This is a genomic window from Sphingomonas sp. A2-49 (genome assembly GCF_025548555.1).
Taxonomy (GTDB): Bacteria; Pseudomonadota; Alphaproteobacteria; order Sphingomonadales; family Sphingomonadaceae; genus Sphingomonas.
On record NZ_JAJLPA010000027.1, the window covers coordinates 1 to 48080 of the forward strand.

Annotated in this window: 46 protein-coding genes, 1 tRNA gene and 1 pseudogene; 24 read left to right on the forward strand and 24 right to left on the reverse strand. The window is 68.8% G+C overall.

All coding sequences use genetic code 11. From position 1 onward, the window contains the following. Window positions 1-84: 84 nt before the first annotated feature. From LPN01_RS16475 to LPN01_RS16490, 4 genes are read left to right on the forward strand one after another with little or no spacing between them, the layout of a single operon-like run. Window positions 85-1311, forward strand: a complete 1227-nt coding sequence (locus LPN01_RS16475; RefSeq protein WP_262829511.1) for a hypothetical protein — start codon at window positions 85-87, stop codon at window positions 1309-1311. Then, window positions 1308-2075, forward strand: a complete 768-nt coding sequence (locus tag LPN01_RS16480; protein WP_262829512.1) for a hypothetical protein — start codon at window positions 1308-1310, stop codon at window positions 2073-2075. The genes LPN01_RS16475 and LPN01_RS16480 overlap by 4 nt, the downstream gene beginning before the upstream one ends. Further along, entirely contained in the window at window positions 2072-2809 is a 738-nt protein-coding gene (locus LPN01_RS16485; protein ID WP_262829513.1) for a PDZ domain-containing protein, read from the forward strand. The genes LPN01_RS16480 and LPN01_RS16485 overlap by 4 nt, the downstream gene beginning before the upstream one ends. Then, complete coding sequence (locus LPN01_RS16490) at window positions 2806-3222, forward strand: hypothetical protein (RefSeq protein ID WP_262829514.1); 417 nt, start codon at window positions 2806-2808, stop codon at window positions 3220-3222. The genes LPN01_RS16485 and LPN01_RS16490 overlap by 4 nt, the downstream gene beginning before the upstream one ends. Here the strand turns inward: LPN01_RS16490 and terL are convergent. The 3 genes from terL to LPN01_RS16505 form a co-directional block, all read right to left on the reverse strand. Beyond that, entirely contained in the window at window positions 3208-4641 is a 1434-nt protein-coding gene (terL, locus tag LPN01_RS16495; RefSeq protein WP_262829515.1) for a phage terminase large subunit, read from the reverse strand. The genes LPN01_RS16490 and terL overlap by 15 nt on opposite strands. A 20-nt stretch (window positions 4642-4661) precedes the next feature. Further along, window positions 4662-5312, reverse strand: a complete 651-nt coding sequence (locus tag LPN01_RS16500) for a DUF5681 domain-containing protein (protein ID WP_262829516.1) — start codon at window positions 5310-5312, stop codon at window positions 4662-4664. Between the two features lie 92 nt (window positions 5313-5404). After that, window positions 5405-6775: a site-specific DNA-methyltransferase gene (locus tag LPN01_RS16505; RefSeq protein WP_262829517.1), complete on the reverse strand. Its 1371-nt coding sequence runs from the start codon at window positions 6773-6775 to the stop codon at window positions 5405-5407. A gap of 611 nt (window positions 6776-7386) precedes the next feature. Between LPN01_RS16505 and LPN01_RS16510 the strand changes: the two genes are divergently transcribed. Further along, a complete protein-coding gene (locus tag LPN01_RS16510) occupies window positions 7387-7590 on the forward strand; it encodes a hypothetical protein (protein WP_262829518.1) in 204 nt (67 codons plus the stop codon). Here LPN01_RS16510 and LPN01_RS16515 read toward each other — a convergent pair. Continuing rightward, window positions 7550-7640, reverse strand: a tRNA-Ser gene (locus tag LPN01_RS16515). The two genes, LPN01_RS16510 and LPN01_RS16515, sit on opposite strands and share 41 nt — an antisense overlap. 90 nt (window positions 7641-7730) lie before the next feature. Here LPN01_RS16515 and LPN01_RS16520 point away from each other — a divergent pair. Then, complete coding sequence (locus LPN01_RS16520; protein ID WP_262829519.1) at window positions 7731-8579, forward strand: peptidylprolyl isomerase; 849 nt, start codon at window positions 7731-7733, stop codon at window positions 8577-8579. A 33-nt stretch (window positions 8580-8612) separates the two neighbouring features. Here LPN01_RS16520 and LPN01_RS16525 read toward each other — a convergent pair whose 3' ends face one another. From LPN01_RS16525 to LPN01_RS16555, 7 genes are all read right to left on the reverse strand, one after another. After that, on the reverse strand, window positions 8613-9200 hold the full coding sequence (locus tag LPN01_RS16525) for an ABC-type transport auxiliary lipoprotein family protein (RefSeq protein ID WP_262829520.1): 588 nt from the start codon (window positions 9198-9200) through the stop codon (window positions 8613-8615). A gap of 4 nt (window positions 9201-9204) precedes the next feature. Next, entirely contained in the window at window positions 9205-10167 is a 963-nt protein-coding gene (locus LPN01_RS16530) for an MlaD family protein (RefSeq protein ID WP_262829521.1), read from the reverse strand. Beyond that, complete coding sequence (locus LPN01_RS16535; protein ID WP_262829522.1) at window positions 10167-11051, reverse strand: ABC transporter ATP-binding protein; 885 nt, start codon at window positions 11049-11051, stop codon at window positions 10167-10169. The genes LPN01_RS16530 and LPN01_RS16535 overlap by 1 nt, the downstream gene beginning before the upstream one ends. Further along, complete coding sequence (locus tag LPN01_RS16540; protein ID WP_262829523.1) at window positions 11051-12151, reverse strand: ABC transporter permease; 1101 nt, start codon at window positions 12149-12151, stop codon at window positions 11051-11053. Before LPN01_RS16540 ends, LPN01_RS16535 begins: the two co-directional genes overlap by 1 nt. Window positions 12152-12227: 76 nt before the next feature. Beyond that, the gene (locus LPN01_RS16545; RefSeq protein WP_262829552.1) at window positions 12228-13436 is read right to left on the reverse strand and encodes a DUF445 domain-containing protein; all 1209 of its coding nucleotides are present in this window, start codon (window positions 13434-13436) and stop codon (window positions 12228-12230) included. A gap of 175 nt (window positions 13437-13611) precedes the next feature. Next, on the reverse strand, window positions 13612-16836 hold the full coding sequence (locus tag LPN01_RS16550; RefSeq protein WP_262829524.1) for an efflux RND transporter permease subunit: 3225 nt from the start codon (window positions 16834-16836) through the stop codon (window positions 13612-13614). A gap of 1 nt (window position 16837) precedes the next feature. Then, entirely contained in the window at window positions 16838-18013 is a 1176-nt protein-coding gene (locus LPN01_RS16555; protein WP_262829525.1) for an efflux RND transporter periplasmic adaptor subunit, read from the reverse strand. Between the two features lie 221 nt (window positions 18014-18234). On the opposite strand from LPN01_RS16555, the gene LPN01_RS16560 reads away from it, so the two are divergent. Then, complete coding sequence (locus LPN01_RS16560; protein WP_262829526.1) at window positions 18235-18966, forward strand: SIMPL domain-containing protein; 732 nt, start codon at window positions 18235-18237, stop codon at window positions 18964-18966. A 97-nt stretch (window positions 18967-19063) separates the two neighbouring features. On the opposite strand, the gene LPN01_RS16565 is transcribed toward LPN01_RS16560, so the two are convergent. The 3 genes from LPN01_RS16565 to LPN01_RS16575 all read right to left on the reverse strand — a co-directional run bounded on the left by LPN01_RS16565 (window position 19064) and on the right by LPN01_RS16575 (window position 20057). Further along, window positions 19064-19321, reverse strand: a complete 258-nt coding sequence (locus tag LPN01_RS16565) for a GlsB/YeaQ/YmgE family stress response membrane protein (protein WP_262829527.1) — start codon at window positions 19319-19321, stop codon at window positions 19064-19066. Window positions 19322-19427: 106 nt separating this feature from the next. Next, window positions 19428-19727 (reverse strand): DUF1153 domain-containing protein, encoded by a 300-nt coding sequence (locus tag LPN01_RS16570; RefSeq protein WP_262829528.1) that lies wholly within the window; start codon window positions 19725-19727, stop codon window positions 19428-19430. Between the two features lie 102 nt (window positions 19728-19829). Next, entirely contained in the window at window positions 19830-20057 is a 228-nt protein-coding gene (locus tag LPN01_RS16575) for a hypothetical protein (protein ID WP_262829529.1), read from the reverse strand. Between the two features lie 137 nt (window positions 20058-20194). Here LPN01_RS16575 and mnmA point away from each other — a divergent pair, with 137 nt between their 5' ends. Next, window positions 20195-21307, forward strand: coding sequence for a tRNA 2-thiouridine(34) synthase MnmA (mnmA, locus tag LPN01_RS16580; RefSeq protein WP_262829530.1), 1113 nt, complete (start codon window positions 20195-20197; stop codon window positions 21305-21307). Next, a complete protein-coding gene (locus LPN01_RS16585; RefSeq protein WP_262829531.1) occupies window positions 21304-21555 on the forward strand; it encodes a UvrB/UvrC motif-containing protein in 252 nt (83 codons plus the stop codon). Before mnmA ends, LPN01_RS16585 begins: the two co-directional genes overlap by 4 nt. 18 nt (window positions 21556-21573) lie before the next feature. Here LPN01_RS16585 and ligD read toward each other — a convergent pair whose 3' ends face one another. Together ligD and LPN01_RS16595 are read right to left on the reverse strand one after the other, a co-directional pair. Further along, the gene (ligD, locus tag LPN01_RS16590) at window positions 21574-24045 is read right to left on the reverse strand and encodes a DNA ligase D (RefSeq protein WP_262829532.1); all 2472 of its coding nucleotides are present in this window, start codon (window positions 24043-24045) and stop codon (window positions 21574-21576) included. Further along, complete coding sequence (locus tag LPN01_RS16595) at window positions 24038-24928, reverse strand: Ku protein (RefSeq protein WP_262829533.1); 891 nt, start codon at window positions 24926-24928, stop codon at window positions 24038-24040. Before LPN01_RS16595 ends, ligD begins: the two co-directional genes overlap by 8 nt. A 122-nt stretch (window positions 24929-25050) precedes the next feature. Between LPN01_RS16595 and pdxH the strand changes: the two genes are divergently transcribed. From pdxH to LPN01_RS16620, 5 genes are all read left to right on the forward strand, one after another. Then, window positions 25051-25629 carry a pyridoxamine 5'-phosphate oxidase gene (pdxH, locus tag LPN01_RS16600; RefSeq protein ID WP_262829534.1) on the forward strand — a complete coding sequence of 193 codons (579 nt, stop codon included), beginning with the start codon at window positions 25051-25053 and terminating at the stop codon, window positions 25627-25629. Next, window positions 25626-26573, forward strand: coding sequence for a cation diffusion facilitator family transporter (locus LPN01_RS16605; RefSeq protein ID WP_262829535.1), 948 nt, complete (start codon window positions 25626-25628; stop codon window positions 26571-26573). Before pdxH ends, LPN01_RS16605 begins: the two co-directional genes overlap by 4 nt. Further along, window positions 26570-27379 (forward strand): PhzF family phenazine biosynthesis protein, encoded by an 810-nt coding sequence (locus tag LPN01_RS16610; protein WP_262829536.1) that lies wholly within the window; start codon window positions 26570-26572, stop codon window positions 27377-27379. Before LPN01_RS16605 ends, LPN01_RS16610 begins: the two co-directional genes overlap by 4 nt. Before the next feature lie 86 nt (window positions 27380-27465). After that, window positions 27466-29940: a circularly permuted type 2 ATP-grasp protein gene (locus LPN01_RS16615; protein WP_262829537.1), complete on the forward strand. Its 2475-nt coding sequence runs from the start codon at window positions 27466-27468 to the stop codon at window positions 29938-29940. Between the two features lie 14 nt (window positions 29941-29954). Next, complete coding sequence (locus tag LPN01_RS16620; RefSeq protein ID WP_262829553.1) at window positions 29955-30839, forward strand: transglutaminase family protein; 885 nt, start codon at window positions 29955-29957, stop codon at window positions 30837-30839. A gap of 95 nt (window positions 30840-30934) precedes the next feature. On the opposite strand, the gene LPN01_RS16625 is transcribed toward LPN01_RS16620, so the two are convergent. Next, window positions 30935-31195 (reverse strand): hypothetical protein, encoded by a 261-nt coding sequence (locus LPN01_RS16625; protein ID WP_262829538.1) that lies wholly within the window; start codon window positions 31193-31195, stop codon window positions 30935-30937. Between the two features lie 96 nt (window positions 31196-31291). Between LPN01_RS16625 and LPN01_RS16630 the strand changes: the two genes are divergently transcribed. From LPN01_RS16630 to LPN01_RS16660, 7 genes are all read left to right on the forward strand, one after another. Continuing rightward, window positions 31292-32236 (forward strand): DnaJ C-terminal domain-containing protein, encoded by a 945-nt coding sequence (locus tag LPN01_RS16630; protein WP_262829539.1) that lies wholly within the window; start codon window positions 31292-31294, stop codon window positions 32234-32236. Between the two features lie 7 nt (window positions 32237-32243). Beyond that, window positions 32244-33194 carry a YihY/virulence factor BrkB family protein gene (locus LPN01_RS16635; RefSeq protein ID WP_262829540.1) on the forward strand — a complete coding sequence of 317 codons (951 nt, stop codon included), beginning with the start codon at window positions 32244-32246 and terminating at the stop codon, window positions 33192-33194. Between the two features lie 8 nt (window positions 33195-33202). Then, window positions 33203-33994, forward strand: a complete 792-nt coding sequence (gene fabI, locus LPN01_RS16640) for an enoyl-ACP reductase FabI (protein WP_262829554.1) — start codon at window positions 33203-33205, stop codon at window positions 33992-33994. A 77-nt stretch (window positions 33995-34071) separates the two neighbouring features. Beyond that, window positions 34072-34248, forward strand: a complete 177-nt coding sequence (locus LPN01_RS16645; protein WP_262829555.1) for a hypothetical protein — start codon at window positions 34072-34074, stop codon at window positions 34246-34248. After that, window positions 34223-34477 (forward strand): DUF2442 domain-containing protein, encoded by a 255-nt coding sequence (locus LPN01_RS16650; protein WP_262829541.1) that lies wholly within the window; start codon window positions 34223-34225, stop codon window positions 34475-34477. The genes LPN01_RS16645 and LPN01_RS16650 overlap by 26 nt, the downstream gene beginning before the upstream one ends. Then, window positions 34474-35544: a chorismate synthase gene (aroC, locus tag LPN01_RS16655; protein ID WP_262829542.1), complete on the forward strand. Its 1071-nt coding sequence runs from the start codon at window positions 34474-34476 to the stop codon at window positions 35542-35544. Before LPN01_RS16650 ends, aroC begins: the two co-directional genes overlap by 4 nt. A gap of 69 nt (window positions 35545-35613) precedes the next feature. Beyond that, a complete protein-coding gene (locus LPN01_RS16660) occupies window positions 35614-36054 on the forward strand; it encodes a hypothetical protein (RefSeq protein WP_262829543.1) in 441 nt (146 codons plus the stop codon). A 64-nt stretch (window positions 36055-36118) separates the two neighbouring features. On the opposite strand, the gene LPN01_RS16665 is transcribed toward LPN01_RS16660, so the two are convergent. The 5 genes from LPN01_RS16665 to LPN01_RS16685 all read right to left on the reverse strand — a co-directional run bounded on the left by LPN01_RS16665 (window position 36119) and on the right by LPN01_RS16685 (window position 43049). Further along, complete coding sequence (locus LPN01_RS16665; RefSeq protein ID WP_262829544.1) at window positions 36119-37408, reverse strand: adenylosuccinate synthase; 1290 nt, start codon at window positions 37406-37408, stop codon at window positions 36119-36121. A gap of 458 nt (window positions 37409-37866) precedes the next feature. Next, entirely contained in the window at window positions 37867-38973 is a 1107-nt protein-coding gene (locus tag LPN01_RS16670) for an ATP phosphoribosyltransferase regulatory subunit (RefSeq protein WP_262829545.1), read from the reverse strand. A gap of 58 nt (window positions 38974-39031) precedes the next feature. After that, entirely contained in the window at window positions 39032-40024 is a 993-nt protein-coding gene (locus tag LPN01_RS16675) for a VacJ family lipoprotein (RefSeq protein WP_262829546.1), read from the reverse strand. A gap of 169 nt (window positions 40025-40193) precedes the next feature. Then, window positions 40194-41771, reverse strand: coding sequence for a phosphoglycerate dehydrogenase (gene serA, locus LPN01_RS16680; RefSeq protein ID WP_262829547.1), 1578 nt, complete (start codon window positions 41769-41771; stop codon window positions 40194-40196). A gap of 123 nt (window positions 41772-41894) precedes the next feature. After that, window positions 41895-43049, reverse strand: coding sequence for a phosphoserine transaminase (locus LPN01_RS16685; RefSeq protein WP_262829548.1), 1155 nt, complete (start codon window positions 43047-43049; stop codon window positions 41895-41897). Window positions 43050-43265: 216 nt separating this feature from the next. Between LPN01_RS16685 and LPN01_RS16690 the strand changes: the two genes are divergently transcribed. Continuing rightward, a complete protein-coding gene (locus LPN01_RS16690) occupies window positions 43266-43937 on the forward strand; it encodes an extensin family protein (RefSeq protein ID WP_262829549.1) in 672 nt (223 codons plus the stop codon). 46 nt (window positions 43938-43983) lie between these two features. Beyond that, entirely contained in the window at window positions 43984-44859 is an 876-nt protein-coding gene (locus LPN01_RS16695) for a TIGR00730 family Rossman fold protein (RefSeq protein WP_262829550.1), read from the forward strand. Window positions 44860-45826: 967 nt separating this feature from the next. Here LPN01_RS16695 and LPN01_RS16700 read toward each other — a convergent pair. Next, window positions 45827-46528 carry a c-type cytochrome gene (locus LPN01_RS16700; RefSeq protein WP_262829551.1) on the reverse strand — a complete coding sequence of 234 codons (702 nt, stop codon included), beginning with the start codon at window positions 46526-46528 and terminating at the stop codon, window positions 45827-45829. A gap of 190 nt (window positions 46529-46718) precedes the next feature. Between LPN01_RS16700 and LPN01_RS16705 the strand changes: the two genes are divergently transcribed. Further along, entirely contained in the window at window positions 46719-47609 is an 891-nt protein-coding gene (locus LPN01_RS16705; RefSeq protein WP_262829556.1) for a prephenate dehydratase, read from the forward strand. 23 nt (window positions 47610-47632) lie between these two features. Here the strand turns inward: LPN01_RS16705 and LPN01_RS16710 are convergent. Next, window positions 47633-48080, reverse strand: a pseudogene (locus LPN01_RS16710) (hypothetical protein); the annotation flags it as partial.

The window sequence follows — 48080 nt, forward strand, 5'->3', positions numbered from 1 at the left end:
AGCCCGTCGCCCCGAGAGGACATAGGTGCGACGAGGAAGCCATCGGTCAACGCGTCGCCCCGCTAACAGGGGGAGATGTGGCCCATGACGCTGGTATTGCTCGATAACGACACAACGACGGTGGTGCGCCGCGTCCCCGAGGGCGAAGCCCGCCGCGAGGCGACCTTGCGCGATCTCATTGCCACCCATCCTGCCATCCTGCCGGTGCACGATATCGATCCGAGCTACGGACGCCTCGTCACTGTCACCCGCGAGCTTGCCATCCCCGGCGTCGGCTTCGTCGATGTACTGCTCATCGACGAGCATGGCCGGCTGGTGGTGGTCGAGTGCAAGCTCTGGCGGAACCCTCAGGCGCGCCGCGAGGTGGTCGGCCAGATCCTCGATTATGCGCGCGCGCTGAGCCGCTTTGGCTATGAAGACCTGCAGCGGCAGGTCAGCATCGCCACCCGCACAGGTGGCAACGTGCTCTATGCGCTGGCGCAGGGCGCCGGCGGCACGCTGCCCGAAGCCGAGTTCGTCGACCGCGTCACCCGTGACCTTGCCGCCGGACGCTTCCTCCTCCTCGTCGTCGGCGACGGCATCGCCGAGGGCACGCGGCGGATCGGTGAATATCTGCGCGCGCAGCCCGGGCTCGCCTTCGACTTCGGTCTCATCGAGATCGCCGAGTATCGCCGCGCCGACGCCGATGGCACCGAGCAGGTCATCATGCAGCCGCGCGTGCTGGCGCAGACCGCGATCATCGAGCGCCACGTTATCCGCAGCGAAGTGCCGGGGATCACAATCGACACGCTCGAGACCATACCATCCGTGGCCGCCCGCACCGCCCCGGCAATGAGCACCGGCGGCGTCCGCGCCACCAGCGAAACCGCAAACCGATGGCGGCATTTCCTCGAGCGCTTCATCGCAGAGACCCGCTTCGATGACCCCGGCCAGCCGCCGCCGCGCAGCGGCGGCAACGGCTGGATCCGGATTCTGCTGCCGCATGGTCTCTACATCAACGTCTGGCGGAGCATAACGATGAGCCGGATGGGCACCGAGGTGCGGTTTAGCGGCGCCGAACAGCGCAGCGCCTTCGATGCCCTGCTCGCCGACCGCGCCGCGATCGACGCCGAGTTTACCGACCAGGGGTTGGAGGCGCCGGATTGGGATCCAGGGGACGTCGCGCTGATCACATTGGCCGCGTCCAATCCGCTGCCCTGGACCGATGCGGTCGAGATCGAGCAGCGCATTTGGCTCGGGGTCCGCGCAAACCAGCTCGTCAACAGCCTGCGCCCGCGCCTGCAAGCGCTCGACCGGGATATTGCCGCATGAGCCGCCACGGTCTTGGGATCGCCGCAGCGCTTGGCATCGCCGCCATCGGCGCAACTCCTGTGCTGGGCGCCGACAAGAACCGGCCGGCGCATGTGTTCGGCCCACCGCCAAGCTGGGACGCTTATCGCGCCATAGCGGAAGCGGGTCTCAAGGAACGCCTGGTCGATCCGGAATCGGCACGGATCACCTGGGCGGGCGGCTTCTTCAAAGGCGAGTTCAAGCCGCTGCTCGCCGGACGTATCGAGGGCTATGTCGCCTGCGGCGCCGTCAACGCCCGCAACCGCATGGGTGGCTATTCGGGCGCGACGAGCTTTGTCACCGTCGTCGATTATGACCGTGTGCTCTATGTCGAGATCGACCGGGTCGCCGGCGGCATGATCGCCGGCAACTGCAATAAGTCCGCGCGCGCCGGTCTATTGCCGCCACTGCCGACTGGCGCGGCGGCGAGTGCGGTGTCACCGATGCCCCCCGCAGTACCTGCATCCGCGGCCTCGGCGTCCGTCGCGCCCGCGCCTTCCCAGCCGCCCGCAGCGTCCGGGCTAACGCTGCGGGCGATGCCGGACGGCGCCTATATCAGCGCGGTCGCAGCCGCCTCGCCTGCGGCCGCCGTCGGCCTCAAGCCCGGCATGGTGAACACCAGCGTCAACGCCATCCCGCTCACCGGCATGGGGGAAGCGATGGTGAAGATCATCGATGCCACTGGCACGAAGGCAGTGTTCACGCTCGTCGGTGGCAGAACCGTCACGCTGGGAGCCAGGCCATGAGGGCGCTTCCAGGCTTGGCGCTGGCGTCGCTTGTCATTGTGGCGGCGCCCGCGGCGGCCAAGACCGACTATGTCTACGGCCCGCCGCCTGACTGGGCACACTATAAGCAGATCGCGGAGCCTGCCGTGCGCGAGACGTTGACCGACCCCAAGGTGCAGGCACGCTATCCCTCCATCGAGCGCTTCGAGATCGAGTGGCCGAACGGCTACATCCGCGATCGCTGGGACAATAAGGGTGACTGGCCGGGGTATATGACTTGTGGACGCCTGCGCGCTCCGGTGGATAGCGATGCGCGTGACCGGCTCGTCAACTTCATCATCGTGATCGATCATGGTGCCGTGAAGAAGGTCGATATCGCAAAGCGCGCGAGCAATGACATTCGAAATCAGATTTGCACCGACTGGGTGGCGAGGGGCAAGTTTCCCCCGGCGCAGCTGATGGAAACCGCCGCGGCGCCCGCTGCCGCCGCAGCGGATGTCGCGGATCTCTCGGACATGCGTGTCTTGGGGATGACGATCAGCGTCATGCCCGAGGGCGCCTATGTGCTCGATGCACCGGCAGGGTCTGCCGGTCGTAACGCCGGTCTGGCGCCGGGCGTGGTTATCGTGCGGGTCAACGGCATCGCGCTTGCCGGCATGGGTGCGGCCATGACGAAGCTGCTCCGCAGCGATGCAGCGCGTCTCGACCTTGAGACCGCCACCGGCGAGCATGTCGTCGTCACGCCGCGACGGTGACGTGGCGCTTCGAGATCGGCTGGTACAATGGCTGGAGCCCGCAGGAACGACTGGCCGTCATCCCGCGTCAGCGCGCGGCCGTGCGGTCGGGCGCAATTGCGACACCAGTCACCTGTTCGATCTGCGCCAACACGCCGCCCTCCCCGTCCGATAATCCTGTGTGGTTGCACGACGAGGATTATGCCGATCCGTATGGCGCCTATCCGGTCTGCCGCCGCTGCCACCGGATCCTGCACGAGCGCTTCGAGCAGCCCGAACCATGGCTGGCGCTGGTCGGGCGCCATGGCACAGGCGATCAATGGTTCGAGGCGCTGACCATGGATCCAGCGTCATTGCGACAGCCGTTTGCGGTGACCTACCCACACGGCCTGATCTCGGCTCATGACGACTGGTCGGCCTCACCCAAACCGTAACCGCCGCTGCGGGCGATCCGGTCGGGCGGCACGCACCGGCCGCCCGCGCGCATCACGCTCGCGCATCAGCCAGGGGGCAAAGCGTAAGTGATGCTCTAGAAACTGGGTGAGACTGTCGACCTGGTCGTCGTGACGTCCGTATGGAAATGCGCGAAGCTCGTTGAAAAAGGCGTCGAGCCACGGCGCGTCTGCGGGCAACACGCACAGACCCGCTTCCAACTGCCCGGTGACGCCGATGAGGCGTTCCTCCTTGTCCTGCGTCACGCTCCACATCGTCGGCCGCAATTCGCCACTAGCGCGAAACTCCTGCCACAGCGCCTTGCCCGTGCCGGCATCCTCGATGACGATTTCGTCGGCCTGCCACTGGCGGCGCAGCCGCAGCACCGCCCGCTTGAGATCGGGGAAAGCCAGACGCTGGCGCAGCACGTCGAGGAGATGCCATCGACGTTCGTGATATCCCCAGGTTGTGCAGACCGAATAATCGGCGCCGGGCTGGTCGCTGAGCGCCGTATCCCAGCTCTGCACGACCTTGAGATACCGATCGCGCTCGAGCGCTTCAGCATAGGTGCCGAACCACTCCATCCGAACGAGGTTGCCCTCTGGCGCGACTGGATTCTGCTGAAACTGCGACGAGTAGACCTGGGCGCCGAGATTGCGGCGCTCGGTGTCCAGGATTTCGCGCGTGATACCAGGCCGGTCGAGCAGGTCGCCGACTTTGCGGCGGTGCGAGACGTTCGGTGCGAGCGCGATCTCCTCCTCGCGTTCCGCGATCGCGGGCAGGCAGAGAAGGTCATAGCCCTTGTCGAGCAGGTGCGCGGCCAGATCGTCTTCGTGCAGCCGCTGCGAGATCGAGATGATCGCGCCCCCGCCCACCGTGTTGAGGCGTGTCGCGAGCGTGCCGTCAAACCACTCTTTTGCTTCCTGCCGCTTGGCCTGGCTGCGCGCATCATCGGCTTTCAGGCAGTCATCGACGATAATGACATCTGCGCCGTGACCGGTGACGGTGCCGCCGACCGATACGGCCTTGCGGCCCCCGCCCCTCGTCGTCACGATTTCGAGCATGCGATTGCCGTCGTCAGCAATGACCGTGCCCGGGAATATCCGCCGATACCACGGGGTTTGCATGATTGTACGACACTGGGTCGCGTGCAACCTCGCAAGGTCCTGACTGTATGTCGCGACCATGATCCGGCAGCTGGGATCGCGACCGAGCATCCAGGCCGTGAGAGCGACCGATGCCGCCACCGATTTGAGATGACGCGGGGGCACGTTGATCACCAACCGCGCACCCGGCGTCGCGCACGCCTCGGTCGAGGCATGGCAGATCGCGCGCAGATACCAGGCAAGGTGGAGCGGCGGCTTATCAGAATGCAGGTCGCCAAACACGCGCATCAAAAACAGGTCGAAGCGCTGCCGCATGGCGGCATCAAGAACGTGCCTCATTGCTCGTCCCCAATCTCGCCGAGCAACGTTGCTCGCAGACATTCGAGGATCGCGCGATCATGCGCGTCCATATCCTCTGGCACCATTCCCGGTTCGGAGCTGGTAACAGGCAAAGCGTGGGTTGTAGGCGTCGCGTCCTCTGGAATGGCATCGCGATAATAGCGCAACAGCTCGTGACGATCCTGCCGGCTGCCCTTCAATGCGCTCTCGATGGTCTGCATCATCAGTGCCTGGGCATGGGTGACGGTCTTGCGGCCGGTTGCGGTACGGACCGCGAGTTTTGCGGTCATCGATTCGCGAACGATGGTCTTGAAGCTCTTTGCCCCCTTGGGACGTCCCTTCAAATTACCGGACTGGCCTTTGCGGAATTGGCTGTGGCGCGGTGGCCGGCCATAGCCGACCGCATATGACGGGCTCGTGCCATCCGATGGCGGCGCCGCAGGGACCTCGCCATCGGCGCGTGGCATCGTCGAGGCTCGATTTGACATGTCGCCTGCCGCCGCAGCGGATGGACTTGCTGCTCCCGTCGAGGTGGGGATCGCAGCGGGCCTGATGCGTGTGCGTGAGCGCGTGACGATATCGGGCCGCAGCAGCGAACCGCTGGACGCCGGGGTTTGGACAGAGTTTGTGGCAGCATCGGGGGTCATCGAAGGATCCTTGGAATTGAATGCGGGCTTCGCAGTGAAAGCAGCTAAGCCATCGATCGTTTGCCCAGCGGTTAATTGGCCGGACGATCGAATCAGGCAGGAGTGAGCGCCGGCGAGGTTCGCTCAGCCGCAAGATCGGCGAACGTCTGCCCGGAGGATCCGAGGATTGCCTGCTGGCCGGTCATCGCCTCCCAGCGGCGGATGGCGACGTCGATGTAACCGGGCTCGATCTCGATGCCGTAGCCGATCCGGCGAGCTCGCTCGCATGCGAGGATGGTGCTTCCCGATCCGCAAAAGGCGTCGATAACAATCTCACCGTGACGGGTGACATCGCGTATTGCCTCGGTGAGGAGCGCGATCGGCTTGACCGTCGGGTGATCGGCGAGATCGGCGTCACGCGTCGCGCCAAAGGCATTGGCGCCGGCGCAAGTCCATACGTTGGTCCGGTAGCGACCGTGCTTGCCGAGCTCGACCGCATTGGTGTGCGGCGCCTTGCCATGCTTCAGCACGAGCACGAGTTCATGCTGTGAGCGGTATAGGCTCCCCATGCCCCCGTTTGTCTTGGCCCAAACGCACAGGTTGAGATGCTGCAGCTCGACGCGTTTTGCCGCCGTCATCAGTTCGTAGAGATGGCCATGGTCCATGAAGGCCATGACGATGGCACCGTCCTTGAGGTGCCGGGTCATGTTGCTGAGGTACGTTTCGTTGAACGTCACGAACTCAGATTCCGACATCTCCCCCGACGCCATCGCAAATTCGGCGAACCGACCGCTCCCCGACACATGACCATTAACGGCGACATTGTAGGGGGGATCCGTCAGGGCCATAGCCGCCGTGCTGCCCGCCATCAGTAATGCCCAGGACGCCGGATCGAGCGACGAACCGCACAACAGACGATGCTTGCCAAGATGCCATAGATCGCCCGGACGGGCGACGACCACGGCTTGCTCAGCGGGCAGAGCATCATCGGGATCACCGTCATCGAGGCTCGGGGCGTCCAGCAGGACATCGATTTCGGCTGTTTCCCATCCCATCACCTCGATCGAGATCTCGTCGAGATCGATGATGCTCTGGATCTCGATCCGAAGCAGGCGTTCATCCCAGGAGGCATGACGCGACAGCTGGTTGTCGGCGAGGCGATAGGCCTTCACCTGCGCAGCGGACCAGTGATCGGCGACGATCACCGGGACCTCGGCAAGCCCAAGGCGCAACGCCGCCTCGAGGCGAGCATGGCCGACGATGAGCACGCCGCTTTCGTCGACCAGCAACGGCATCGCAAAACCGAATTCGGTCATCGATGCCATCAGCTGAACAATCTGCTTTTCGGGGTGCTTACGGGTGTGACCATCGTAGCCGCGAACGCTGACGATCGGGCGATACGCAATAGGCCCGAGCTTTCGCTCGAGCGCTGAACACGCATTGCCGAGTGATACCTTTGATGACTTGGCTGAGGCAGATTTCATGTCTTGTCTCCGTATGCGGAGGACAAGCGGGTGCAGCGGCAGGGCGCGTGATCACTCGCTCGCCCGAGCCGCTTGGCTTCGAACCGAGGTTTCCATGTGATCCCGCCTCTGCTTCGCCTGACGTTCCGATAGGATACGCCAACTGGATGCTGCTCGGGGGAGGCTATCGCCGCCGACATTTCACGTAAGTCAAACAAGCCTACTCGTCAATACCAGGTTTTAGCGCCATCACGCAAATCAAGACGGTAGACTTTTGTTGTCAATCGCGGGGCCGCAGCACACATCATTTAGCCTGATCGTAATTTTGGAGACGTGCAATCTCATCATATGCTCGCAAAACAGCTATGAAATTCCCTGTTATTGATAATAGGGAAATCGCCCAACAAACCGCGGGTTTCCGCCATGGCGGAACCGATCACCGAGCCGCGGCCACGCCATTTCAGGGAGTATTCCCTGTAAAAGGCCGCCTATCAGGGAAAATCGCATTGTACGCGGCCGCAAGAAGCCGGCGGCGACCAGTTCTTCGATTTGGAAAGCGACGATGCGGGTTCCAGCACGCGAATGCCCAGTCGACCAGTTTGAAGACGCCCGGCGGCGCAGGATGCGACAGAATGGAATTCCGTACTGCCGACACCGGCACCGGAGAAATTTGTATCGATTTTGCGATTTCGCCGATTTTGGCGACGCTCCGCACTACCGAAAAATGCGCAAACCGCCCGGTATCGCGGGCTGTTCCGAAAATTTCTCGTGCAATCTCAATGACTTGGGACTGGGTGGCGGAGCGGGAGGGATTCGAACCCTCGATACGCTTTTGACGTATACTCACTTTCCAGGCGAGCGCCTTCGACCACTCGGCCACCGCTCCGCATGTCCTGGAGGGGCGCGCGTAGCGCGTCCGGTCGCGGGCCGCAAGTGATTGCGCGACGGCGGCGGTTGCGCCAGTCTCTCGCGCATCATGCTGAGCCTTCTCCTCCTCGCTGCCCCGCCGTTGCCCCAGGCGGCGCCTGCGCCGTCGCCCGCCGATCCGGTCGAGGCGGACTGGCGCGCCATTCCCGACGACGAATTGCTCGTGATCGGCCTCGGCACGGGCAAACAGGTGGTGATCCGGCTCGCCGCCGCGCTGGCGCCCGCGCATGTCGGGAACATCCGCGCGCTGGCACGGGCGCGCTGGTGGGACGATGCGAGCGTGTACCGCGTGCAGGAGAACTGGGTGGCGCAATGGGGCGATGCGACCGAGAAGAAGCCCCTGCCCGCCGGCGTCACCGACCGGCCGCCCGCGGAATTCGAGATCGCCGCCTTCCGCCCCGCGGTGCGGATGGCGAAGGCGGACAGTTACTCCACCGCATCGGGGATCACCGCGGACGGGTGGCCGGTGGCGACGAACGGGACGCGGGCGTGGCTGACGCATTGCTACGGCATGGTCGGCGTCGCGCGCGACGCCCTGCCGAGCACCGGGTCGGGCGCCGAGCTGTTCACGCCGATCGGCCAGTCGGCGCGCCGGCTCGACCGCAACTATACGGTCGTCGGGCGGATCGTCGAGGGCATGCAACATCTGTCCGGCCTGCCCCGCAGCGAGGCGGCGATGGGCATGTACGCCACGCCCGGCGAACGCACGCCGATCGTATCCGTCCGGCTGGCGAGCGACATGCCGGCGGCGACGCGCCCGCATTTCCAGTATCGCGCCGCCGACAACCCGCGCTTCGCCGCGGCGGTCGCGCGGCGCGAGCATCCTGACGCGCCGATGGTCAGCCTGGACGGCGCCGCGGTGTGCGACGTGCTGCCCGCGGTGCGGCGCGCGCCCTGATCGGTCCCGTGGGAGCGGCCGGGCCCCCTGCCGTCAGTTCGCGGACACCCAGGCGGCGACCTCGCCCGCGACCTGGTTGGCGGCACGGCTGAGCGCCGGCCCGGCGCTGGTCGCATCGATGGCATCGACCGGGACGCGCGCCTCGAACCGCCGCTTTTCGACCGTGTCCTTGCCCGCGCGGGTCAGCGCCGCGTCGTAGATCACGATCGCCTGGCGGCTGGACGCGTCGAGGCCGAAGCCGCGCAGCTCGCCCGCCAGCGTCGCGCTGGGGTCCGCGATCGACTGGACGGTCGACAGCACCACCATGTTGCCACGCGCCGTCACCGTATCGGCCAGCAACCGCGCGAACAGGCGCGCGGGCGGTTCGGCCCATTGCGCGTCCTTGACATAGGCGATCGTCGTCGCGGTCGTCTGGACGGGCACGCGGGTCGCGGCGATCGCGGCCGGTGTCGATGGCACCTGGATGGTGATCGAGCGTGCCGCCGCCGAATTCTGCTGCGCGCCGACCGCGGGCGCCGCGGTCGTCTCCAGCGTCATCAATGAGGGCGGTGGCTTGGCGCCGAAGCTGATGCAACCGGCGAGCGGCAACGCCGCGGCGATCAGGAGACATTTGCTCTTCATGATCTCACTTGCCCTTGTAGTCGGGGAGCTTCTGCTGGCCGATCAGCGAGCTGGCGCCGCCCTGATCGACCTTGTCGGCGATCGACGACAGCGCCGTCGCGGTCACGCGCAGGTCGCGGACCAGCCGGTTCGCCTCCGGGATCGTCTGCTTCGAGAAGGTCTGGAGACCCGGCCGCGCATCCTGGATCGCCGAATTGAGCGTTACGGCACTCTGCTGCGCCGCGGCGATCGCCTTGTTGAGGTTCTGCATCGACGGCTTGACGTCGTCGGCGAGCACGCCGTTGGTCGTGTCGGCGAGCTTGCCGATCGACTGCGCCGCGTCGCCCGCCTGCTGGATCGCGATGCGGGTCTGCGCCAGCGTCGCCGCGATCTCCGGCCCGCGGTCGGCGAGCGCGTCGGTCAGGCGGTTGGTGTTGTCGAGGATGCCGGCGATCGAGGCCTGGTTGCGATCGGTGAGCAGGCCGGTCAGCCGCTCGGTCAGCGTCGACAGTCGCTCGAGCAGCTGCGGCGCGGAATTGAGGATCGCGCCGATCCCGCCCTGCTTCGTCGGGATCACGGGCACGCCGTACGGGCATTGCGTCGCATCCGCCTGTTCCGGGCAGACGATCGGCGCCGCGCCCTTGCGCGCGCCGTCGAGCGCGACGGTGCTGGTGCCGGTGAAGCTGCCCTGGATCGTCGCGGTGGTGCCCTGGAGGATCGGGGTGTCCTCGTTCACCGTCACGCGAACGCGGACGAACTGGGGATCGGGCTTCCACAGCGCGATCGTCTTCACCTGTCCCGTCGGCACGCCCGAATAGGTGACGGTCGATCCCTTGGCGAGACCGTCGACGGACTGTTTGAAGAAGATGTCGTATTCGCGTTCGGTCGCGCCGCCGAGGCGCGCGATCCAGACGGTGAAGATCGCCAGCACGGCGAGCAGGATCAGCACCACCGCGCCGACGATCACGTGGTTGGAACGGGTTTCCATCAGTCGGTCCTCGCCGGTAGGGTGGCGGCGGCGGGGCTTGCCGCGGCCGGCGGCGGCCGCACGTCGGCCGGATGCGCCCGCGCCTGGGCTTCCTGGGTCGCGACGGCGGCTCGGCCGCGCGGCCCCTTGAAATATTCCTGGATCCACGGGTGATCGAGCGCGAGCAGCTCGTCGATCGTGCCCACCGCGATCACCTTCTTGTCGGCCAGCACCGCCACCCGGTCGCAGATCGCATAGAGCGTGTCGAGATCGTGGGTGATGAGGAAGACGGTGAGGCCCAGCGTCTTCTGGAGCGATTTCGTGAGGTCGTCGAACGCCGCCGCGCCGATCGGGTCGAGCCCCGCGGTCGGTTCGTCGAGGAACAGCAGTTCGGGGTCGAGCGCGAGCGCGCGGGCGAGCCCGGCGCGCTTCTTCATGCCCCCCGACAGCTCGGCGGGATATTTCGGCCCGGCGTCGGGCGAGAGGCCGGTCATCACGACCTTGTATGCGGCGATCTCCGCCATCAGCGCGGGGTTGAGGTCGCGATAGAATTCGCGCAGCGGCACCTCGACGTTCTCGGCGACGGTCAGCGTCGAGAACAGCGCGCCGCCCTGGAACAGCACGCCCCAGCGCTTGCGGATATCGGTCGCCTCGGTTTCCTCGCGGCCGATCGTCGGTTCGCCGAATACGGTGATATCGCCCGCGACCGGGGTCTGGAGCCCGATGATCGAGCGCATCAGCACCGATTTGCCGGTACCCGATCCGCCGACGACGCCCAGGATCTCGCCGCGGCGCACGTCGAGATCGAGCCCGTCGTGGATCACCGATTCGCCGAACGCATTCTTCAGCCCGCGGACCTGGATGATATGGTCGTCGTCGTCGCGCGCGGTCGTGGAGGCGGGCATCAGTTCCACCCCACCCAGGTGAAGAACACCGCGAAGAACGCATCGAGCACGATCACGAGGAAGATCGCCTGCACCACCGCCGACGTGGTGCGCAGCCCGACCTGTTCCGCATCCGATTCGACCAGCATGCCCTGGAAACAGCCGGCGATCGCGATGATGGCGCCGAACACCGGCGCCTTGATGAGGCCGATGTACAGGTCGGTGATCGGCACCACTTCGCGGATGCGCTGGATGAAGGTGACCGGCGGGATGTCGAGCGAGATCCAGCACAGCAGACCGCCGCCGATGATCGCGATCAGCGAGGCGTAGAAGCCGAGCAGCGGCATCAGCAGCACCGCCGCGATCGTGCGCGGCAGCACCAGCGCCTCCATCGGCGACACGCCGATCGTGCGCATCGCATCGATCTCCTCGGTCAGCTTCATCGTGCCGAGCTGCGCCGCGAACGCCGAACCCGATCGGCCCGCGACCATGATCGCGGTCATCAGCACGCCCAGTTCGCGCAGCGTCAGGCGGCCGATCAGGTTGATCGTGAACACCTCCGCGCCGAACTGGCGCAGCTGCACCGCGCCCTGCTGCGCGATGACGATGCCGATCAGGAAGCTCATCAGCCCGACGATGGCGAGCGCCTGCACGCCGACCACCTCGAACCGGTGGACGGTGGCGTTGAACCGGAAGCGGCTGGGATGGCGCACGACGTTGGCGAAGGCGATCGTCGTCGCGCCGAGGAAGCCGAGCAGGCCGTACAGCGTCCGGACGGTGATGACGACCGCATCGCCGATCTCGCCCAGCAGTCGGGCGAACGCGCCGGACTTCCGGTCGGGCAACGCGACCGGCTGGTCGGCGGCGACGACCGAATCGAGCAGATAGCGCCCGTCCTCGTCCAGCCCGTCGATCGGCGCGTCGTGGCGCGTCGCGAGGCGGTGCACCACCCAGGCGCCGACCGTGTCGATCCGCCCGACCGCGCTGAGATCGATGCGCTGCACCGGCCCGGACAGCGCGTCCAGCCGGTCGGGCAGCTTGCCGAGCGTGCGCAGCAGCAGGTCACCAGTAAAGCGAAGGGTTCCGCCGCTGTCCTGCTCGAATTCGGCTGTGGCGCTCATCGTGTTCGCTTCTGCGGCAAGATGTCCAAAACGGCAAGGCGTTTGCGATATGCGACGATCGGCGGCGACATGTGCCTCACAGCAGGACGTCGACCCCGTGGATCGCCAGCCCGACCAATCCGCCGACCAGCGTACCGTTGATGCGGATATATTGCAGGTCGCGCCCGACCGCATTCTCCAGCCGGCTGGTGATCGTGCGCGCATCCCAGCCGCGCACCGTCTCCGACACCAGCCGCACGATGCCGTCGCCGTAATCCGCCGCGACGCCGACGATCGCGCGGCGGACGAAGCGGTTGATCGTGCGCGCCAGCCGCGGGTCCTGCGTCAGCGTGCCGCCGATCTGGCGCAGCATGTCGCCGAGCTGGCCGGCCATCGCGCCCTCCGGATCGCGCGCCACCCGCAACAGTCCGGCGCGCGCCGCCTCCCACAGGCCGTCGAGCCAGTGCTGCATCGCGGGATTGGCGATCAGCTCGGCCTTCATCGCCTCCACCCGCGCACGCACGTCGGCATCGAATTGCAGGTCCCAGGCGAGCCGGTCGAGCCCCTCCTCCGCCTTCAGGCGCAGCGGATGGCGCGGATCGTCCGCCATGTCCGCGACCAGCTTGTCGAGGCCGGCGATCAGCCGGTCGGCCACCGTCTCGTCCAGCCCGGTCCAGCGCAGGATCGAGCCCGCGCGCTCGTGCACCATCTGGCGAATCAGATGCTCGTTCGCCGTCAGCGCCTTGGCGCCCCAGCGGATCGCGGCGTCGAGCAGCGGCGCGTGGCGCTGTTCGGCGAGCGCGGCCTTCATCATCCGGCCGAGCACCGGCGCGACCTCGATCTCGCGCAGCCGGGCGGCGATGCCCGCCTTGACCATGCTGCCGAGCCGCTGCGGGTCGAGCCCCTCGAGCACCTGCGCGACCAGCTTCGATGCGCCCTGTCGGAAGCGGCCGCCCGCGCCTTCGGCCGGATCGGTCAGCCAGCGCGCGATCGCGGTGGCGACGTCGACGCGCCGCATGCGCCGGCCGATGACCGCGGGCTGGAGGAAATTCGTGCGCAGGAACTGCGCCAGCGTGTCGCCGATCCGGTCCTTGTTGCGCGGCACGATCGCGGTGTGCGGGATCGGCAGCCCCAGCGGGTGGCGGAACAGCGCGGTGACCGCGAACCAGTCGGCGAGGCCGCCGACCATCGCCGCCTCGCTGAACGCCTGGACGAAGCGCACCCAGGGATGGAGCGACGCGAAATGCCGGCTGGCGAGGAAGACCGCCGCCATCGCGAGCAGCAATCCGCCCGCGACCCGCCGCATCCGTACGAGGGCGGGCGGTGCCGCCTCGTTGGCGCCGGTGCGGGGAAAGGGGGTCATCCGCGAAACAATCCCCGAACGGCGGGAATGTTCAAGTGCGATCGGCGAACGCCCCGCCGGTCCCCCACCGCCCCCCGTCGCGCTGGCCGCGCGAAGAGGGGTCGGCGGGACAGGCGTATCACTCCGCCGGCTGTTCGCCCTCGTGGCCGAGGCGGCCGGAAGGGACCGGGCCGATCGTCGGCGTGTGCGGACCGGCGATGCCGACCACGGTGCTGCCGTCGTCGCCGGGGCGATAGGTCAGCAGTCGCTTGCCGAGGCGCGGACCGACGTAGCGCTCGATCCCCACCGCCAGGCTGAACGCGGCCGGCACGATCACCAGCGTCAGCATCGTCGACAGGATCAGCCCGCCGATCACGACGATGCCCATCGGTGCGCGCCACGATCCGTCGCCGCCCAGCGACAGGGCGGTCGGGATCATGCCCGCCACCATCGCGACCGTGGTCATCACGATCGGCTGCGCGCGCTTGTGCCCGGCATCGAGGATCGCGGTCAGCGTATCGACGCCCTTGTTCATCTCCTCGAGCGCGAAGTCGATCAGCAGGATCGAATTCTTCGCGACGATGCCGAGCAGCATCAGCAGGCCGATGAACACCGGCAGCGACAGCGGATTGCCCGTCGCCCACAGCGCGATCAGGCCGCCGAGCGGCGCAAGCAGCAGCGAGGCCATGTTGACGAACGGCGGCAGCGCGCGCCGGTACAGCAGCACCAGCACGGCGAAGACGAGGAAGGTGCCCGCCACCACCGCGACGACGAAGTTCTTCAGCATCTCCGCCTGCCACTTCGCTTGGCCGAGCGTCAGCTTGTTCACGCCGAGCGGCAGGTTCTTCATGATCGGCAGATTGTCGATCTGCTTCTGCGCCACGCCCGACACGATGCCGGGCGCGAGGTCGGCGCCGACCGCGATGCGGCGCTGCTGGTTGACGCGGTCGATCTGCGTCGGTCCGGAACCCAGGCTGATGTCGGCGATCAGGCTGAGCGGCACCGAGCCGCCGCTCGTCGTCGACACCGGCAGGTTCTGGATCGTCGACAGCTCGGTCCGCGCGCCCTGGTCGAGCGCGACGCGGATCGGCACCTGGCGGTCGGAGAGCGAGAAGCGCGCCGAATTCTGGTCGATGTCGCCCAGCGTCGCGACGCGGATCGCACTGGAGAGCGCCTGCGTCGTCACGCCCAGGTTGGCGGCGAGGTCGAAGCGCGGCTTGATGACGATCTCGGGCCGCTGGAGGTTGCCCGAGATACGCGGCTGGGTGAGCGTCGGCAGCGTCGCCATCTGGTCGACCAGCGTGCTCGCGGTCTTCTGGAGCAGGTCGGGATCGTCGCCGCCGAGGACGACGGTCATGTCGCGGCCCGACGAGCCCCAGCCGAACTGCGAACGGAAGCCGACGCGCGCATCCGCGATCTTCGCGAGTTCGGGGGCGAGGCTGCGTTCGAATTCGGTGCTGGTGACCTTGCGGTCGTCGCGCAGCGTCGCGGTCACCCGGCCGGTGTTGACGCTGTTGCCGCCGGTGCGCGAATAGACCGACTGGACGTCGGGCTGGCGGCGCAGCAGGTCGGCGACGCGCGATACCACCGCGTCGGTCTGCGCCAGCGTCGTGCCCGGCACCATCTCGATCGTCGCGGTCGAATTGTCGCTGTCCTCGGGCGGCTGGAACTGCATCGGCACCACGGTGAACATGACGAGCGTCAGCACGAAGGTGAGCAGGCCGAATCCCATCACCCACATGCGATGGTCGCGCCAGCGGCTGGTGACGCGGTGATAGCCGCCGCGCACCGCGCTCGCCTTTTGCCGGGTGCTGTCGAGCGTCCAGCGCAGCACCGCCATATAGGCGTCCATCGCCGGGCCCTCGCCGTGGCTGGCATGGCCGAAGCTCTTGAGGAAATAGGCCGCGATCATCGGCGTGATGAGGCGTGCGACGGCAAGGCTCATCAGCACCGACACCACCACCGTCAGGCCGAAATTCTGGAAATACTGGCCCGAGATGCCGGGCATCAGGCTGACCGGCATGAACACTGCGACGATCGACATCGTCGTCGCCAGCACGGCGAGGCCGATCTCGTCCGCCGCGTCGATCGACGCCTGATAGGCGGATTTGCCCATCCGCATGTGCCGGACGATATTCTCGATCTCGACGATCGCATCGTCGACCAGCACGCCGGCGACGAGGCTGAGGCCGAGCAGCGTCATCTGGTTGAGGTTGAAGCCCAGCAGCTCCATGAACCAGAAGGTCGGGATCGCCGACAGCGGGATCGCGAGCGCCGAGATCAGCGTCGCCCGCCAATCGCGCAGGAACAGCAGCACGACCAGCACCGCCAGCACCGCGCCCTCGATCATCGCGTGGATCGCCGATTCGTACTGGATCTCGGTATATTTGACGCTGTTCGAGCGCAGCACGAAATGGACGCCGGGGTTGCGCTTCTCGAGCGCGTTCAGCTTCTTCACGGCATCGTTGAAGACGCTGACGTCGGATGCGCCCTTGGCGCGCTGGAAATCGAAGCTGATCGCCTGGCGTCCGTCGACCGCCGCGCGGCTGCGCTGTTCGGCGTACAGGTCGCGCACCGTCGCGATGTCGGCGAGGCGCACGGTGCGGCCGTTGCCGACGTTGATCTGCGTCTGTGCGAGGTCGTTGGCGTTGCGCGCGTTGCCGAGCACGCGGACCGACTGTTCCGACCCGGCGATCTCGGCACGGCCGCCGGCGGCGTTGAGGTTGATCTGGCGCAGCTGCGCGTTGACCTGGCTCGCGGTCAGGCCCTGGCTCTGCAGCTTCAGCGGATCGAGGATCACGCGGATCTCGCGACTGACGCCGCCGTTGCGGTTGACCGCGGCCATGCCGGGCACCGCCAGCAATTCCTTGGTGACGGTGTTGTCGATGTACCAGCTGAGCTGTTCGACCGTCATGTCGCTGGCGATCGCCGAATAGCTCGCCAGATCGTTGTCGGTGGTGTCGGCGCGGAAGATCTGCGGCTCGAGGATGCCTTCGGGCAGGTTGCTGCGGATCTGTGCGATCTTGTCGCGGGTGTCGTTGACCGCGCGGTCGATCGGCGTGCCGATAGCGAGCTGGACGACGGTGGTCGACTGGCCCTCGGTGACGGTCGAGGTGATCTCGTCGATGCCCTGGAGGCTGCGCACCGCCGATTCGACGCGGTTGGTGACCTGGTTCTCCAGCTCGGTCGGGGCCGCGCCCGGCTGGCTGATGACGACGATCACGACCGGGAAGTCGATGTCGGGATCGTTGTTCACGTCCATCCGCATGAAGCTGACGATGCCCGCCAGCGTCAGCGCGAAGAACAGGACCAGCGGCGGGACCGGGTTGCGGATCGCCCAGGCGGAGATGTTGCGGAAGCTCATGTCAGCTCGCCTTCTGTACGACCGGCTTCACCTTCTGGCCCGGCGCCAGGAACCCGCCCGCGGAGCGGACGACGCGTTCGGTGCCGTCCAGCCCCGAGACGACCGTGACGCCCGCGTCCGACACCTGGCCGATCCGGATGTTGCGACGTTCGACCTTGTCGTCCTTGCCGATGACGTAGACGAAGCTGCCCTTGTCGTCGCTCTGCAACGCGCTGTCGGGCAGCAGCGGCGCGACCGCCGCACCGCCGACGATCGTGGCGGATGCGAAGCCGCCCGGACGCAGCGCGGGATCGTAGCGCAGCGCGACGCGGGCGACGCCCTGGCGCGTCTGCGGGTCGATCACCGGCGACACCTGCCACACCTCGCCCGCGAAATGGCGGTCGCTGCCGACCGGCACGACGTCGGCGCGCGCGCCCGCGCGCAGCGAGGCGAGGTCCGCCTCGGCGAGCTGCGCACGCATCTCGAGCTGTCCGCCCTGCGCCATGCGGAAGAGCACGCCCGATCCCGCGCTGACGATCTGCCCCGGCTCGACGCCGCGGGTGAGGACCAGTCCGGCGGCAGGCGCGCGGATGTCGAGCCGGCCGTTGCGCGCATTCGCCTCGCGCAGCGTCGCCGAAGCGACCTGCACGCGTGCGGCGGCGGCATCGCGGGTCGCGGCGCGACGCTGGAGGTCGGCCTTGGAGATGAAGCCGCGATCGACCAGCTGCTTCGCGCGATCGAGCTCGGCCTGCGCGATGCCCTGATCCGAGCGTGCCACCGCGACCTGCGCGGCGAGCGACTGTGCGGTCTGCGTCTGCACCGACCGGTCGACGGTGGCGAGCACCTGTCCGGCCGCGACCCACTGGCCCGGTTCGACCAGCACGCGCGTTATCATGCCGCCTTCGCCCGCGACGCCGACCGGCATCTCGCGCCGCGCCGCCAGCGTTCCGGTGGCGGACAGCGTACGGTCGACCGTCTTGCGGCCGGGGACGACCACGGTGACGCTCGGCATCTGCTCGGTCTTCTGGCCGGCGGCGGGATCGGCCTTCTTGCGGCCGAACATCGCCCAGGTGACCAGCGCCAGCGCTGCGACGACGACCAGCACGATCACGATCCGGCGCGCACGGCCCGATGCCGCGGGCTCGCCCGGCAGCGCCAGCCGCTCCTCGTGACCGATCGAACCCTGATAGTCGTTCATGCCTGTCCCATCCCCGTCCCGGCCAACGACGGCCGTCGCAATAGCAGCTGTATTATCTGAATACATCACCGCACTCAAGCCCCCGCCGGCACGGCCGCCGCGCTTTGCCCGAATCCCCGTGTTCGCGCAACGATTTCGCCCGTTCAGCCAGCGTTGGGCCGGTCCGGTCCAGAGGGGGTCGTATTCGCAGCAACGGCGACGGGAGACAGATGGTGGTACGCATGACGACACTGGCGGCGATCGCAGCCGCCGCGGCGATCACGGGCACGGGCGCGGCGACGGCACAGACCGCGCCGACCACGGTGGAGCCGCTCGTCCCCGCGCAGGGCACGGTGCTCGACGTCACCGCGCAGGGCCGCACGACGCGCGTGCCCGACCTCGCGACGATCCGCGCCGGCGTGGTGTCGCAGGCCGCCACCGCGTCGGCGGCGCTCGCCGACAACGGCCAGCGGATGGCGCGGGTCATCGCGGCGCTCAGGAAGCGCGGCGTCGCGCCGCGCGACATCGCGACCGCGACCGTCGGGCTCAGCCCGCAATATCGCTACGCCGACGGCCAGCCGCCCGCGCTGACCGGCTATCAGGCGAGCAACACGGTCAGCATCCGCTTCCGCGACGTGGCGAAGGCGGGCGGCGTGCTCGACGCGCTGGTGGCGGAGGGCGCGAACCAGATCGATGGGCCGTCGCTGTCGATCGACCGGCCCGAGGCCGCGCTGGACGAGGCGCGGACCGATGCGGTGAAGCGGGCGCGGGCGCGCGCCGACCTGTATGCGGCCGCGGCGGGGCTGCGCGTGGTGCGGATGGTGTCGATCGCGGAGGCGGGGCAGGATGCCGGCAACCCCGGCCCGCAACCGGTGTTCATGGCGCGGGCGATGGCGGCGGACGCCCGGACCGAGATCGCCCCCGGCGAAAAGGACGTGACCGCGACGCTGTCGGTGCGCTTCCTGCTGCAATAGGCGGCGTGCCGGGGCCGATGGCCGCGCACATACGAAAAAGGCCGCCCGGTTGCCCGGGCGGCCTTTCCTGTTTCGCGTGACGAAGCGAAATCGGTGCTTAGCGGACGCTGCCGCGACGCACGAGGTTCACGATCGCCAGCAGGACGACCGCGCCCAGCAGCGACACCAGGAACGACGTCACGTTAAGCGGCGCGTTGTTGATCGACCCGCCCGAGATGATGAGGCCGCCGATGAAGGCGCCGACGATCCCGACGATGATGTTCAGGAAGATGCCCTGCTGCGCGTCCGTGCGCATGATGATGCTGGCGAGCCAGCCGATGACACCGCCGATGATAAGCCAAAGAATGATACCCATAGGTCCCTCCGTTTCGCCCTCCGTGGGCTCTGTGCGGAAAGACTCACGAAACCGGGATAATGTTCCGCACGCGTTTCGTTTTTGAGACGGATCGCAGGCGCCGGGATCAATATTTCTGCTGGCGCTCGTACAGCGACTTGTAGTGCTGGATGCGCGTCACGCGCAGCCCCGGCATGCCCGATCGATCGATCGCGCGCTGCCATCCGGCGAATTCCTCGACGGTCAGGTTGTAGCGCGCGCAGACCTCGTCCACCGTCAGCAGGCCGCCGTTGACCGCGGCGACCACTTCCGCCTTGCGACGCACGACCCAGCGCGTGGTCGAGGGCGGCGGCAGCGAATCCAGCGTCAGCGATTCCCCGAGCGGGCCGATGACTTTGGCGGGACGGATTTTCTGATTCTCGATCATGACTCAAACCTCGATCGGGGCGGGGGCCCCCTCTCAAAACGCGAACTGGTCCCTAGCGAGCGGTCTTGAAGATCGCCTGAAACGCCACGGTAAACGGCGGCTTCATTCGTCCTTCCACCGGGTGAGCGACGCCGCCATCGGACCGTTGAAGGCACCGTCCACCGGCTCCAGCAGCCGCGAGGGCTGGCTGATCCGGCCGAAGCGCGCCTGCGCGATCGCGGTCGGGGATGCCGTCTGGCGCGCCGCGATCCCGACCATGAGCACCGCCAGGTCGCCCGGAAGCTGGGTGACCTCCGTCGTCCTGTCGAAGCCGGGAAAGCTGAGATCCAACGTGCACTCACTCGTGTTGTTCGTTCGGGATCACCGGCTTAGCCGACAGGCGATGAAGGCCCGGTAAAGCCCGGCGCAAGGTTGTGTGAACCTTCGTTACTTTGCGGTTCCGCGGGCCAGCGCCTATGTAGCGGCGCATGAAAGAGGTGGACTTCCAGCTGGGCGACGACGTCGCGGGCAAGCGGATCGTGGTGGCGATGTCGGGCGGCGTCGACAGTTCGGTCGTCGCCGCGCTCGCCGCGCAGACCGGGGCCGAGACGATCGGCGTGACGCTGCAATTGTACGACCATGGCGAGGCGACGGGCCGCGCGGGCAGTTGCTGTGCCGGGCGCGACATCCGCGATGCGCGCGCGGTCTGCGACCGGCTGGGCATCGCGCATTACGTGTTCGACCACGAAACGCGCTTTCGCGAAACCGTCATCGATACGTTCGCCGACGCCTATCTCGCCGGCCGCACGCCCATCCCCTGCGTCCAGTGCAACACCGGGCCGAAGTTCACCGACCTGCTCGCGCTCGCGCGCGATCTGGGCGCGGACTGCCTCGCGACCGGCCATTACGTGCGCCGCGTCCTCGGCCCCATGGGCGCCGAGCTGCATCGCGGCGCCGATCCCGCGCGCGACCAGAGCTATTTCCTGTTCGCCACGACGCAGGCGCAGGTCGATTACCTGCGCTTTCCCCTCGGCGCGCTGCCCAAGGCGCGGGTCCGCGCCATCGCCGCCGAACTGGGGCTCGGCGTCGCCGGCAAGCCCGACAGCCAGGACATCTGCTTCGTCCCCGACGGCGATTACGCCGGCCTCGTCCGCAAGCTGCGGCCGGAGGCGGACACCGCGGGCGACATCGTCGACCTGTCGGGTGCGCGGCTAGGCCGCCACCGCGGCATCATCCACTTCACCGTCGGCCAGCGCCGCGGGCTGGAGATCGGCGGCACCCCCGAACCGCTCTACGTCGTGCGTGTCGACGCGGCGACGCGGCAGGTCGTGGTCGGGCCGCGCCGCGCGCTGGCGGTGGCGGCGGCGCGGGTGACCGGACTCAACTGGATCGGCGGCGATCACGCCGGGCCGCTGACCGCCAAGGTCCGCTCGATGGCGAAGCCGGTGCCCGCGCGCTTCGCGGGCGACCGGCTGGCGTTCGACATCCCGGAATATGGCGTCGCCCCCGGCCAGGCGGCGGTGCTCTATGCCGGCGAGCGCGTACTGGGCGGCGGCTGGATCGCCGATACCGAGGCCGCGCCGGCGGCGCAGGCGGCATGACCGCCACGATCGAGGCGTTGCGGCTGGAGATGGAGGCCGCCGCCGCTGCGCTCGACTTCGAGCGCGCGCAGCTTTTGCGCGACCGGATCAGCCTGTTGCGGGCCGGCGGCGAGGACCGCGATCCGACGGGGCTCGCGCGCCAGCGCCCCGGTGCGATGGGGCTCGGCACCAGCCGGTCGCAGGTGTCGCCGCCCGAGGGCTGGATGAAGCCCGCGAAGCCCGACCCGATGACGCGCGGCAAACGCTGACGCGGGGCCGGCGGGCCGTCACAGATCGGGCAGCACCTGATCCGCGACGCCCCAGCCCGCCAGCGCGCGCGAGGTCGCGCGGTCGAGCAGTTCCTCGCCGTCGCGCACGCTCCAGCGCGCCGCGGTGTCGATGTCGCGCAATTCGGTCCACGACACCGGCGCCGCGACCGGCGCGCCGGCGCGGGCCCGCGCCGAAAACGGCATGATCGCGGTGCTGCCGCGCTGGTTGCGCAGATAGTCGATGAAGATCTTTCCCTTGCGCTTCGCCTTGGTCATCACCGCGACGTAGCGGTCCGGTTCGGCCGCGGCGAGCGCGCGGGCGAAGCGATCGGCGAAGTCCTTCACCGCCGGCCAGCGCGCCGACGGCGTCAGCGGCACGACGACGTGTACGCCCTTGCCGCCCGACAGCAACGGAAAGCTGACCAGCCCCAGCTCGGCGAGCTGCGCGCTGACGTGTTCGGCCGCGCTTTTGGTATCGGCGAAATCCAGCCCCTCGTCGGGGTCGAGGTCGATCACCAGCCGGTCGGGCTGTTCCAGCGCATCGATCCGCGATCCCCAGCCGTGGAACTCGATCGTCCCCATCTGGACGCAGGCGACCAGCCCATCGGCATCGTCGACGTACAGATAGGGCTGCACCGACCCGTCCTTCTCGGTCACGTCGACGTGATGGACGTCGTCGCCGAAGCTGCCCGCGTCGTGTTTCTGGAAGAAGCACGCCTTCGCGCGCCCCTGCGGGCAGCGGACCAGGCTGACCGGGCGCCGCCCCGCCCAGGGCAGCATGATCGGCGCCACGCGCGCGTAATAATCGGCCAGCTCGCCCTTGGTGACGTCGCTGTCGGGAAAGACCAGGCGGTCGCGGCTGCTGACGGTGACGTGGATCGCCGGCGCCGCGGGGGCGGGCTGCGCCACCTCCGCCACGACCTCCGCCGCCGTCTTGTCGCCGCGCAGGCCGAGGAAGCTCGAATGGCGCAGGACGCCGTCGGGCGTGACCTCCGCAAAGGCGACCTCCGCGACGAGCTCCGGCGCGATCCAGCGCGCGCCGCGCAGCGCTGCCTTGTGCGGGGCGGTGCTCGCCGCATCGAGCGGCGACGTATCGCGCGCCAGCGACGCCATCCGCTCGCTCAGCGTATCGATCAGCGCGCGGTCGAACCCGGTGCCGACCTTGCCGGCGTAGCGGAACCCGCCCTTCGCATGCACCCCGAGCAGCAGCGACTTGAACCCGCGTCCCTTGTCCGACGGCGTCCAGCCGACGATGACGAACTCCTGCCGCTGGGTACATTTCGCCTTGAGCCACGCCTTGCTGCGTCCGCCGGCATAGGGCGCATCGGCGCGCTTCGACACGACGCCTTCCAGCCCCTCGCGGCACATCGTCGCGAACAGCGTCTCGCCCGATCCCAGCACGTGTTCGGCGAATTGCAGCCGCTCGCCGTTCTCGATCACGCCGCGCAGCCGGTCCTTGCGCTCCACCGTCGACAGAGAGGTCAGGTCCTCGCCATCGAGCGCGAGCAGGTCGAACGCGAACAGCGTCATGGCCCCGCCCGACGCGATCGCGTCCTTCAGCGTCGAGAAATCCGGCCGCCCGTCCTTGTACGCGACGATCTCGCCGTCGATCAGCGCGGATCGCACCGGCAAGGCGGCGGCCGCGTCCGCGATGGCGGCGAACCTGTCGGTCCAGTCGAGCCCGCTGCGCGTATAGACCCGGGCGCGCCCGTCCCCGATCGCGACCAGCGCGCGATACCCGTCGTACTTCACCTCGTGCAGCCAGCCGCTGCCGGCGGGTACGCCATCGACCAGCGTGCACAGCTGCGGTTCGCGGAACGCCGGCAGGGTCGCCGCCTTGCCGCGCGGGGGGCGGCGCGTCGGGGACGCCGGTTTCGCCGCGCGCTTGCCGCCGGACGCCGCCGCCTTCGCCGGCTTGCCCGCGGCGATCTCCGCCATCGTCCGTCCGCTGGCGACGCTGGTCAGCGCCTCCTCCACCAGCGTATCGGTGCCGCCCGCATGCGCGTCGTCGATCTTGCGCAGCAGCCAGTTCTCACCGCGCTCCCGGCCCCGCGGCTTCAGCCGGATCAGCAGCCAGTCTCCCTTCATCCGCTCGCCCTGAAGCGTGAAATGGAGATGCCCCGCGTCGAGGTCCGCGGCCGACTTGCCGGCGATCGGCGCCCAGGTGCCGAGGTCCCACAGCATCACCGTGCCGCCGCCATATTCCCCCGCCGGGATCGTCCCCTCGAACGTCGCATAGGACAAGGGGTGATCCTCGGTCCGCACCGCCAGCCGCTTTTCGTCGGGGTCGAGGCTGGGGCCGCGCGTCACCGCCCAGCTCTTCAGCACCCCGTCCACCTCCAGCCGCAGATCCCAGTGCAGCCGCGTCGCATCGTGCTTCTGCACCATGAACGCATTGCCATGGCCGGGCGCGAGCGTGCCCGCCGGCTCCGCCGTCTTCGCGAAATCGCGCTTGGCATTGTAGCGCGCGAGGGGATCGGCCTCAGGCACGCTTCTTCGCCGCGGTCGCTGCGGGTTTCTTCGCCGCCGCCTTCTTCGCTGCCGGTTTCCTGGCGGGCGCGGCCTTGGACGCCGTCGCCGACCCCGACTTCTCCATCGACTTCTTGAGCGCCGCCATCAAATCGACGACGTTGCTGCCCGACCGGGTCGCGCCGTCGTCCTTCTCCTCGATCACCTTGCCGCCCTTCGCCTTGCGCTTGCGCTCGACCAGATCCTTCAGCGCATCGACGTAGCGGTCGTGGAATTCCTGCGGATCGAACGTCCCGCTCTTCTTCTCGATCAGCGCCTCGGCGAGGTCGAGCAGGTCGGCATCGGGCTTGCCCTCGGGGATCTCGCGGAAATAGCTTTGCGCCTTGTTGACCTCGTCGGCGTAGCGCAGCGTTTCGAGCACCATGCCGCGTCCGCACGGCTTCAGGCTGACGACATATTCGCGCCCGCGCATCGCCAGCTGGCCCAGCCCGACCTTCTTCGTCCGGCGCAGCGCCTCGCGCAGCACGATGAACGCCTCCTCCGCCAGATCGTCGGCGGGCACCACGAAATAGGGCTTTTCGTAATAGAGCACGTCGATCTCGTGCGCGTCGACGAACTGCGTCAGCTCCAGCGTCTTCTTCGATTCGAGCTTCACCGCATCGATCTCGTCCTGCTCCAGCAGCACATATTCCCCCTTCGACACTTCATAGCCCTTCATGATCTCGTCGGTGTCGACGGGGCCGACGCCGGTCACGATCTTCTCATAGTGGATCGGCTTGCCGGTCGGCTCGTGGATCTGCTTGAACGCGATGGCGGCGCCGCTCTTGGTGGCGGCGTAGATCTCGACCGGGATCGACACCAGCGCGAGCCGGATCTGTCCTTGCCAATAGGCGCGTGCGGGCATGGGGATGGGTCTTTCCGTTGCGGAAGCGATTCAATCCGCGGGAGAAGGAGTCGTTCCGTCGACCGTCCGCCATGCGCCGCGCGGGATTTTCCCTTGCCCCCGACTTGCGCTAGAGGGCGGCCATGGCCGACGATCCCTTTGCGCTGTTCGAGTCCTGGTACGCCGAGGCGCGGGACAGCGAAATCAACGATTCCAACGCGATGGCGCTGGCGACCGTCGATGCCGACGGCCAGCCGTCGGTGCGGATGGTGCTGCTGAAGGGCCATGGCCCCGACGGATTCGTCTTCTACACCAACCGCGAGGGGCGCAAGGCGGCCGATCTGGCGGCGGTGCCCAAGGCGGCATTGCTGTTCCACTGGAAATCGCTGCGCCGCCAGATCCGCATCGAAGGGCCGGTGGACCTCGCCACCGATGCCGAATCCGACGCCTATTTCGCCAGCCGCAGCCGCGATTCGCAATTGGGCGCCTGGGCGTCCGACCAGTCGCGCGCCCTCGCCGACCGCGCCACCTTCGAAGCGCGCTTCGACGTGATGAAGGCGCGGTTCGACGGCGGCGCGGTGCCGCGCCCGCCGCATTGGGGCGGCTATCGCGTGACGCCGCAGCGGATCGAATTCTGGCAGGATCGCGCGCACCGCCTGCACGAACGTCGCCTGTTCGTGCGCACCGGCGACGACTGGACCGCAGGATTGCTGTTCCCATGACCCGCGACGAACAGCGGCGCTTCCTGCCGCTCGCCACGCGCGCCGCGCTCGCCAGCGTGGCGATGGCGTGCTTCCTGCTCGCGCTGAAGAGCTTCGCGGCGTGGCAGACCGGATCGGTCGCGATGCTGGGCAGCCTGGCCGACACCGCGCTCGACCTGCTCGCCAGCCTCGTCACGCTGTATGGCGTGCGGCTGGCGGCAACGCCGGCGGACCACGACCACCGTTTCGGCCACGGCAAGGCGGAGGCGCTCGCGGCGCTGTTCCAGGTCGCGCTCATCACCGCCTCCGCCGCGGCGATCGCGTGGCGCGCGATCACCGCGCTCGGCCAGAACGGCCCGACCGCGGATGCGGAATTCGGCATCGGCGTGTCCGTCGTCGCGATCGTCGCGACCGCGGTGCTGCTGTGGTACCAGCGCAGCATCATCCGCCAGACCGGATCGGTCGCGATCATGGCGGACAACGTCCATTACCAGTCCGACGTGCTGCTCAACGGTTCGGTGATCGTCGCGCTGGTGCTCGACCAGTATCTCGGCTGGCACAAGGCCGATCCGGTGCTGGGCATCGTCATTGCGCTGTGGCTCGCCTGGGGCGCGTTCCAGGCCTCGTCGAACGCGATCGACCAGCTGATGGACAAGGAATGGCCGGAGGACCAGCGCGCCGCCTTCCTCGATGTCGCCGCCCGCCAGCCGGGCTTGAAGGGCATCCACGATTTCCGCACGCGCCGCTCGGGCAGCCACGATTTCGCGCAATTCCACATGGAGGTGGACCGCAACCTGACCGTCGGCGCGGCGCACGACATCGTCGAGCGCGTCGAACAGGACCTGCGCCGCACCTTCCCCAAGGTCGAGGTGCTGATCCACCTCGACCCCGAAGGCCATGTCGACACCGACAACCCGCTGGTCGAGGCGGACGTCACCCCCCATTGGTTCGGGAAACGCCTGTGAGAATCCCCTTCGCCCAGATCGACGCCTTCGCCGAGGCCGCGTTCGGCGGCAATCCCGCCGCGGTGATGCCGCTGTCGGCGTGGCTGGCGGACGACGTGCTGCAAAGCATCGCGTCCGAGAACAACCTGTCCGAAACCGCGTTCATCGTGCCGATCGCCGCGGACGCGGCCGGTGACGCGCCCGCCGATTTCGACCTGCGCTGGTTCACCCCCGCCGCCGAGGTCGCATTGTGCGGTCATGCGACGCTGGCGAGCGGGCATTTCGTGCTGTCTTCGGACGACGATCGCAGCACCGTCCGCTTCCGCACGCGGCAGGCGGGCATCCTGGAGGTCGCGCGCGAGGGCGACCGCTATCGCATGGCGCTGCCCGCCTGGGGCCCCGCGCCCCGGCCGCTCGACGCGATCGTCACGGCGCTGGGCGTCGATCCGGTCGAGACGCTGTGGCACGACAAGGGCTATGCGCTGATCGTCGTCGCCGACGAGGCCGCGGTCCGCGCCGCGCGTCCCGACGACCGCGCGCTCGCCGCCGAGGGGCCGATCGTGGCGATCGTCGCCGCGCGTGGCGACGCGACCGACATCGTCAGCCGCGTCTTCACCGCCTATTTCGACATCCCCGAAGATCCCGTCACCGGCTCCGCGCACGCGGTGATGGTACCCTATTGGGCCGAAAAGCTCGGGCGCGACCGCTTCACCGCCTATCAGGCGAGCCGGCGCGGCGGGCTGCTCACCTGCGCGCTGGAGGGGGACCGCGTGATCCTGGGCGGCGCCTGCGTGACCGTGATCGAGGGCACGTTCCTGCTGCCCTGACCGCCGCGCGGCCAATTTGTGTTGCATGGCAGCACGCAACGGTAGACGGTGCGCGCCGGGTCGTAACGGGGTGACACGTTAGAGCGATGGCGACGCAGGCTGCGCCCCTTTTCGACGCGACCACCCATGCCGGGCGCTGGATCGCCGACTATTGCGCGCGGGCGACCGCGGGCGACGTGCTGTGCGGCACCGACGATCCGGCATGGGCAGCGATGTTCGAGGAGCTGGCGAGCGTCGCGTCCGACGACCTCGACCACGTGCGTGAGCGCGTCCGCCGCCATGCCGCGGACATCGGCATGGGCTTTCGCATCATCGGCGAGGCGGACGAGCGGCCCTGGCCGGTCAGCCCGGTGCCGCTGCTGATCGACGCACGCGAATGGGCGCAGATCGCGCGCGGCGTCGTCCAGCGCGCCGAGTTGATGGAGACGGTGATCGCCGACCTCTACGGCCCCGGCCGACTGGTCGAGCGCGGGCTGATCCCCGCGGCGCTGGTCACCGGCAGCCCGCTGTTCCTGCGTCCGATGATCGGGCTGGAGCCGCCGGGTGGCAAGCATCTGCACTTCATCGCGATCGACCTGGGCCGCGGGCCGACGGGCGAATGGCGCGTCCTCGCCGACCACCTGCGCGCGCCCGCGGGCGCCGGCTATGCGCTGGAGAACCGGCTGGCGGTCAGCCGGACGCTGGGCGGGTTGCAGGGGCGGATCAACGTCCAGCGCCACGCGCCGTTCTTCGCCGCCTTCCGCGCCGGGATCGCGGCGATGTGCCGCCGCACCGATCCGCGCATCGGCCTGCTGACCCCGGGCCGGTTCAACCCGAGCTATCCCGAACAGGCGCATCTGGCGCGTTACCTCGGCCTGCTGCTGGTCGAGGGCGCCGACCTCGCCGCGCTGGAGAACCAGCTCTACGTGCGCACGATCGGCGGGCTGAAGCGCGTCGATGCGCTGTGGCGGCGCGTCGATCCGCGCATGCTCGATCCGCTGGCGTTCGATTCGCATTCGCAGATCGGCGTACCCGGCCTGATCGACGCCTATGCCGCGGGCAACGTCGTGCTCTCGAACGCGCCGGGCGCGGGCGTGCTGGAGGCGCCCGCGTTCGGCGCGTTCCTGCCGCAGCTCGCCACCCGGCTGCTGGGCGAAAGCCTGTACCTGCCCAATATCGCGACCTGGTGGTGCGGCCAGCCGTCCGAGCGCGCGCGCGTCGAGGAGGACCTCGACCGGCTGCTGATCGGATCGGCGTTCGGCCCGGTGCCGCTCGGCCTGCCCGGCGGGCGTACGGTGCATGGCGGCGACCTCGATGCGGGGGCGCGCGCGGCGCTGCTCGCCGACATGACGCGCCGGCCGCAGGATTACGTTGGGCAGGAGATCGTGCGCCTGTCGACGATGCCGGTGGTGATCGAGGATGCGCTGGTGCCGCGCCCGTTCACGCTGCGCGTCTTCGCCGCACGCGACGCGAGCGGCGGCTGGACCGTCCTGCCCGGCGGCTTCGCGCGTATCGGCGAGGATACCGATCCGCGTGCCAGCGTGCTGGGCGAAGGCACCTGGTCCGCCGACGTGTGCATCCACGGCGGCGACGCGGTCGAGCCGGTGTCGCTGCTGCCCGCGCCCGATTCGCATCACGTCCGCCGCAATCCGGGCACGCTGCCCAGCCGGGTCGCGGACAATTTCTACTGGCTGGGCCGCTACCTCGAACGCGGCGAGGCACTGCTCGCGGCGATCCGCGTCATGCTCGGCAATTCGATCGACGCCGATGCGGGCGCGGCCCTGTCCCCGGCGACGGTCGGCAAGCTCGTCGGGCTGATCGCCGGCGGCGGATCGGCGCCGCATCCGCTCTCGCTCAAGCGCGGCGACCTCACCGCCTTCGCACGCACGGCGATGGAGGACGAGGCGTGGCATTCGGTCGCGACGATCAACCGGCTGGCGCGCGGCATCGGCGAAGGGTCGCGCGACCGGCTGTCGGCGGACATGGTCCGGCTGCTGGAAGCGCCCTTCCCCACGCATCGCGGCATGCTCGACCGCGCGGGATCGTTGCAGCGTCGCTATGTCGCGATCGCCGGGCTGTCGGCCGAACATATGGGCCGCACCGCGGCGTGGCGGTTCCACGACCTCGGCCGCCGGGTCGAGCGCGCGATGGCGATGACGCGGGCGCTGCGCCTGTTCGGCATGCCGGGCGCGACCGCGGACGACCTGTCGACGCTGCTCGACCTCGCCGACAGCCAGATCAGCTATCGCCAGCGCTACATGACCGGCCTTGCCCGCGTGCCGGTGGTCGACCTCGTCGCGCTCGATCCCGGCAACCCGCGCAGCCTCGCCTATCAGGCCGAACGGATCAACGAACGGCTGCGCGACCTCCCCGTGCTGAGCGACGACGGCATGCCCGAACCGCAGCAGGCGCACGGCCGCAGCCTGGCGGCGGCGCTGGCGATGACGACCGCAGCGGCGCTGGAGCCCGACGGGCTGGGCGATATCGAGCGGCGGCTGGCGCAATTGTCGGAAAGCGTCGCGCGCCGCTATTTCCTGCAGGGTGCCGAGCCGTTGCGCGCGGGCGGGCTGACGCTGGCATGACCGCCCTCGACCCGATGCTCTACGACATCCGCCACATCACCCGCTTCGATTACGGCGGCAACGTCAAGTTCGCGCGCTGCAACCTGCGGCTGAAGCCGATCGACTGGCCCGGGCAGGTGCTGGAGGATTATGCGCTGACCGTCGAACCGGTCGGCCGCGTCAGCCCGGCGCGGGCGGAGGCGGGGCTCGCCAACGTCACCCGGCTGGTGATCGACACACCGGTGCGCAGCCTGACGATCGAAAGCCGCTCGCGGATGCGCGTCGACCGGCTCGTCCCCGTCCCCGCTGCGGGCGACCCGACGCTGGCCGAGGTCGCGGCGCTCGCCCGCGCCAGCCGCGACCTGTCGGCGGCCAGCCCCGCCAACTATCTGTTCCCTTCGCCGCTGATCCCGCTCGACCACGCCATCGCCGCCTATTGCGCGCCCGATCTCGACCCCGATCGCGGCAGCCTCGACGCGGGCATCGCGCTCGCCCGCCGCATCCAGGACGATTTCACCTTCGACGCGACCGCGACGCTGGTCGACACGCCGCCGCACGAGGCGTTCCTGAAGCGCAAGGGCGTGTGCCAGGATTTCGCGCAGATCATGATTACCGGCCTGCGCGCCGCGGGCCTGCCCGCGGCCTATGCCAGCGGCTATATCCGCACCATCCCGCCCGAGGGGCAGCCGCGGCTGGTCGGCGCCGACGCGACGCACGCCTGGGTCCTGCTGTGGTGCGGGCCGGACCGCGGCTGGGTGGGGCTCGATCCCACCAACGGCATCTGGATGGCGGGCGACCATATCGTCATGGCGGTCGGCCGCGACTATGCCGAGATCGCGCCGGTCGACGGCGTCGTGCTCGGGTCGCAGGCGCAGAACATGGCGGTCAGCGTGGATGTGGCGCCGCTGGTGGCAACGTAAGCGCCCGCCCCGCCCCTGCCCTCACCCTTTCGCCGCCTTCGGCCTCTTTCCCTCTCCCGGCGGGAGAGGGAGGGAGCGGCGCGGGGCGAGGACGACTATTGCGTCACCGCATTTTCGTTGCCGCCGTCATCTCCCGTTTCACCGTCGCCGGGCCCCGAATAGGCGACATGGCTCTGCCCGCCATGGCCCGTGAAGCCGCCTCCGACGTCGTCCTGCTTGCCCTTGCCCGTATGCGGGTTGGGATAGGCGCCGCCGCCGCTTTCGCCGCCGCCCTGCTTGGCGGGGGCATCGCCGACGCCGTCCCGCGCGCCGTCGTGATCCGTGCTCATCGCCTGCATCGGTTGCTTGTCGGTCATGATCGCATCTCCTCGGTCGTTCGAACGATCCATGCCGCGATTGCGTTGCGCCGCGCCCTCCCCCACATAGGCGCGTAATACACCAACGGGGAACCAATGGCCGATCCATATCAGACCTTGGGCGTTGCCCGCGGCGCGTCCGAGGCGGACATCAAGAAAGCGTATCGCAAGCTCGCCAAGGAGCTGCACCCCGATCGCAACAAGGACAATCCCAAGGCGTCGGAGCGGTTCAGCCAGGTCACCAACGCCTATGACCTGCTGACCGACAAGGACAAGCGCGCGCGCTTCGACCGCGGCGAGATCGACGGCGACGGCAACCCCGCCGCACCGTTCGGCTTCGGCGGCGGCGCGGGGCGTGGCGGCGCGCGTCCCGGCGGACCGGGCGGCGGCTTCAACAGCGCGGGCTACGAATTCGGGGCCGGCGGCGAACCCGACATGAGCGATATCTTCGAAGGCCTGTTCGGTGGCGGCCAGGCGCGCGGCGGCGGTTTCGCGAGCGGGTTCGGTCGCCGCCCGCAGCCCAGGGGCGCGAACGTCACCTACCGGTTGCAGGTGCCCTTTATCGACGCGGCGACGCTGGCCCCGCAGCGCGTGACGCTGGGCGATGGCAAGACGATCGACCTGAAACTGCCCGCCGGGGTCGAGAGCGGGACGCAGATGAAGCTCGGCGGCAAGGGCGAACAGGGGCCCGGCGGCGCCGGCGACGCGATCGTCGCGATCGAGGTGCAGTCGCACCGCTTCTTCACCCGCGACGGCGACGACGTGCGCCTCGACCTGCCGGTGACGCTGGGCGAGGCGGTGGCGGGCGGCACGGTGCGCGTGCCGACCGTCGACAAGGCGGTGATGCTCACCATTCCGAAGGGCACCACGTCGGGCAAGACGCTGCGCCTCAAGGGAAAGGGCTTTCATCGCAAGGACGGAACGCGCGGCGACCAGCTGGTGACGCTGGTGATCGACGTGCCCGCGGACGATGCCGCGCTGCAACAATTCGTCGCGGGCTGGACCGACGCACGGAACCCGCGGGCGGCGATGGGCGTCTGAGCCCGGAGTGACCGATTCCACCGCCCTTACGCCCGAAGACCGCGCGCACCAGCGCCATGGTACCCGCCATCGCCTCGCCAAGCTGAAGCCGGGACCGGCGGCGTGGGAAGTGGTGAAACGGGCGGCGCTCGGCGTGTTCAACGACGGTTTCATCCACGCCGGCAACCTCGCCTATCTGGCGTTAATGACGGTGTTCCCGTTCTTCATCACCGCGGCGGCGGTGCTGTCGCTGCTCGGCCAGAGCGCCGAGACGCAGCGTGCAGTCGCGTCGTTCCTGCACGTCCTGCCGCCCAACGTCGCCGATATCCTGCGCAAGCCGATCGCCGATGTGCTGGTGGCGCGGACGGGATCGCTCTTGTGGCTGGGCGGCCTCGTCGGACTGTGGACCGTCGGCAGCTTCGTCGAGACGATCCGCGACATCTTCCACCGCGCCTATGGCCTGAAGGCGACCGCGCCGTTCTGGAAATCGCGGCTGTCGTCGTCGGGCGTCATCATCCTGTCGGTCATCATCGCGCTGATGAGCTTCCTGGTGCAGGGCATCCTCACCGCGGCGGAGCAGTTCATCTATCGCCTCCTGCCCTTCGCCGAGGGTGTGGCCGGCTGGGTCGGCCTGTCGCGGATCATCCCGGGGCTGGTGATGTTCGGCGCGCTGTACCTGCTGTTCTATTCGGTGACGCCGGCGAAATACCGCTATTCGAACTGTCGCAAATGGCCGGGCGCCGCATTCACCACCGTGTGGTGGGTGGGCATGACGACGCTGCTGCCATGGGTGCTGGGGCAACTGGGCGGCTACGACCTGACCTACGGCAGCCTCGCCGGCGTGGTCGTGATGCTGTTGTTCTTCTACCTGATCGGGCTGGGGCTGGTGTTCGGTGCGCATCTGAACGCGGCACTGGCGGAACCCCCCGAACCGGCGCTACAGGGAACGCCGAATACAGTGGAGGCACAGACGGCGTGACGGGTTTGATGGCGGGCAAGCGCGGTTTGATAATGGGCCTGGCGAACGACAAGTCGCTCGCCTGGGGCATTGCGAAAAAACTGTCCGAACATGGCGCGGAACTGGCCTTTTCCTATCAGGGCGCGGCGATGGAAAAGCGGGTGCGTCCGCTCGCCGAGCAACTGGGCGTGGCGCGGCTGTTCGATTGCGACGTGTCCGACATGGCGGCGCTGGACGGGACCTTTGCCGCGCTGGCGCAGGAATGGCCGACCATCGACTTCGTCGTCCATGCGATCGGCTTTTCCGACAAGTCGCAGCTGCGCGGCCGCTATTACGACACGACGCTCGACAACTTCCTGATGACGATGAACATCTCCGCCTATTCGCTGGTCGCGGTGGCGCAGCGGGCGCGGGCGATGATGCCCGAGGGCGGATCGATCCTGACCCTGACCTATTACGGCGCGGAAAAGGTCATCCCGCATTACAACGTGATGGGCGTCGCCAAGGCCGCGCTGGAAACCAGCGTCAAATATCTCGCGGTCGACCTGGGGCCCGACAACATCCGCATCAACGCCATCTCCGCCGGCCCGATCCAGACGCTGGCGGCGCGCGGCATCGGCGATTTCAACTACATCCTCAAGTGGAACGAGCTGAACGCCCCGCTGCGGCGCACGGTGACGATCGAGGATGTCGGCGGCGCGGGGCTGTACATGCTCAGCGACCTGGCGAGCGGCGTCACCGGCGAGATCCACCACGTCGACGCCGGCTACAACGTCATCGGCATGAAGGCGGAGGACGCGCCCGACATCGCGCTGGCGTAACGCCGCTGGTCTTCAGAGAACGTGGGTTCCGCTTCCACGTCTTCTCGAACGAAGGCGATCCTCGTGAGCCGCCGCACATCCACGTCGTCGTCAAGGATGGGTCGGATGCGAAGCTATGGCTTTATCCCGAGGTCCATTATGCGGATAACACCGGGTTCGATGCGCGCCCGCAACGATGGATTGCCGGCGTTGGCGAGGCCCGGCGGGATGAGATTGAGGGAGCGTGGCATGACCATTTCGGCACGGGCGCCTAGCGTCGACTTCGACGACGATCAGATGTGGGTCCGTCTTGAGGAAGGGCGAACGATCGGCGTGCCGCTGGCCTGGTTCCCGCGCCTGCTTCACGGCTCGGCGGATGCGCGGCGTCAGGTCGAGATCAGCCCGAGCGGCCTGCACTGGGATGCGCTCGACGAGGATATTTCGATCGCCGGCCTTCTTGCCGGTCGCTGCGACATGACCGATCGCCGGTCCTACGCTGCATGAGCATCAACAGTTTCGGCCACCTGTTCCGTTTCACCACCTGGGGCGAGAGCCACGGGCCGGCGATCGGTGCCGTCGTCGACGGCTGCCCGCCGGGGCTCGCGCTGGGCGAGGCGGATATCCAGCCGTGGCTCGACAAGCGCCGCCCGGGCACGTCGCGCTTCACGACGCAGCGGCGCGAGCCCGACCAGGTCCGCATCCTGTCCGGCGTCTTCGACGGCCGCACGACAGGCACGCCGATCAGCCTGATGATCGAGAACGTCGACCAGCGCTCGAAGGATTATTCGGAGGTCGCGCTCGCCTACCGCCCCGGCCACGCCGATTATGCCTATGACGCCAAATACGGGTTTCGCGATTATCGCGGCGGCGGTCGTTCGTCGGCGCGCGAGACGGCGTCGCGCGTCGCCGCGGGTGCGGTGGCGCGGCTGGTGATCCCGCAGGTGCGCATCCGCGGCTGGGTCGAGGCGATCGGCGGCGACGGCATCGACTATGCCGCGTTCGACGACGCCGCGATCGACGAAAACCCGTTCTTCTGCCCCGATCGCGCCGCTGCGGCACGGTGGGAGGCGTTGGTCGACGGCGCGCGCAAGGCGGGATCGTCGCTCGGCGCGGTCGTCGCGTGCGAGGCGACCGGAGTGCCCGCCGGCTGGGGCGCGCCGCTCTACGCCAAGCTCGATGCCGAACTGGCGCACGCCTGCATGGGGATCAACGCGGTGAAGGGGGTGGAGATCGGCGACGGCTTCGCCGCGGCTGCGCTGACCGGCGAGGCGAATGCCGACGCGATGCGGCCGGGCGACGACGGCCCCGCCTTCCTCGCCAACCACGCCGGCGGTATCACCGGCGGGATCGCCACCGGCCAGCCGATCCGCCTGCGCGTCGCGTTCAAGCCGACCAGCTCGATCCTGACCCCGGTCGAGACGATCGACCGCACCGGCGCGGCCGCCGATATCGCCACAAAGGGACGCCACGACCCCTGTGTCGGCATCCGCGGCGTCCCCGTCGTGGAGGCGATGATGGCGCTCGTGCTGGCCGACCAGGCGTTGCTGCACCGGGGCCAGACGGGCCGCTAGCCGTTAACCATAGGGAACACTCTCCTGTCCCGGCCCGTTGGGAGCGGGCAAGTTTTGCAGGAGAGAACAATGCGCAAGCTCATTCCGATCATGGCGGCGGCGATGCTGATCCCGGCCGCGGCCTATGCCCAGACGACGACGGGCGGCACCGCCGGCTCCACCACCGGTGGGTCGATGGGCGGCACGATGGGTGGCCAGACGACCACCACCTCGCCGACCGATTCGACGATGTCGACGACCACGACGACGCAGAGCAAGTCGTCGAAGCGCGGTCGCAGCACCCGCGCCGGCACCAACGGCAGCACGACCGGTACGACCAATTCGACCACCACGACGACCCCGGCCCCGGGTTCGACGATGGAGACGATGGGCGGCACGACCGGCACCGGTACGGGCACGACCACCGGAACGATGGGTGGCACGACGGGCACGATGGGCGGCACGTCGACCACCGGCACCATGGGTGGCTCGACGACGGGCACCACCGGCGGCACGACCCCGCCGCAATAAGCCGTCATCCGACGGATACGAAAGGCCGGACGGCGCAAGCCGCCCGGCCTTTTCGTGCGTGCGGTCAGTCGGCGAAGGGATCGCGGACGAGGATCGTATCGTCCCGTTCGGGACTGGTCGACACCAGCGCCACCGGACACCGGATCAGTTCCTCGACGCGGCGGATGTACTTGATCGCCTGCGCCGGCAGGTCGGCCCAGCTGCGCGCCCCCGCGGTCGATTCCCGCCACCCCTCCATCGTTTCGTAGATCGGCTCGACCGCGGCCTGATCGGCGGCATGCGCCGGGAAATAATCGAGCTCCTGCCCGCGCAGGCGATAGCCGGTGCAGATCTTGACCGTGTCGAAACCGTCGAGCACGTCGATCTTGGTCAGCGCGATGCCGGTGATGCCGCCGACCGCCGCCGACTGGCGCAACAGCACCGTGTCGATCCAGCCGCAGCGGCGCTTGCGTCCGGTCACCGTGCCGAATTCGTGACCGCGCTGCCCCAGCCGCTCGCCGGTATCGTCGTCAAGCTCGGTCGGGAACGGCCCCGACCCGACGCGGGTCGTATAGGCCTTGGCGATCCCCAGTACGAAGCCGACCGCGGCCGGCCCCAGCCCCGATCCGCCCGCCGCGGTGCCCGCGATCGTGTTCGACGAGGTGACGAAGGGATAGGTGCCGTGGTCGACGTCGAGCAGCACGCCCTGCGCACCTTCGAACAGGATGCGCTTGCCCCGGCTGCGTGCCTCGTTGAGGTCGCGCCACACCGGCTTGGCGAACGACAGGACGAAAGCGGCGATATCGCGCAGCTCCGCGATCAGGCCGGCGCGGTCGATCGCCGGGGATCCGAACCCGGCGCGCAGCGCATCGTGATGCGCGAGCAGCCGGTCGAGCTGGGGCCCCAGATCGTCGAGATGCGCCAGATCGCAGACGCGGATGGCGCGCCGGCCGACCTTGTCCTCGTATGCCGGGCCGATGCCGCGGCGGGTGGTGCCGATCTTGCCCGCCCCGCTCGCATCCTCGCGCAGCGCGTCGAGATCGCGGTGGAGCGGCAGGATCAGCGCGCAGGTATCGGCGATCCGCAGCGTTTCCGGCGTGGCGGATACGCCCTGCGCGGCCAGCCGTTCGATCTCCGCCTTCAATGCCCAGGGGTCGAGCACGACGCCGTTGCCGATGACGCTGGGCGTGCCGCGGACGATCCCCGACGGCAGCAGCGACAGCTTGTAGACGGCATCGCCGACGACGAGCGTGTGACCCGCGTTATGACCGCCCTGGAAGCGCACGACCATGTCGGCCCGCTCGGCGAGCCAATCGACGATCTTGCCCTTGCCCTCGTCGCCCCATTGCGCGCCGATGACTGCTACGTTGGCCATGGATACAGGTCTCCGCCTGCCGGCGTTGATCCGTGCGCCCTTCGACAGGACTCGGCACACGGACAGGTCCTGATTGCGAGGGCGCGCCTACCGGTACCCGGCGGCAGGGTCAACCGTCGGCACCATCCGATTGCCAAGAACGGATCAATACGCTATGTATTGCCCACCAAACGACATGGCTCTACCATTGGATGAACCCTCGCCATTGCCGTGGCGGGGGTTCTTTCGTTTGGGGAGACGCGTTGCCGCGCGCCTCCCCGCCCGTTGGCCTATCCGCGACGTGCGACCTCGACCACCTTCAACAGAAGGGTGCCGAAGCCGAACAACGCCGCAAGGAACAGGCACACATCACCAAACGACATGTCGTTCTCCATTGGATCGACGGCAGGATCGCCGTCGACATAACACTAGAAGCCGCACCGCCGAAATGTCAGGTCCGTTTCGGTAGCACCACCGGATCAGACCGCCCGCGCCGTGCCACCGGCATAGACATGCGTGCAAAGCTGCGCCCCGGGCGTGTCGTCGGGGGTCAGCGCGGCGACGGTGACCCAGCCTGCCGCGCGCATCGCCGCGCCGGCGGCGGCGTCGGTGCCGAACGGCAGGAACAGGCGGCGGCGATCGACCGCGGTGGCGGTCGACACGATCGCGTCGGCGTAGAGCGAGAAGCCCGTTGCCGCCTCTTCGTCGCCATCGCCGTGGACGACGGTATAGGTCCCGCCGCGCCCCACTTCGCGCGCGACGCCGGCCGCGAACAGCGAAAAGCCGAGCCACGTCTGATATTCGAAGCCGTGCCGCTCGGTCGGGTCGAGCGTCAGCGTCACCGCGTCGGGCATCGCCGCGGCGATCTCCATCAGCCCGTCGAGCCGCGAGCCGAGCACGCCGCCCGTGTCGAACGCGCGCAGCTTCGCCAGGGCGCCGTCGAACGGCCCCGCCGCGGCGATCAGCGGCAGGTAGGCGGGCGCGATCTCCGCCACGCCGCCCGCGTCCTTGGCGTCGAGCCGCTCGCGCAGGCGCGCGATGCGGTCGGCCGGCACCGGCAGCGGCCCGGCGGCGAGCGTATCGACCAGGTCGGGCAGCGTGAAGTCGATCGAGACGCCCGCGACGCCGGCCGCGGCCAGCCCCTCGACCGCGACGCCCACGACCTCGCGTGCGGCGGCGATCGAATCGAGCCCGATCAGCTCGGCACCGACCTGGCGACGCTCGCGATCCGGCGCCAGCGCCGTCGCGCGCAGCAGCAGCACCGATCCGGCATAGGACAGCCGCACCGGCCGCGGATGATGCCCCATGCGCGTCGCCGCGATCCGCGCGACCTGCGCGGTCAGATCGGGCCGGATCGCCATCGTCGCCTGGCTGACCGGATCGACGAAGCGCACCGCGTCGCGCAGTCCCCCGGCCTTCAGCCGTGCCGCAAGACCGTCCGCGAATTCGGCGAGCGGCGGATCCACGCGCTCATAGCCATGCGCCCGCGCCGCCTCCAGCACCCGCGCCTCGACCGCCGCGGCGGCATCGGCGAAGGGCGGCAGGGAATCGTGAAAGCCCTCGGGCAGCAGGCCGGATCTGGTCATGGCCGCAGCGGATAGCGGGCACACCGCACGAGCGCCATAGCCGCGATGCGACGCGGCGCTATCGGCCGCCGGCGCCCTCGACCGGGGCGGGTGGCGCGAGAGACGGCACGGGATCGGGGGTTACCGGCAGTTCGACGGTAGGGGCGCCGCCGCGGCCGCGCAGGCGGATCGTGCCCGTCGGCGCCTCGGTCATCCCGCCGCTGCCCGCCCTGCCGCGGCCATGCAGGCGGTCGATCTCCGCCTGCCGCCGTTGCAGGTAGAAATCGCGCGCGTTGCGATACGGATCGCCGGGGGCCGCGCCGATCGCCTTGTACGTCTCGTCGAATTCGGCGCGATGATCGAGCGCGCCCAGCACACCGGCGGGAAGCGCGAACTTGGGATCGGTCACCCCCCGGCCGAGCGCAATCGGCAGGATCAGGCGGTCGATCGCGCCGCCGAACAGGTCACGCACCGTCGTCGGCCCGACCAGCGGCAGGTAGAGGAACGCACCGTTGGGCACGCCGTAGAAGCCCAGCGTGTTGGCGAACCCATTGCTGCGCCGCGGCAGCCGGAACGGCCGGCGGCGGGCGATGTCGAACAGGCCGATCGCACCGATCGTCGTGTTGACCGCGAACCGCCCGACGGTCTCGACCGCCTTGCCGATCTTGTGCTGGAGCAGGAAGTTCACGAACACGACCGGTTCGCGCAGATTGTAGAGGAAGTTGTGGATGCCGTCGCGCACCGGCCCCGGCACCTTCTTCTTGTACGCCATCGACACCGGGCCGATCAGCGCGCGATCGACCTTCATCGTCGCGTCGAAGGCCTTGGCGTTGATCCCGTCGAGCGGGTCGGGCGCCTCCCACGCGCCGCGCGCGGTGACGACGATGTCGTTCGCCTGCGGTGCGGCGGCGGCCGGCGGCGGCGGCACGGTCTGTGCAGGAGCCGGTTCGGCGGCCGGCGTATCCTGCGGCGGCGCGGCCGGGGCTGGCATGTCCTGCTCGACCGGCGCCCAGGTCGGCGGCATGAACGCCGGCGGCTCCACGACCGACAGCATCATCGCAAGCACCGCCACCGTCACTCGGACGCACCCCCGTATTGCCGTCGATCGTTGCGCCGGTGTCCCGTGCATAACGCCGAGTCCGGCGGAGCGATAGCACCCGGCATGCCGAAATCGGGACGGTTCCGTGCGGGATCGATGGCCGGGCGCCCGGCGCGGAGAAACCGCGCGCCCGGCCGTGCCGTCAGAAGCGGAGGCCCATCGCGGTCTTCACGCCGCCCAACGCCTTGACCTTGGCGAGCAGTGCGGCATCGACCGGCTCGTCGACCGACAGCAGCAGCACCGCCTCGCCGCCCGCCTGTCGGCGGCCCAAGTGGAAGGTGCCGATGTTGACGCCCGCCTCGCCCAGCGCCGTCCCCAGCCGCCCGATGAAGCCCGGCGCGTCCTCGTTGACGACGTACAGCATCGGCCCGACCAGATCGGCTTCGACCTTGATCCCGAACAGTTCGACGAGGCGCGGCGCCTGGTCGCCGAACAGCGTGCCCGCCACCGAACGTTCGCCGTCCGCGGTCTTCACCGAGACGCGCAGCAGCGTGTGATAGTCGCCCTCGCGCTCGGTGCGTACCTCGCGCACCTCGACGCCGCGATCCTTCGCCAGGAACGGCGCGTTGACCATGTTGACCGTGTCGGTCTGGTTGCGCAGGAACCCGGCCAGCACCGCGCTGGTGATCGGCTTGGCGTTGAGTTCCGCCGCCGCGCCCTCGGTATGCACCGAGATGCGGGTGATCGCGCCCGTGGTCAGCTGGCCGACGAGGCTGCCGAGCTTTTCGGCCAGCGCCATGTAGGGCTTCAGCTTGGGTGCTTCCTCCGCCGACAGGCTGGGCACGTTGAGCGCGTTGGTGACGCCGCCGGACACCAGATAGTCCGCCATCTGCTCGGCGACCTGGATCGCGACGTTGACCTGCGCCTCCGTCGTCGACGCGCCGAGGTGCGGCGTGCTGACGAAATTGGGGGTGCCGAACAGCGGCGATGCCTTTGCCGGCTCCTCGACGAACACGTCGAGCGCCGCGCCGCCGATATGGCCGCTGTCGAGTCCCGCCTTCAGCGCCGCCTCGTCGATCAGGCCGCCGCGCGCGCAGTTGATGATGCGCACGCCCTTCTTCGTCTTCGCCAGCGCCTCCGCCGACAGGATGTTGCGGGTCTGGTCGGTCAGCGGCGTGTGCAGCGTGATGAAGTCGGCGCGGGCCAGCAAGTCATCGAGGCTGACCTTCTCGACCCCCATTTCCACCGCGCGCTCGGGCGTCAGGAACGGATCGAACGCGACCACCTTCATCCGGAGCCCGCGCGCACGATCGGCGACGATCGAGCCGATGTTCCCCGCGCCGATCAGGCCCAGCGTCTTGGCGGTCAGCTCGACCCCCATGAAGCGGTTCTTCTCCCACTTGCCCGCCTGCGTCGAGGCATCCGCCTCGGGCAACTGGCGCGCGAGCGCGAACATCAGCGCGATGGCATGTTCGGCGGTGGTGATGCTGTTGCCGAACGGGGTGTTCATCACCACCACGCCCTTGGCCGACGCCGCGGGGATATCGACGTTGTCGACGCCGATGCCGGCGCGGCCGACGACCTTGAGGTTGGTGGCATGCTCCAGGATCGCCCTGGTGACCTTGGTCGAGCTGCGGATGGCGAGGCCGTCATATTCGCCGATGATCGCCATCAGCTCTTCGGGGGTCTTGCCGGTGATCTCGTCGACCTCGACGCCGCGCTCGCGAAAAATCTGCGCGGCCTTGGGGTCCATCTTGTCGGAAATGAGGACTTTAGGCATGGGTGTTATCCTGTGAACCAGCCGTCACCGCCGCGAAGGCGGGGTCCGTAGCCGCTGACGTTGCGGCGTCTGCGACGACCTGCGTGTATGGATCCCCGCCTGCGCGGGGATGACGAAATCGGGTTAGGCGGCGTTCTTCGCGGTCGCGTAGGCCCAGTCGAGCCAGGGACCGAGCGCCTCGATATCGGCGGTATCCACCGTTGCACCGCACCAGATGCGCAGGCCCGGCGGGGCGTCGCGATAGCCGGCGACGTCATAGGCGGCACCTTCTTTCTCGAGTAGCCCGGCCATGGTCTTGATGAACGCCTCGTCGGCGCCCTCGACGGTCAGGCAGACGCTGGTCTTCGACCGCGACGCGGGGTCCGCGGCGAGGTGGCCGAGCCAGTCGCGGTCCGCGACGATCCGGTCGAGCGCGGCGGCATTGGCGTCCGATCGCGCGATCAGGCCGCGCGCGCCGAGCGACTTCGCCCATTCGAGGCTGGCGATCGCATCCTCGACCGCGAGCATCGACGGCGTGTTGATCGTCTCGCCCTTGAACACGCCCTCGGCCAGCTTGCCCTTCGACACCAGGCGGAACACCTTGGGCAGCGGCCAGGCGGGCGTGTAATGTTCCAGCCGCTCGACCGCACGCGGACCGAGGATCAGCACGCCATGGCCGCCCTCGCCGCCCAGCACCTTCTGCCAGCTGAACGTGGCGACGTCGATTTTCGACCAGTCGATGTCATAGGCGAAGACGCCCGACGTCGCGTCGGCGAAGCTCAGCCCCTCGCGGTCCGCCGGGATGAAGTCGGCGTTCGGCACGCGGACGCCGGACGTCGTGCCGTTCCAGGTGAACAGCACGTCGGTCGACCAGTCGATCGCGCCGAGGTCGGGCAGCTGCCCGTAATCGGCGCGGATGACGGTCGGGTCGATCTTCAGCTGCTTGACCGCGTCGGTCACCCAGCCCTCGCCGAAGCTTTCCCATGCCAGTGTCGTGACGGGCCGCGCGCCGAGCATCGTCCACATCGCCATCTCGAACGCGCCCGTGTCCGACCCCGGGACGATGCCGATCCGGTGCGTGTCGGGCAGGTCGAGCAGCTCGCGCATCAGGTCGAGGCAGAGGCCGAGGCGGGCCTTGCCGATCCTGGAACGGTGCGAGCGGCCGAGCGATGCGGTGGCGAGCCTCGAGGCATCCCAGCCCGGAGGCTTGGCGCAGGGACCGGAGCTGAAGAAGGGGCGTGCCGGTTTGGTGGCAGGCTGGGTCGCACCCGATGCGGGTGCGGTCGCGGTATCCGTCAATGTATCTCTCCTCACAGAGAGCACGCGCCGCGTTGGGGCGGCGTGGCCCGTCGACGGCCCTAGAGGCGTCGATCCGGTCTGGCAAGGCGCCTTCGCTCGACAGGCGCAACAATGCATCGTGGGAACGGCCTCACATGAGGAAGAATTGCGCCGGCCAAAGGATTCGACGGCACGCAGTCAGGTGCGAGCAAGCTTGCCCCCCGTTAAAGAGTGACGATGACATGCCGTGATTCCTGCGTGGCGGCCGCACTGGTCCTCACCTTCGCGCTCGGCGCCTGCGGGCGGTCCGATCGTCCCGAGCCGCCGCCGACGCGCGGGCCTGCGCGGCTGGTCGAAGGCCCGTCGCTGCGCGAAACGGCGCAATGCCATGCGGACCTGACCGCGATGGGCGTCGCGTTCCAGCCGCTGCCCGATCGACAGATCGCCCCCGGTTGCGGCCTGGTCGGTACGGTCAAGCTGCTCGATATCGGCGTTCCCACCGCGAACCTCGGCGCGGTGCGCTGCGGCCAGGCGCGTGCCTATGCCGCCTGGGCGCGCAACGCGGTGGCGCCCGCGGCCTATCAGATCCTCGGCAGCGAACTCGCGCGGATCGACAGCATGGGCAGCTATGCCTGCCGCAACGTCGTCGGCTCCGCCGCTGCCGCCGGGCGGCGGTCTGGCCATGCGATCGCCAACGCGATCGACATCGGCGCGTTCGTGCTGAAGGACGGCCGGCGCATCGCGATCCTCGACGACTGGAATTCCGCCGATCCGCAGGTCCAGCGCTTCCTCGTCACCATCCACGATTCGGCCTGTCGCCGCTTCGGCACCGTGCTGTCGCCCGCCTACAATGCCGCGCATCGCAACCACTTGCACCTGGAGGACGACCACGCGCACCTGTGCCGGTGACATTTCGCCCGTTGAGGCGGAATCCGCTTTGCTCTAACGCCTGCGGATGACCGACACACGCCTACCGACCCGCGTCTTCCCCAACGCCAGCCAGGACGCAGCCAGCGCCAGCCAGGCGATTTCGACCCCGCAGACCGAGGATCCGGCCTACAAGCTCGCGTTCCAGGACATGGACTTCCTGCTGCGCGAGGACCTGCGCCCGATCCGCTTCCAGCTCGAGCTGCTGAAACCCGAACTGCTGCTCGAGGAGGCGAAGATCGCCTCGACCTTCGTCATGTACGGGTCGGCACGCATCCCGGAACCGGCCAAGGCGCATGCGATGCTGGAGATGGCGAGCGACGACACCGCGCGCGCGATCGCCGATCGGCTGGTCGCCAAGAGCCGCTATTACGACGTCGCCCGCGAACTGGCGCAGATCGCCAGCCGCGTACCGCGCGACCAGAACGGCATGCGCCAGTTCGTCGTCTGTTCGGGCGGCGGGCCGTCGATCATGGAAGCGGCGAACCGCGGCGCGACCGAGGTCGGCGCCGAATCGATCGGGCTGAACATCGTCCTGCCGCACGAGCAGGCGCCCAACCCCTATGTCACGCCGTCGCTGAGCTTCCAGTTCCACTATTTCGCGCTGCGCAAGATGCACTTCCTGCTGCGCGCGCGGGCGCTTGCCGCCTTCCCCGGCGGGTTCGGGACGTTCGACGAACTGTTCGAGCTGCTGACGTTGATCCAGACGGGCAAGATCAAGCCGATCCCCGTGCTGCTGTTCGGTCGCGAATTCTGGGAAAAGGTCGTCAATTTCCAGGCTCTGGTCGACGAGGGCGTGGTTAGCCAGCGCGACCTCGGCATCTTCACCTATGTCGAAACCGCCGAAGAGGCATGGGACGTCGTCCGCGCCTTCTATGAGGAACAGGCGAAGAAGGACGGCTGAGGCGCGCGGGCCTCTGCGCGCGCGGACTGGGCGTCGTGACGCGCGGTTGCGGCGGCGCGGGTCCCACGGGCCGTATAGCGGAAGCAGGTTTGCCGGCGTGACGGCGTCGTCCCAGTAGCAGGCCGGAACGTCCCGGTGCGGCACGGCATTGCCCCGCCGCGCCCGTAATGACGTGGGAGGCGGGCCGCAACCGCGGCGCCGTCACCGAACGACCCGTCATTGCGAGCGTAGCGAAGCAATCCAGCGCGTGCCGGTCCGGTTCTGGATCGCGTCGCCGGCCGATTATGATGTGGGAGACGGGCCGAAAACCCCGCCCTTACGATCAAGGACCGTCATTGCCAGCGTAGCGAAGCAATCCAGCGCGTCCCGGTCCGGCCCTGGATCGCGTCGCCGGCCAATTATGATGTGGGAGGCGAGCCGGAACCCCGCCGTTACGGTCACGTCCCGTCATGCGAGCGTAGCGAAGCAGTCCAGCGCGTGCCGGTCCGGCTCTGGATCGCGTCGCGGCCCATCATGATATGGGAGGCGAGCCGGAACCCCCGCCGTTGCGGTCACGGACCGTCATTGCCAGCGTAGCGAAGCAATCCAGCGCGTCCTGGTCCGGCTCTGGATTGCTTCGCTTCGCTCGCAATGACGGCTGCGGGTCGTGACGGAGCGTGAGACGGCCTTCGCAGTGACGGTCGCGAAAAGGTGGCGGGGCGTGAAACGGCCTCCGCAGTGACGGCCGCGGAGTGGCGACGGGGCCTGCGACGGCCTCCGCGATGACGGCCACGGGGTACCGAGACGGAGCGCAAGACGGCCTCGGGCAACACCGGCAGCCGCCGCCGGCCGGACGAGATCGCGCAAGCGCCCGTTCACCGCCACCGGCGCCGAACGCCCATCGGGCGTTCCACGCATCGCCCCTGCCCGAGCGGGAACCGCCGACGAGCCACCGGGGCCGCCGCCGCCCGACGGCGGCGCGACCGGATTACTTGCCCGCCTTCGCGCCTTCCTTGGCGGCGTTGGGGTCGACCGATGGCGCGCCGGAGGCGGGGGTGCCCGTGTTGGCGAGATTGTTGGTCGCATCGCCGTTCGCCACCGCGTCCTTGGCACCGGCGGTCGCCGGTTCCTTGCCCGCGGCGGGCGCCGCGCCCGCCGCCGGTGCGGCGGGCAGCGGCAGGTTCGATCCCTGCGAATTCAGATAGGCGATGACGTTGGCGCGATCCTGCGCATTGCCGAGGCCGGCAAAGGTCATCTTGGTGCCGGCCGCGAACTTGCGCGGGCTGGTCAGCCACGCGTTCATCTTGTCGAAGTCCCAGTTGCCGCCGACACCCTTCAGCGCGTCGGAGAAGGCATAGCCGCCCTTGCCCTGGCCGATGCCCTCGCCGAGCGTGCCGTACAGGTTGGGGCCGATGCCGTTGGCGCCGCCCTGCGTCACGGTGTGGCATGCCGCGCACTTCTTGAACACCTCGGCGCCCTTGGCGACGTCGGCGGTGGGCAGCAGCGTCGCGATCGGCACGGCCGCGGCCTCGCCGCCGGCGCCGCCCTCGGCCTCGACGCCCTCGATCGCATAGCCCATCTTTTCCGGCCGCTCGCCGTGGAACGCCATGCCGCCGACGATCGACAGACCGAGCGCGAGCCCGCAGGCTGCCAGCGTCCACCCGGCGATCGTGTTGGTGCGGTTGTCCATCTGCCTAACGCTGCCCCTGTTATCGTTCGCGTATCTCGCGCGCGGCAAACCCATAGGAAACGGCGTCCCCGTCCGCAAGCTTGCTTGCGGACAGACCGGCAGACGCCGCAGGCTTGCTCGCGGACCCGGATCCGATGCCCGCAAGCGCGCGCTTGCTGGCCGCGCACCGGCGCGATACCGCCGCATGACCATGGAAACCTATGCCGCCCCCGCCCGCCCGATCGTCGCCGCGATGACCGCCGCCGCCGCCGCCGACCCCGGCCGCGCGGTCGCATTCCAGGGCGCGCCGGGCGCGAACAGCCATGTCGCCGCGCTGGAAGCCTTTCCCGACGGCCTGCCGCTGCCCTGCTTCGCGTTCGAGGATGCGATCGACGCGGTGCGCGACGGGCGCGCCGATTGCGCGGTGATCCCGATCGAGAATTCGCTCCACGGCCGCGTCGCCGACATGCATTTCCTGCTGCCCGAATCCGGGCTGGTCATCACCGGCGAACATTTCCTGGCGATCCGCCACGCGCTGATGGGCACCGGCACCCGCGACGAGGTGCGCGAGGCGATGAGCCATCCGCAGGCGATCGGACAATGCCGCCACTGGCTGAAGGCGCACGGCATCCGCCAGGCGTCCTACCCCGATACCGCCGGTGCGGCGGCCTATGTCGCCGAACTGGGCGATCCCGCGGTGGCCGCGCTCGCCCCGCCGGGCGCGGCGGCGATCTATGGCCTCAACCTGCTCGGCGTCGACATCGCCGATGCCGATCACAACACCACCCGGTTCGTGACGCTGGCGCGCGGCGGCAAGCCCGCGGTCGGCGAGGGGCCGTGGATGACGACGCTCATCTTCGAGGTGAAGAACATCCCTGCCGCCCTCTACAAGGCGATGGGCGGCTTCGCGACCAACGGCGTCAACATGACCAAGCTCGAAAGCTACCAGCGCGGCGGCCAGTTCGTCGCGACCGAATTCTTCGCCGATATCGAGGGCAAGCCGGGCGACGCGGCGGTCGATCGCGCGCTGGAGGAACTGGGCTTCCATTCGAAATGGGTGCGCGTGCTCGGCACCTATCGCCGCGCGCGCGAGCGGGGGTGATCCGACGCCCTCGCGGCGGGCGATCAGCCGCCCGCGCTCTTGGTGAAATCGATGCGGATGCGCACCCATGCGCCGATCTGCGCCTTGCCGTTGACCCGCGGCGGGCGGACCCTGAATTGCCACGCCGCCTCGCGCACGCCGCGTGAGAGGCCCGAACCGGTGCGCGAATCACCCAGCTGGACGCAATCCTCGACCCGGTAATTGGCGGCGGTGCGGCACGCGATCTCCGCCCAGGATCCCAGCGGCACATCCCTGGGCAGGTAGGGCGAGAGCTGTGACTGCGCGGGCTCGACATACCATTCGGCGTTGAACAGCCGCTGTCCGCCCGGGCCGGTGCCAGCCGACGCGCTCGTCTCGCCGTCGTCGCCGTCCCCCTGCCCGTTCGCCGCCGCCAGCTGCTTGCCGGCGCTGCCGCCCGACTTCCGCGAAGGCATCCTGCCGACGTCCGAGGCGGCATAATCGTTTTTGCTG

Excerpts from the sequence above, each read along its gene's own strand:
- LPN01_RS16475 (WP_262829511.1), top strand. The coding sequence starts at position 85 with ATGACGCTGGTATTGCTCGATAACGACACAACGACGGTGGTGCGCCGC.
- LPN01_RS16480 (WP_262829512.1), top strand. The coding sequence starts at position 1,308 with ATGAGCCGCCACGGTCTTGGGATCGCCGCAGCGCTTGGCATCGCCGCC.
- LPN01_RS16485 (WP_262829513.1), top strand. The coding sequence starts at position 2,072 with ATGAGGGCGCTTCCAGGCTTGGCGCTGGCGTCGCTTGTCATTGTGGCG.
- terL (WP_262829515.1), bottom strand. The coding sequence starts at position 4,641 with ATGCGGCAGCGCTTCGACCTGTTTTTGATGCGCGTGTTTGGCGACCTG.
- LPN01_RS16500 (WP_262829516.1), bottom strand. The coding sequence starts at position 5,312 with ATGACCCCCGATGCTGCCACAAACTCTGTCCAAACCCCGGCGTCCAGC.
- LPN01_RS16505 (WP_262829517.1), bottom strand. The coding sequence starts at position 6,775 with ATGAAATCTGCCTCAGCCAAGTCATCAAAGGTATCACTCGGCAATGCG.
- LPN01_RS16510 (WP_262829518.1), top strand. The coding sequence starts at position 7,387 with ATGGAATTCCGTACTGCCGACACCGGCACCGGAGAAATTTGTATCGAT.
- LPN01_RS16520 (WP_262829519.1), top strand. The coding sequence starts at position 7,731 with ATGCTGAGCCTTCTCCTCCTCGCTGCCCCGCCGTTGCCCCAGGCGGCG.
- LPN01_RS16525 (WP_262829520.1), bottom strand. The coding sequence starts at position 9,200 with ATGAAGAGCAAATGTCTCCTGATCGCCGCGGCGTTGCCGCTCGCCGGT.
- LPN01_RS16530 (WP_262829521.1), bottom strand. The coding sequence starts at position 10,167 with ATGGAAACCCGTTCCAACCACGTGATCGTCGGCGCGGTGGTGCTGATC.
- LPN01_RS16535 (WP_262829522.1), bottom strand. The coding sequence starts at position 11,051 with ATGCCCGCCTCCACGACCGCGCGCGACGACGACGACCATATCATCCAG.
- LPN01_RS16540 (WP_262829523.1), bottom strand. The coding sequence starts at position 12,151 with ATGAGCGCCACAGCCGAATTCGAGCAGGACAGCGGCGGAACCCTTCGC.
- LPN01_RS16545 (WP_262829552.1), bottom strand. The coding sequence starts at position 13,436 with ATGCGGCGGGTCGCGGGCGGATTGCTGCTCGCGATGGCGGCGGTCTTC.
- LPN01_RS16550 (WP_262829524.1), bottom strand. The coding sequence starts at position 16,836 with ATGAGCTTCCGCAACATCTCCGCCTGGGCGATCCGCAACCCGGTCCCG.
- LPN01_RS16555 (WP_262829525.1), bottom strand. The coding sequence starts at position 18,013 with ATGAACGACTATCAGGGTTCGATCGGTCACGAGGAGCGGCTGGCGCTG.
- LPN01_RS16560 (WP_262829526.1), top strand. The coding sequence starts at position 18,235 with ATGACGACACTGGCGGCGATCGCAGCCGCCGCGGCGATCACGGGCACG.
- LPN01_RS16565 (WP_262829527.1), bottom strand. The coding sequence starts at position 19,321 with ATGGGTATCATTCTTTGGCTTATCATCGGCGGTGTCATCGGCTGGCTC.
- LPN01_RS16570 (WP_262829528.1), bottom strand. The coding sequence starts at position 19,727 with ATGATCGAGAATCAGAAAATCCGTCCCGCCAAAGTCATCGGCCCGCTC.
- mnmA (WP_262829530.1), top strand. The coding sequence starts at position 20,195 with ATGAAAGAGGTGGACTTCCAGCTGGGCGACGACGTCGCGGGCAAGCGG.
- LPN01_RS16585 (WP_262829531.1), top strand. The coding sequence starts at position 21,304 with ATGACCGCCACGATCGAGGCGTTGCGGCTGGAGATGGAGGCCGCCGCC.
- LPN01_RS16595 (WP_262829533.1), bottom strand. The coding sequence starts at position 24,928 with ATGCCCGCACGCGCCTATTGGCAAGGACAGATCCGGCTCGCGCTGGTG.
- pdxH (WP_262829534.1), top strand. The coding sequence starts at position 25,051 with ATGGCCGACGATCCCTTTGCGCTGTTCGAGTCCTGGTACGCCGAGGCG.
- LPN01_RS16605 (WP_262829535.1), top strand. The coding sequence starts at position 25,626 with ATGACCCGCGACGAACAGCGGCGCTTCCTGCCGCTCGCCACGCGCGCC.
- LPN01_RS16615 (WP_262829537.1), top strand. The coding sequence starts at position 27,466 with ATGGCGACGCAGGCTGCGCCCCTTTTCGACGCGACCACCCATGCCGGG.
- LPN01_RS16620 (WP_262829553.1), top strand. The coding sequence starts at position 29,955 with ATGCTCTACGACATCCGCCACATCACCCGCTTCGATTACGGCGGCAAC.
- LPN01_RS16625 (WP_262829538.1), bottom strand. The coding sequence starts at position 31,195 with ATGACCGACAAGCAACCGATGCAGGCGATGAGCACGGATCACGACGGC.
- LPN01_RS16630 (WP_262829539.1), top strand. The coding sequence starts at position 31,292 with ATGGCCGATCCATATCAGACCTTGGGCGTTGCCCGCGGCGCGTCCGAG.
- fabI (WP_262829554.1), top strand. The coding sequence starts at position 33,203 with ATGGCGGGCAAGCGCGGTTTGATAATGGGCCTGGCGAACGACAAGTCG.
- LPN01_RS16650 (WP_262829541.1), top strand. The coding sequence starts at position 34,223 with ATGACCATTTCGGCACGGGCGCCTAGCGTCGACTTCGACGACGATCAG.
- aroC (WP_262829542.1), top strand. The coding sequence starts at position 34,474 with ATGAGCATCAACAGTTTCGGCCACCTGTTCCGTTTCACCACCTGGGGC.
- LPN01_RS16660 (WP_262829543.1), top strand. The coding sequence starts at position 35,614 with ATGCGCAAGCTCATTCCGATCATGGCGGCGGCGATGCTGATCCCGGCC.
- LPN01_RS16665 (WP_262829544.1), bottom strand. The coding sequence starts at position 37,408 with ATGGCCAACGTAGCAGTCATCGGCGCGCAATGGGGCGACGAGGGCAAG.
- LPN01_RS16670 (WP_262829545.1), bottom strand. The coding sequence starts at position 38,973 with ATGACCAGATCCGGCCTGCTGCCCGAGGGCTTTCACGATTCCCTGCCG.
- serA (WP_262829547.1), bottom strand. The coding sequence starts at position 41,771 with ATGCCTAAAGTCCTCATTTCCGACAAGATGGACCCCAAGGCCGCGCAG.
- LPN01_RS16690 (WP_262829549.1), top strand. The coding sequence starts at position 43,266 with ATGACATGCCGTGATTCCTGCGTGGCGGCCGCACTGGTCCTCACCTTC.
- LPN01_RS16695 (WP_262829550.1), top strand. The coding sequence starts at position 43,984 with ATGACCGACACACGCCTACCGACCCGCGTCTTCCCCAACGCCAGCCAG.
- LPN01_RS16700 (WP_262829551.1), bottom strand. The coding sequence starts at position 46,528 with ATGGACAACCGCACCAACACGATCGCCGGGTGGACGCTGGCAGCCTGC.
- LPN01_RS16705 (WP_262829556.1), top strand. The coding sequence starts at position 46,719 with ATGGAAACCTATGCCGCCCCCGCCCGCCCGATCGTCGCCGCGATGACC.